The organism is Sphingomonas bacterium (assembly GCF_903643035.1).
GTDB lineage: Bacteria > Pseudomonadota > Alphaproteobacteria > Sphingomonadales > Sphingomonadaceae > Sphingomonas.
This window is the reverse complement of the sequence record NZ_CAHJWW010000002.1, coordinates 1-50852: the sequence shown is the minus strand read 5'-3', so window position 1 is coordinate 50852 and position 50852 is coordinate 1. Positions and strand designations below refer to the sequence as shown.

44 protein-coding genes, 1 tRNA gene and 2 pseudogenes are annotated in these 50852 nt (G+C 67.0%); 22 read left to right on the top strand and 25 right to left on the bottom strand.

The window, feature by feature from the left end:
- Positions 1-69: 69 nt before the first annotated feature.
- Positions 70-783 carry a UTRA domain-containing protein gene (locus HUV01_RS00455; RefSeq protein ID WP_174296355.1) on the top strand — a complete coding sequence of 238 codons (714 nt, stop codon included), beginning with the start codon at positions 70-72 and terminating at the stop codon, positions 781-783.
- 328 nt (positions 784-1111) lie between these two features.
- Here HUV01_RS00455 and HUV01_RS00450 read toward each other — a convergent pair whose 3' ends face one another.
- From HUV01_RS00450 to HUV01_RS00430, 5 genes are read right to left on the bottom strand one after another with little or no spacing between them, the layout of a single operon-like run.
- Entirely contained in the window at positions 1112-2641 is a 1530-nt protein-coding gene (locus tag HUV01_RS00450; RefSeq protein ID WP_254606277.1) for an acyl-CoA synthetase, read from the bottom strand.
- Between the two features lie 38 nt (positions 2642-2679).
- Positions 2680-3846, bottom strand: a complete 1167-nt coding sequence (locus HUV01_RS00445) for an acetyl-CoA acetyltransferase (protein WP_174296353.1) — start codon at positions 3844-3846, stop codon at positions 2680-2682.
- The gene (gene dld / locus HUV01_RS00440) at positions 3839-5560 is read right to left on the bottom strand and encodes a D-lactate dehydrogenase (RefSeq protein WP_174296352.1); all 1722 of its coding nucleotides are present in this window, start codon (positions 5558-5560) and stop codon (positions 3839-3841) included. Before dld ends, HUV01_RS00445 begins: the two co-directional genes overlap by 8 nt.
- Positions 5554-5895: a PCC domain-containing protein gene (locus HUV01_RS00435; protein ID WP_174296351.1), complete on the bottom strand. Its 342-nt coding sequence runs from the start codon at positions 5893-5895 to the stop codon at positions 5554-5556. Before HUV01_RS00435 ends, dld begins: the two co-directional genes overlap by 7 nt.
- Positions 5892-6401, bottom strand: coding sequence for a PCC domain-containing protein (locus HUV01_RS00430; RefSeq protein ID WP_217430855.1), 510 nt, complete (start codon positions 6399-6401; stop codon positions 5892-5894). The genes HUV01_RS00435 and HUV01_RS00430 overlap by 4 nt, the downstream gene beginning before the upstream one ends.
- Before the next feature lie 157 nt (positions 6402-6558).
- Here HUV01_RS00430 and HUV01_RS00425 point away from each other — a divergent pair, with 157 nt between their 5' ends.
- Positions 6559-7344, top strand: coding sequence for an IclR family transcriptional regulator (locus HUV01_RS00425; RefSeq protein ID WP_174296349.1), 786 nt, complete (start codon positions 6559-6561; stop codon positions 7342-7344).
- 3 nt (positions 7345-7347) lie between these two features.
- Here the strand turns inward: HUV01_RS00425 and HUV01_RS00420 are convergent, their stop codons facing one another.
- The 3 genes from HUV01_RS00420 to HUV01_RS00410 all read right to left on the bottom strand — a co-directional run bounded on the left by HUV01_RS00420 (position 7348) and on the right by HUV01_RS00410 (position 11536).
- Positions 7348-8043 carry an SDR family NAD(P)-dependent oxidoreductase gene (locus HUV01_RS00420; RefSeq protein WP_174296348.1) on the bottom strand — a complete coding sequence of 232 codons (696 nt, stop codon included), beginning with the start codon at positions 8041-8043 and terminating at the stop codon, positions 7348-7350.
- 168 nt (positions 8044-8211) lie between these two features.
- On the bottom strand, positions 8212-9087 hold the full coding sequence (locus tag HUV01_RS00415) for an alpha/beta fold hydrolase (protein ID WP_174296347.1): 876 nt from the start codon (positions 9085-9087) through the stop codon (positions 8212-8214).
- 28 nt (positions 9088-9115) lie between these two features.
- Positions 9116-11536: a TonB-dependent receptor gene (locus tag HUV01_RS00410; RefSeq protein ID WP_174296346.1), complete on the bottom strand. Its 2421-nt coding sequence runs from the start codon at positions 11534-11536 to the stop codon at positions 9116-9118.
- 819 nt (positions 11537-12355) lie between these two features.
- Here HUV01_RS00410 and HUV01_RS00405 point away from each other — a divergent pair.
- Together HUV01_RS00405 and HUV01_RS00400 are read left to right on the top strand one after the other, a co-directional pair.
- Positions 12356-13849, top strand: coding sequence for an FAD-dependent monooxygenase (locus HUV01_RS00405; RefSeq protein ID WP_174296345.1), 1494 nt, complete (start codon positions 12356-12358; stop codon positions 13847-13849).
- 284 nt (positions 13850-14133) lie between these two features.
- A complete protein-coding gene (locus tag HUV01_RS00400) occupies positions 14134-16077 on the top strand; it encodes an energy transducer TonB (RefSeq protein WP_174296344.1) in 1944 nt (647 codons plus the stop codon).
- Positions 16078-16194: 117 nt separating this feature from the next.
- On the opposite strand, the gene HUV01_RS00395 is transcribed toward HUV01_RS00400, so the two are convergent.
- Entirely contained in the window at positions 16195-17118 is a 924-nt protein-coding gene (locus HUV01_RS00395) for an MBL fold metallo-hydrolase (protein ID WP_174296343.1), read from the bottom strand.
- A gap of 836 nt (positions 17119-17954) precedes the next feature.
- On the opposite strand from HUV01_RS00395, the gene HUV01_RS00390 reads away from it, so the two are divergent.
- The 5 genes from HUV01_RS00390 to HUV01_RS00370 all read left to right on the top strand — a co-directional run bounded on the left by HUV01_RS00390 (position 17955) and on the right by HUV01_RS00370 (position 21368).
- Positions 17955-18380, top strand: a complete 426-nt coding sequence (locus tag HUV01_RS00390; RefSeq protein WP_174296342.1) for a hypothetical protein — start codon at positions 17955-17957, stop codon at positions 18378-18380.
- Between the two features lie 34 nt (positions 18381-18414).
- Positions 18415-19166, top strand: a protein-coding gene (locus HUV01_RS00385) for an IS5 family transposase (protein ID WP_174296361.1) whose coding sequence is annotated in 2 segments (ribosomal slippage) — positions 18415-18745 and positions 18745-19166 — 753 coding nt in all. Because the reading frame shifts where the segments join, the coding sequence is not laid out codon by codon here.
- Positions 19167-19192: 26 nt separating this feature from the next.
- A complete protein-coding gene (locus HUV01_RS00380; protein ID WP_217430854.1) occupies positions 19193-19492 on the top strand; it encodes a helix-turn-helix domain-containing protein in 300 nt (99 codons plus the stop codon).
- Between the two features lie 22 nt (positions 19493-19514).
- Positions 19515-20240, top strand: a complete 726-nt coding sequence (locus tag HUV01_RS00375) for an aldo/keto reductase (protein WP_438827130.1) — start codon at positions 19515-19517, stop codon at positions 20238-20240.
- 354 nt (positions 20241-20594) lie between these two features.
- Positions 20595-21368: a GntR family transcriptional regulator gene (locus tag HUV01_RS00370; RefSeq protein ID WP_174296341.1), complete on the top strand. Its 774-nt coding sequence runs from the start codon at positions 20595-20597 to the stop codon at positions 21366-21368.
- A gap of 32 nt (positions 21369-21400) precedes the next feature.
- Here HUV01_RS00370 and HUV01_RS00365 read toward each other — a convergent pair whose 3' ends face one another.
- The 4 genes and pseudogenes from HUV01_RS00365 to HUV01_RS00355 form a co-directional block, all read right to left on the bottom strand.
- Positions 21401-22225, bottom strand: a complete 825-nt coding sequence (locus HUV01_RS00365; RefSeq protein ID WP_174296340.1) for a pirin family protein — start codon at positions 22223-22225, stop codon at positions 21401-21403.
- 3 nt (positions 22226-22228) lie between these two features.
- Positions 22229-22630 (bottom strand): siderophore-interacting protein, encoded by a 402-nt coding sequence (locus HUV01_RS14995; RefSeq protein WP_254606276.1) that lies wholly within the window; start codon positions 22628-22630, stop codon positions 22229-22231.
- 66 nt (positions 22631-22696) lie between these two features.
- Positions 22697-22896 (bottom strand): annotated as a pseudogene (locus HUV01_RS14990) (siderophore-interacting protein); the annotation flags it as partial.
- A gap of 176 nt (positions 22897-23072) precedes the next feature.
- Positions 23073-23807, bottom strand: a complete 735-nt coding sequence (locus tag HUV01_RS00355) for a helix-turn-helix transcriptional regulator (protein ID WP_174296339.1) — start codon at positions 23805-23807, stop codon at positions 23073-23075.
- 280 nt (positions 23808-24087) lie between these two features.
- On the opposite strand from HUV01_RS00355, the gene HUV01_RS00350 reads away from it, so the two are divergent.
- Positions 24088-25539 carry an aldehyde dehydrogenase gene (locus HUV01_RS00350; protein WP_174296338.1) on the top strand — a complete coding sequence of 484 codons (1452 nt, stop codon included), beginning with the start codon at positions 24088-24090 and terminating at the stop codon, positions 25537-25539.
- Here HUV01_RS00350 and mdlC read toward each other — a convergent pair.
- Positions 25536-27110, bottom strand: a complete 1575-nt coding sequence (gene mdlC, locus HUV01_RS00345; protein WP_254606275.1) for a benzoylformate decarboxylase — start codon at positions 27108-27110, stop codon at positions 25536-25538. The two genes, HUV01_RS00350 and mdlC, sit on opposite strands and share 4 nt — an antisense overlap.
- A 115-nt stretch (positions 27111-27225) precedes the next feature.
- Between mdlC and HUV01_RS00340 the strand changes: the two genes are divergently transcribed.
- Genes HUV01_RS00340 through leuD form a run of 3 tightly spaced genes read left to right on the top strand, consistent with a single transcriptional unit; the run spans position 27226 to position 30228 of the window.
- The gene (locus HUV01_RS00340; RefSeq protein ID WP_254606274.1) at positions 27226-28107 is read left to right on the top strand and encodes an isocitrate lyase/PEP mutase family protein; all 882 of its coding nucleotides are present in this window, start codon (positions 27226-27228) and stop codon (positions 28105-28107) included.
- On the top strand, positions 28104-29522 hold the full coding sequence (locus HUV01_RS00335; RefSeq protein ID WP_254606273.1) for a 3-isopropylmalate dehydratase large subunit: 1419 nt from the start codon (positions 28104-28106) through the stop codon (positions 29520-29522). The genes HUV01_RS00340 and HUV01_RS00335 overlap by 4 nt, the downstream gene beginning before the upstream one ends.
- The gene (gene leuD, locus HUV01_RS00330; protein ID WP_174296336.1) at positions 29515-30228 is read left to right on the top strand and encodes a 3-isopropylmalate dehydratase small subunit; all 714 of its coding nucleotides are present in this window, start codon (positions 29515-29517) and stop codon (positions 30226-30228) included. The genes HUV01_RS00335 and leuD overlap by 8 nt, the downstream gene beginning before the upstream one ends.
- Before the next feature lie 3 nt (positions 30229-30231).
- On the opposite strand, the gene HUV01_RS00325 is transcribed toward leuD, so the two are convergent.
- The gene (locus tag HUV01_RS00325; RefSeq protein WP_174296335.1) at positions 30232-30999 is read right to left on the bottom strand and encodes an alpha/beta fold hydrolase; all 768 of its coding nucleotides are present in this window, start codon (positions 30997-30999) and stop codon (positions 30232-30234) included.
- 14 nt (positions 31000-31013) lie between these two features.
- Positions 31014-31775, bottom strand: a complete 762-nt coding sequence (locus HUV01_RS00320; RefSeq protein ID WP_174296334.1) for an SDR family NAD(P)-dependent oxidoreductase — start codon at positions 31773-31775, stop codon at positions 31014-31016.
- Between the two features lie 199 nt (positions 31776-31974).
- On the opposite strand from HUV01_RS00320, the gene HUV01_RS00315 reads away from it, so the two are divergent.
- From HUV01_RS00315 to HUV01_RS00305, 3 genes are read left to right on the top strand one after another with little or no spacing between them, the layout of a single operon-like run.
- On the top strand, positions 31975-32751 hold the full coding sequence (locus tag HUV01_RS00315) for an SDR family oxidoreductase (RefSeq protein WP_174296333.1): 777 nt from the start codon (positions 31975-31977) through the stop codon (positions 32749-32751).
- 52 nt (positions 32752-32803) lie between these two features.
- Complete coding sequence (locus tag HUV01_RS00310; RefSeq protein WP_174296332.1) at positions 32804-33619, top strand: fumarylacetoacetate hydrolase family protein; 816 nt, start codon at positions 32804-32806, stop codon at positions 33617-33619.
- A gap of 30 nt (positions 33620-33649) precedes the next feature.
- The gene (locus HUV01_RS00305) at positions 33650-34909 is read left to right on the top strand and encodes a DUF3500 domain-containing protein (RefSeq protein WP_174296331.1); all 1260 of its coding nucleotides are present in this window, start codon (positions 33650-33652) and stop codon (positions 34907-34909) included.
- A gap of 69 nt (positions 34910-34978) precedes the next feature.
- Here HUV01_RS00305 and HUV01_RS00300 read toward each other — a convergent pair whose 3' ends face one another.
- A complete protein-coding gene (locus tag HUV01_RS00300; RefSeq protein ID WP_174296330.1) occupies positions 34979-36259 on the bottom strand; it encodes an alpha/beta hydrolase in 1281 nt (426 codons plus the stop codon).
- Between the two features lie 71 nt (positions 36260-36330).
- A complete protein-coding gene (locus tag HUV01_RS00295) occupies positions 36331-37593 on the bottom strand; it encodes an MFS transporter (protein ID WP_174296329.1) in 1263 nt (420 codons plus the stop codon).
- A 255-nt stretch (positions 37594-37848) separates the two neighbouring features.
- Here HUV01_RS00295 and HUV01_RS00290 point away from each other — a divergent pair, with 255 nt between their 5' ends.
- The 4 genes from HUV01_RS00290 (at position 37849) to HUV01_RS00275 (ending at position 42735) form a co-directional block, all read left to right on the top strand.
- A complete protein-coding gene (locus tag HUV01_RS00290) occupies positions 37849-38334 on the top strand; it encodes a hypothetical protein (RefSeq protein WP_174296328.1) in 486 nt (161 codons plus the stop codon).
- Between the two features lie 163 nt (positions 38335-38497).
- Entirely contained in the window at positions 38498-39112 is a 615-nt protein-coding gene (locus HUV01_RS00285; RefSeq protein WP_174296327.1) for a GlcG/HbpS family heme-binding protein, read from the top strand.
- A 230-nt stretch (positions 39113-39342) separates the two neighbouring features.
- Entirely contained in the window at positions 39343-41790 is a 2448-nt protein-coding gene (locus HUV01_RS00280; RefSeq protein ID WP_174296326.1) for a TonB-dependent receptor, read from the top strand.
- Positions 41791-42066: 276 nt separating this feature from the next.
- Complete coding sequence (locus HUV01_RS00275; RefSeq protein WP_174296325.1) at positions 42067-42735, top strand: cytochrome b; 669 nt, start codon at positions 42067-42069, stop codon at positions 42733-42735.
- 46 nt (positions 42736-42781) lie between these two features.
- Here the strand turns inward: HUV01_RS00275 and HUV01_RS00270 are convergent, their stop codons facing one another.
- Both HUV01_RS00270 and HUV01_RS00265 read right to left on the bottom strand, forming a co-directional pair.
- Positions 42782-43396 (bottom strand): FMN-dependent NADH-azoreductase, encoded by a 615-nt coding sequence (locus HUV01_RS00270; RefSeq protein WP_174296324.1) that lies wholly within the window; start codon positions 43394-43396, stop codon positions 42782-42784.
- Positions 43397-43421: 25 nt separating this feature from the next.
- Positions 43422-44216 carry a DODA-type extradiol aromatic ring-opening family dioxygenase gene (locus HUV01_RS00265; RefSeq protein ID WP_174296323.1) on the bottom strand — a complete coding sequence of 265 codons (795 nt, stop codon included), beginning with the start codon at positions 44214-44216 and terminating at the stop codon, positions 43422-43424.
- 77 nt (positions 44217-44293) lie between these two features.
- On the opposite strand from HUV01_RS00265, the gene HUV01_RS00260 reads away from it, so the two are divergent.
- Complete coding sequence (locus tag HUV01_RS00260) at positions 44294-45193, top strand: LysR family transcriptional regulator (protein WP_174296322.1); 900 nt, start codon at positions 44294-44296, stop codon at positions 45191-45193.
- 81 nt (positions 45194-45274) lie between these two features.
- Here HUV01_RS00260 and HUV01_RS00255 read toward each other — a convergent pair.
- Together HUV01_RS00255 and HUV01_RS00250 are read right to left on the bottom strand one after the other, a co-directional pair.
- Positions 45275-45845, bottom strand: a pseudogene (locus HUV01_RS00255) (transposase).
- A 289-nt stretch (positions 45846-46134) separates the two neighbouring features.
- Positions 46135-46208: transfer RNA gene (locus tag HUV01_RS00250), tRNA-Gly, on the bottom strand.
- Between the two features lie 168 nt (positions 46209-46376).
- On the opposite strand from HUV01_RS00250, the gene HUV01_RS00245 reads away from it, so the two are divergent.
- Complete coding sequence (locus HUV01_RS00245; protein WP_174296321.1) at positions 46377-47468, top strand: ABC transporter ATP-binding protein; 1092 nt, start codon at positions 46377-46379, stop codon at positions 47466-47468.
- On the opposite strand, the gene HUV01_RS00240 is transcribed toward HUV01_RS00245, so the two are convergent.
- Genes HUV01_RS00240 through HUV01_RS00230 form a run of 3 tightly spaced genes read right to left on the bottom strand, consistent with a single transcriptional unit; the run spans position 47458 to position 50467 of the window.
- Positions 47458-48324, bottom strand: coding sequence for a carbohydrate ABC transporter permease (locus tag HUV01_RS00240; RefSeq protein WP_174296320.1), 867 nt, complete (start codon positions 48322-48324; stop codon positions 47458-47460). The genes HUV01_RS00245 and HUV01_RS00240 overlap by 11 nt on opposite strands.
- A complete protein-coding gene (locus HUV01_RS00235; RefSeq protein ID WP_174296319.1) occupies positions 48315-49196 on the bottom strand; it encodes a carbohydrate ABC transporter permease in 882 nt (293 codons plus the stop codon). Before HUV01_RS00235 ends, HUV01_RS00240 begins: the two co-directional genes overlap by 10 nt.
- Positions 49193-50467, bottom strand: a complete 1275-nt coding sequence (locus HUV01_RS00230; RefSeq protein WP_254606272.1) for an extracellular solute-binding protein — start codon at positions 50465-50467, stop codon at positions 49193-49195. The genes HUV01_RS00235 and HUV01_RS00230 overlap by 4 nt, the downstream gene beginning before the upstream one ends.
- Positions 50468-50852: the final 385 nt, after the last annotated feature.

Below are 50852 nucleotides of genomic sequence, written 5' to 3'. Positions count from 1 at the left end.
GGGCGGCCGCCACCTCGCGGCCGACGCGGTGGCGGCGCGGTATCGCGCGGTGCTGGCGCGGCTGACGGCGTGACGCTGAGCGAGCGCATCCGCTCGGAAATCGAGGAGCGCATCCGCTCGGGCGAGTGGCGGCCGGGGATGCGCATCCCGTTCGAGCACGAGTTGGTCGCCCGTTACGCCTGCTCGCGCGCCACCGTCAGCAAGGCGCTGGAGGCGCTGGCGCGCGCCGGGCTGATCGAGCGGCGGCGCAGGGCAGGATCGTTCGTCGCCAAGCCCGCCGCCCAGTCGGCGGTGCTGGCGGTGCCCGACTTGGCGCAGGTCATCGCCGACCGTGGCGGCGTCCATCGCTGGCGGCCGGATCGGGTGCGACCCGCCCGCGGCGGCGAGACGGCGTCGCTCGCCGCCCCCGCGCTGCTCGTGACGGGAGTGCACGATGAGGGCGACGCCCCGTTCGCGCTCGAATGGCGGCTGATCTCGCTCACCGCCGTGCCCGACGCCGCCGCCGAGCCGTTCGCCGAGGTCGCGCCAGGCAACTGGCTGCTCGCGCATGTCGGCTGGACCGGAGCGCGACATCGCATCCGCGCGGTCGCCGCCGACCGGGCGGTGGCGCGCGCGCTGAGCATCGCGGCGGGAACCGCCTGTCTCCAGGTGGAGCGATGGACGTGGCAGCTCGACGAGCCGATCACCTATGTGCGGCAGACCTTTCCAGGCGACCGCTACGACCTGGTCGCGTCGTTCACCCCGGGCGACCGACCGGCTGGGAGGATGCCATCTTCGTACTGACAGCGTCAGGAAACATCCCCGCGACTTGCACTGCGGCTACCATCCGGTCCAAAGTCGCACAGCGGCGCTGGAGATCGGCGATCGCCGCACCGGTAACTCAGGCTCGCTGCGCAAGCGCAAGCGCAACAGGCTTCTGTGGGCGATCTGATCTTAGCGTGAATTGAAGATATCAGAACGATCCCCTATAATGCGGGTATCATCTCCCCGGACAACGGTATCAATTCAGATGCTGGCCAAGGTACCGACTTCAACGTCGCAGATCACGTCCGCAGACGGTGCGATCCACGTTGAACTGTTGTCCGATACCATCGGACATATCGTACCAAGACTATGCAGCGGCATCCGCACCGCCCCTATCGGCAAGAGCCTGCTTTACGGCTGCCTTCGTGACCTTGCCGTATCCGGATTTTGGTAGGGAGTCCCAGAAGATCACCCGCCGGGGAAGTTTGTAGGAGGCGATCCGCCCTTTGAGCCACTCCACCAACGCGACATCGGTAAGTTCGATGTCAGGCCGAAGCACGCAGACCGCGACGCCGATCTCGCCCCAGACCGGATCAGGCATACCGACGACGGCGACCTCGTCGATCGCCTCGTGCGTCAGGATCTTCTCCTCGATCTCGCGCGGATAGACGTTCGATCCGCCGGAAATGAACATGTCGGAGGCCCGGCCGGTGATGAACAGGTCGCCTTCGGCATCTAGATGGCCAAGGTCGCCGGTTCGGAACCAGCCATCGCGGAAAGCCTTCGCGTTCGCCTCGTCATTGTCGTGATACCCGGCGAACACCGCCGGACCACAGACGCATATCTCACCTGTTTCGCCAGCCCCGACTTCCCGGCCTTCCACGTTCTGGATCGACACCTGCATGCCTGTGCGTTCGCGGCCGCAGGTGGCCGGCTTGATGGTTGGGCCGTCCTCGGCATGGTGGTCCTCGGGGCGCAGAACGGTGATCGCACCGGTCACCTCGCCCAGCCCGAAATACTGCACGAGCACGGGACCAAGCACGGCAAGCGCCCGCTTCTGGTCGGCACGGTACATCGGTGCACCAGCGTAGATCACGTGCCGCAGCGATCCGTGGTCGTGCTGATCGATGGAAGGATGCTCGACCAGCAGCTTCAGGATCGTGGGAACCGTGAACATGTTCGTGACGCCCCAGCGCTCAACCAGCGCCCATGCCTCGCCGGCGTCGAAACGGTCACCTCCCGGCAACACGGTCTTGGCACCGCGGGCGACCTGGGTCAGCAGATGGACGCCGGCTCCATGCGTCAACGGCGCCACGACCAGAGACGCGTCGCGATCGGTGGTGGCCGGCATCAGATCGCAAAGATGGTTGGTGATGACGAACGCCATCTGACCATGGGTCAGGACCGCCGCCTTGGGCCGACCCGTGGTCCCCGAGGTGTAGAAGAACCAGCAGGGATCATCGTGCTCGACATCGGCGTCGCGGAACGGTCGCCCCCGGCGGCTGTCGATCAGCCCGTCGTAATCGGCATCGTCACCGGACCCGATCGCGATGACGTCAGGGATCGCGCAGGCGGCGGAGTGGTCGGGGAAGTGTGCGTCACACACCATAAGCTGCGCACCGCTCGATTGCGCAAGCCATGCAACCTCGCCGGGCGTCTGGCGGAAGTTGGTCGGCACCCACACCGCGCCGATCCGGAAACAGGCGAACATCGTCTCGACGAGCTGATGCGAGTTGCGCGATTGGACGAGCACGCGATCACCCTTCGCGACGCCACGTTCCGCCAGCACGTTGACGAAGGCGTCCACCCGGTCGTCGAGCTCGGCCCAGCTCAGCACCCGATCGCGATGCACGAAGGCGATGCCACCGGGATGACGCCGCGCAGCTTGGCGCAGCATGTGAGCGAGATTCATCACCCGCTGCGACGAGCGCCTCATCACCGCCGTTCCAGGATGGAGACATAGTTCGCGACGGCCGCGCCGCCCATGTTGAAGACACCGGCGAGCGACGGATCGCCGAGCTGCATGTCGCCAGCCTGCCCCGTCAGCTGGAGGCACGCCATGACGTGCTGCGATACCCCCGTCGCGCCGATCGGGTGGCCTTTCGCCTTCAGGCCGCCGGACGGATTGATCGGCAGACGACCGTCCTTGCGAGCCCAGCCCTCGCGCACCACGCGATACCCTTCGCCGGGTGGGGTCAGCCCCATCGCCTCGTATTCGATCAGCTCGGCGATCGTGAAGCAGTCATGCGTCTCGACGAAATCCAGATCGTCCAGCGATACGCCGGCCGTTTCGAGTGCCGAACGCCACGCTCTCCTTCCGCCTTCGAACGCAGTGGGATCGCGACGCGACAAGGGAAGGTGGTCGTTCACCTGAACGCGCGCCCGGAAGCCGATGGCGCGGTCAAGACCCTCCGCGACCTCCCGCGTCGCGATCACCATCGCCGCGGCGCCGTCCGAGATCAGCGAGCAGTCGGTCCGACGCAGCGGTGCCGCCACGAACGGATTGCGCTCGGAAACCGCGTTGCAGAACTCGAAGCCGAGATCCTTGCGCATCTGGGCATAGGGGTTGGCGACGCCGTTCGCATGGTTCTTGGCGGCGATCATCGCCAATTCCTCGCTACGATCGCCATAGCGTTGAAAATAGTTGGCGGCGATGCGGCCGAAGAGCCCGGCGAAGCCGCCGTCGACGTCTGCCTCCTCCGGACGATAGCTGGCGCTCAGCAGGATGTCGCTCGCCACGGCCGTCGGCACTGCGGTCATCTTCTCCGCACCGACGACCAGCGCGACGCGTCCGCGCCCGGCATCAAGGAAGTCCAGCGCGGCGTGGATGGCCGCCGACCCGGTCGCGCAGGCGTTCTCGACCCGGACCGCCGGCACATGGGCCAGTTCCGGGATCGCCAGCGAAACCTGCGCACCTTCGAAACCCTGCTTCGAGAAACCCTGATTGAAGGTGCCGACGAATATACCGTCGACCATGTCGGCCGGAACGCCGGCATGATCGAGCGCTGGCCCGGTCACCGAAGCGATGAGATGCTCGACGTCGGGCGCCGCGAGCTTGCCGAACGGCGTATGCGCCCAGCCGACGATGGCGGCATCAGTCATGCGATTCCTCCTGTTTCATGGTCTGCTCGCCCCAGGATGGACCCGTCGGGGTCATGCCGATGCCGGGATTGAGCCGATTGGTCGGATCAAGCGCCTTGTAGAAAGCGGCGAGCGCCGGCTTGGCCCGATACTGGCGTCCGACATTATGCTCAGCGGGATACTCGGCGCCTTCCTCGTCCAGCCTGCGCACAAGTTCTGCCTTGATCGCCGAGGCTTCGGCGGACCGGCGGATGATATAGTCCCGATGGAACACATGACAGAGGAAGTGACCGTAGCGCAGCACGGCGACGACCTCGTCATCAAGCGTCTCGGGCAAGGCGGCGAACCAATCGGCAGCGTTACGCGGCAGCGCCACGTCGAGCGCCACGATGCCTGAGGTCGTCTTGCGGTGAACCGCGCGGTATCGGACGGCTGCGCCGGCGGTCACGAAGCGGTGAAGAGACGCTCTGGACGCTTCGTCCGCGGTACACTCGAACAGATCGCCGCTTGCCGAGGGCAGCATTTCCGCGAGCATGTCCCGCGTCGGTGCGAGGGAGTCCGCGCCGATGGTCAGGATGAGATGGTGCTCGAAGCGCGCGCGCCATTGACGCAGCCGTGCGGGCAGATGGTCCGGAAGCAGCCTGCCGATGCGCTGCAGGATACGCTCGGACAGGTCCGCGAGGCCGATGGCCGCCCCGAACCCGTCGACCCTTGCCTTCAGCGCGAACAGAAGCGGCAACCGGTCGGTGCCGAGCAGTCGGATGGCAATGAAGGTGTCTCGGCCATAGCGATCGGCGATGTCGAACGCGTCGCGGTGGAGGTATTCGGCCGACACGGGAAGATCCTGGCCAGCCGAAAGCAGCCGGCGCCGCAGATCGGTGAGTTCGCCCGGGTCGTTGGTGCCGAGATAGAAGGTCGCGCCCGCTTCCTCTCGGAAAAAGGTGTCAAGCCGCACGGCGAACACCACCAGCCGGCCCGCGCTTCCCGACGCGTCGTGCAACCGGCGCGGATCGGCGTTGAACCGGGCCGGGGTGGCTTCGTCGATCGCGCGTACGTGATCGTGGTAGTCCGGGTCGGAAGCCGGCAGGATTTCGGTGCCTTCGACGAGGTCTCCCTGTTCGAGACGGGCCAGCATCGTCTCGGGATCGTCGCCCAGATCGACGCCAAGACGGTTCACGAGCCGGAGTGTGCCATCCGCCTCGATCCGCGCGAACAGCGCCGCCTCGGTGTAGGCCGGCCCGCGACGGACCAGCGCCCCTCCTGAACTGTTGCACACGCCGCCGATCACCGACGCACCGAAGCATGACGAGCCGATTACGGAATGCGGCTCGCGCCCGACGGCCCGCACCACCTTTTCCAGCCGATGGAGGGTCGCGCCGGGAAGACAGATCACCTGGGTGCCGCCCGCCACGAGATGGATGCCCTGCAGCCGCATCGTGTTGATGATGACGACGGGACGATCGATGCGGTCGTCGGGCGTCGACCCTCCCGTCAGCCCGGTATTCGCCGCCTGGACGATGATCGCGACTTCCTGCGCCACCAGCACCCGGAGAACACGCCAGAGTTCGACAAGCGTGCCCGGCCTGACGACGGCCAACATGCCGGACCGCGTCGAACCGTGACCTGGCTCCGTGCGATAGCCCTGCCAATAGCGTCTGGTGCCACGGCTGGTCACGAGAACCTGCGAGCGACCGACCACGTCACGCAAGGACAGGATGAGGTTCGCCTTCAGCATCGCTCGCCGCTCGCTTCCAGCAACAGCTCGAACGTCACGCCGACCGCGTTGCACCCGCGCATCAGCTCGCCTTCCACGACCTCCGCGTTCTGGCGGATCATGAAGCCGTGGAGCCTCGACGTTCCATCAACATGCACTTCGCCACTGAGCGCCGCGATCTCGACCGCTGGTCCCTCGACGATCTCGACCCCGGCTCCGCGATGGATCACACCCTCGACGAGACTGCCGACAGCGGCCACGACGCGCGCATGACGCATGCCTACGGCGGCTATCGCCGCTTCAAGCCCTTCGGTCATATCCTGGTTGGGCTGCAGCTTCAGCAGGATCGCGCTCATGCCCGCTCCGGATGGAAGATGCTGAACAGCGTTTCGGGGTCGAACCGACGGCGGAACCGTCCACCGTTGAGTGCGGTCAATTCGACGACGATGCCGCTTGTTCCCGCGATCGTCTCGCCCGGAATCAGGTGTCCTCCGACGAGGCGTCTGCAGCTGTCGCGAAAGGCGGCGTGGCAGTGAGTGAAGCGTTCGCCCCTTTCATCGATACCGGAGCCGGCGGCTCCCGCGACGACGGTGAGGGGGCCGTCCATCGCACGGGGACCGTGGAAGCCCATCGGCAGTCCATCGCGCCCGGCACCGCCCGTCATCACGCTGAGGCGATCGACCGTGCCTTCCCCCAGCGTGAACGAGCCGCCGTCGGCGCGGACAGCCTGAAGCCTTTCATGAACCACGTCGAACAGGTCGCGTCCCGGCGGCACGACCAACCGCATGGACGATGAAACCTCCACCTCGACAGCCTGTGCCCGGGCCGGTAGCGGCGCACCGGGATGCACGACCGTGCGCATCCCCACGGCGCATCGATGTTCCACGCCATTCTCCTCCGTCATCGGCTTCCCGATTGGATGAATGGCGTGCAACGGCGAACAGCCATCTTGCCCTGCCGCCATCTTTCGACAAATATCTGCACGCCGAGTTCACTAATCGAAACGGCGGGAGAGGCGGATGGAAGGCGGATCCAAGACGATCGAGCGCGTCGGCGACATCCTGCGCGCGTTCGAGCGCGGGTCCGAACACGGAATGACATCGGGCGAGATCGCCACGGCCACGGGATTTGACAAGGCGACGGCTTACCGCGCACTGGTATCGTTGGGGCGTATCGGCCTTGTCGATCGCGACACGGAGAGCCGCCGCTTCCGACTCGGAGTATACCTGTTCAACCTGGGGGCGATCGCCGCTCGGCGCTTCTCGGTCCTCGCCCATGCCCGCGAGATCGTCGCCGAGATCGCCAAGGAAACGGGGGACACGGTCTTCCTCTCGGTGCGGAACCGCCACGAGTCGGTCTGTATCGACTGCGCGACGGGCAGCTATCCCATCAAGGCGCAGACGCTGACGGTGGGCGAGAGCGTGCCGCTCGGCGTCAGCGCGGGCGGCGTCGCCATGCTGGCAACCATGACCGATGCCGAGGTCAGGCATTCGATCCAGTACAACGCCGTGGAGATATCCAAATTCCATTCGGTGCGCCCGGATGACATCTTCGAGCACGTCGATGCGGCGCGGCATCAAGGATACGCGCACTATGCCGGGCAGGTGGTCGCGGGCATGGGCGCCGTCGCACGTCCGATCCGTGGTCCATCCGGGCAGGGGATCGCGGTCATCAGCGTCACGGCAGTGCTGGATCGTCTTAGCCAGGTTCGCGTGCGCATGATCAATGACCTGCTCAAGGCCGGCATCGAGAAGATCGAGCAACGCGCGCTGCTGATCGGCAACCGACTGGAGACGATCGCCTGAAGATCAGCAGCGTCGGGAAAGACCGCCATCGACCACCAGCAGGTGCCCGTTGATGTAGCGTGCCTCGTCGGATGCGAGGAAGACCGCCGCATGCGCGACATCCCAGACGTCGCCCTGCTCCCCCGTCGGACTGCGCCGGCTGCGCGCCGACAGATCGTCCGGGTCGGCGAGCGACCGGCCCATGTCGGTGTCGAGAAGCCCCGGCAGGATCGCGTTGGCGCGGACGCCGCGCGATGCATATTCCAGTGCCACCGCGACGGTCATCTGGTCGAGCGCCGCCTTGGAAGCGTTGTAGATCGCATAGTTCATACCCGTATGCCGTATCGCCGCGATACTGGAGACGTTCACGATCACGCCCCGTGCCTCGATCAGATGCGGAACGGCGTGGCGGGTCGTCAGTGCCGCACCGATGCAGTTGAGCGCCATGCCCCTGGTCCAGTGCTCGTGCGAGAGCGTATCGAAGTCGCCGGCTATCGGAACCCCGACGTTGTTGTGGAGGACGTCCAGTCGACCATGTCGGGCGAGCGTCGCACGGATGGCCTGCTCGACCGTCGCCTCGTCCGTGACGTCCGCCTCGACCACCATCGCGTTGGCGATCAGATCGGCCGTTCGGCGGCCGTTCTCTGCATGAACGTCGACGATCACGACCTCCGCGCCCGCCGCGGCGTAGGCAAGCGCCGCGGCCTGACCCACGCTCATGCCATCGTTCGGCGCCCCACCCCCAAAGACGACGCAGACTCGGCCGGCAAGACGCTCGCTGCTGACTGGTCCGCGAACGGTCACGATTGTTCTCCGGTATCGACGCAAGCGCCGGCAGAATGGCGTGTGGTCGGCGACGTGCGGCCAGCAGCGATGGTCATGACGGCGTCATTTCGCCGAGAGAAACGCGGCGACGACATCGTTGAAGGCGTCGGGTGCCTCCAGGAACGGGAAATGGGCTCCGCCGTGCTCAGCGTCGAACTCGTGGTAGGTCGAGCCGGCTATGCGCGAGTGGATAAACCGCTGCGATCGCGGCGGAACGTGGCTGACGCTGCCGCCGATCACCAGCGTCGGCCGGTCGATCCTGGCAAGCACGCCGCGCCAGTCGTTCGTGCAGTGACTGAGGAGCAGTTCCGCCACCAGCTTGGGCGAGGTCTTCGCGTTTTCGTCGAGGATCCAGTCGTACAGCACCGGCGAGATCGATTTGGTCACCATGCCCGCAACGAACCCGGCGCGCGTAGCATCGCCGTCCGGACCGCGCAGGGCAGCGTAGAGCTGATAGAGCTGATCGACCGGGAAGATCGCTCCGGCATCGGCGATCTCCTCCTCGTCCATGCCGGGAAGCGCGAGCAGCATGGAAGGCTGGTCGACCAGGATCAGACGGTCAATCGCATCGGTGCCGAACAGGTCGATGAATGCCCACAGGACCGAAGCTCCCATCGACCAGCCCAGCAGATTGGCCGAGCCGAGGCTCAGATGCGCCATGAGCTCATGAAGATCGCGCGCGAGCCGTGCCATACGAAGACCTCCGTCCGGTTCCGGCGCCTCGCCGTGGCCGCGGATATCGGGGACGATGACGGTCCAGCGGTCGGAAAGGTGGTCGAGCTGATGCTGGAACATCGCTCCTGACTGTGACCAGCCCGGCACCATGATGAGCGCGGGACCGTCACCTTTCATCCGGTAAGGCATGCGCGCGCCATCACTGGCGGTCATCCAGCCCGTCACCAGCGACGGTGACGGCGGAAGCGTGGCGTTGATCGACAAGGTTTCTCTCTGCACCATCAAGCGACCGTCAGAACCGGATGGAAATCTCGCCGCCGAACTCGCGGGGCCGGCCATAATAGGCCTCGTAGAGCGAGAACGTGCTCGCGACGTCGATACCGCTTACGAGGTAGCGTTTATCTGTAAGGTTGGTCACGTACGCGGCGAATGTCACGTTGTCGTTCGGCAACGTGTAGGAGACACGGCCGTTGAGCAGTGCGTATGGCCGCTGGGCCACGGCCTCGACGTTGTTCGCTTCCTTGTAGGTCTTCGACCTGTAAGATGCGTCGAGACGGGCGATGATCTTGTCGCCGCGCGTCAGCTCGAATGTCTGATCGATCGAGCCGCTGAGCGACAGCTTGGGCGTTTCGGGCAGTTTGGCACTCAGGGGAAAGGAGACTCCCGGGTCGAGCCTGCGGTATTCGCCGTCGAGGTAGCTGAGACCGCCCTGAAGGCGGGTGCCACTGTCGAGCCGGATGGCGAGGTCGGACTCGACTCCGCGGATACGGGCCGCGCCGGCATTCTGCACGGTCGGCTGGGGCGCGCCGGTGCTGTCCGCCTGGATGGTCGTCAGCTGGAGATTGGTGTAGTCGCTTTGGAATACGTCCACGTTGAAGGTGAGGCGGCGAGCGAACCAGCTTGTCTTCAGGCCGAGCTCATACGCTTTCAGACGCTCGGGAAGGTAGCGGCGCAACGACTGCTGACTGAACAGGCGGGGCGTCCATCCACCAACCTTGAAGCCGTCGGAGTAGGAGGCATACACCAGTTTGTCCGAGGTGAGGTCGTAGGATAGCGATGCCGCCGGGGTTACGACGTTGTCCGTCGACTCGCACTTGATAAAACTGCCGGTGACATCGATCCCGGGGCAGGTGTACGAGCGCGGCTGGACGAGAAAATACCAGTCATTGTGGAAATTGCGCTCTTCCCGATTGTAGCGCAGGCCGCCGGTGAGATGAAGCCGCGGTGTGATGTCGAACGTCCCTTGGCCGAATGCGGCGTAGGTGTTGCCACTGAGCTGGCTGAGCGAGCGAGCGTCGAAGTCGATCGGGATCGAGGTCGTGACCAAACCCGTCCACAAGTTTGCGACAATCCGGTTTTCCAGATCCTGATGCATGTAGTAGAGACCCGTCGTCCACTTGAAGCGGTCGCCGAACGACGAACCGCTGAGTTGGAGTTCCTGAGAGAATTGCTTGTTGTTGTCATAGCTGACCGTCTCGAGAAGCGGATAGGGCGAACTATCGCCATCGCGCCCGGCAAAGCCCTTGACCCTCCTGAACGCGGTAATCGACTTCAGCGATATGTCCGAAGTCAGGCGAAGGTTGGCGATCGCCGACACGCCCCAGATGTCGTAGTGATCGGAGTTGGGTCCGGTCGCGCCGACGGCGTCGGGAGCCGTCGCCCACCGGGAGTCGAACCGCGAGTCGGCCGCAAGCCCGAGCGAGGCGTTGATCTTCGGATAATATTCGTTGTTGAGCGCGTCGACGAGCGGGCTCCCTCCCGGAACGTAGCCGATGTTGCCTCCATAGGCCTGGTGCTGGCGTATACGGGTATAGTCGCCCGAGATCGTCAGATCGAAGTCGCTCGATGGCTTCCACAGCAGCACGGCGCGACCAGCATCCTGGTTGATGTCGCCTTGACCATCGCCGTCCTTGCCCAGGTAGCGTTTCTGCAGATCGTCGGTGTGCCGACTGATGCCGGAAACGCGCAGGGCGATGGTACTCGCGAGTGGAATATTTACCCCTGCCGAGATGTCGATCCGGTTGTACGACCCGCCCGCTATCGACGCGCTACCGCTGAACTTGTCGAGATCGGGCTTCACAGTGGTGATGCGGATCGCGCCGCCGATGGTGTTCTTGCCGTAGAGCGTTCCCTGCGGGCCGCGCAGGACCTCGATCGACTGGACGTCGCCCAGGCTGTTGAGGGCGCCGCTCGAGCTGGCGACATAAACGTCGTCCACGTACAGGCCGACGCCGGGTTCGTTGGGGATGAGGAAGTCGTTCTGGCCGACGCCGCGGATGAATATCTGCGCCGTCGTGCCTCCGCCGTCGGCGCGACCGTTGTTGATGCTGACGCCGGGCGCGAACGACGAGAATTGCTTCAGGTCCTGGACACCCTGGTTGCGGAGCGTGGCACCGGTGACCGCTATGATCGAGATCGGCACCTTCTGGATGCTCTCGGACCGTCTGCGCGCCGTGACCACGATGTCGCCGCTATCAGGTCGGGCAGTAGCGGCGGTCTCCACTGTCGTACGCTGCGTCTCTGTAGGGGGCGGTGCCGTGTTTTCGGCTGGCGGCTGTCCTTGGGCAGTGGGCGTTCCGGCGGTCGTGCTCTGCAGCTCGCTGGCGGGTGGTTGAGCCGCTGGAGTAGCAGTCTGGGCAGGCGGCGCCGGCGTGGCGGTCTGCGCCTGTGCATTCCCGGCGATCAATGCGATCGCGCAGCACGACAGCGCCAAGGATATCCTCGAGCCCATCATAATCCCCTTCCTAAAGCCCCGTCGCGATTACGATCAGGCCGACGCTTGCTTGCGCCACTGGATCATGATGGTTCGGCCCGCCGGATTTGCATCAACTATGTGCGTTCGCCTGCGTTGAAGATCGGAGAATGAAATCGCCCAAGCTGATATTGAAATTGATCGTTCGGGATTGGTCAAACGCCCGACTGTCATGACCCATCCCGACATCGCATCGCTGAAGGTGTTGCGACTAGGTATGGCCGCAGCCTTTCCCTAACCGCGCGCGGCTTCGACAAGGAACCTGTGACGGGAAGGTGAGCGATGGGCCATTCGGATCAGACCTCGATCGGTAGATGGCTCGATCGTGTGGCGAACGGGTCGGCTACCCGTCATCGCGCCCTTCCCTCTTGCCTGCTACATTGGTTTACCGGTGCGTGTTGTTCACGGCAATTGAGGCAGACGCTGGTTTCGAGTGCATCGTTGCTCGGTGGCTGGTCGAAACGCCGGCGGCGGTCGGAGCTTGGACGAGTTCTTTTCCACAAGCCAAGTTTACAAAACCAGCTGACGCGATCTGAACGAGCGGCCACTTATCCGCGTGTGCAGCCCGACTGCTTCCGGCAGCGAGGACTCCATGCAGTCCCTGGACCTCTCTCGATCGATTTCCCAAAAGCGGCCGTTGGTTCATGTGTGTATGAGCCCACTCCCCTTCGCTGTCAGATCTGATCGGCCGTGCGAAGAGACTCGTCGAACGCGACCGATGTGCCGCCGACATCGTAGCGCTAGGATGCCGACGAACTTCGGCGAAGGGACAGGCAGCGCATGCACCCAATCCTGATCATCGGCGCGGGCCCGGTGGGCCTCACCATGGCCGCCGAACTGATGCGATACGGCGTCCCCGTTCGGCTGGTTGACCAGAGCCCGGAGCCGAGCCGCACGTCCAAGGCCTTGGTGGTCTGGAGCCGCACGCTGGAGCTGATCGACCGGATGGGTTGCACAGGGGCCTTTCTCGACGCCGGCCTCCAAGCTCACCGCGCGGCGATCCGCAGCGGCGCTTCGGTCTTGGGCCGCACCGGCTTCGACGATATTTCGAGCCCCTACAACTTCGCGCTGATGATTCCCCAGTGCGATACCGAACGACTTCTCCACGACCACCTCATTGCGCTGGGCGGGGCGGTCGAGCGTGAAGTCGCGCTGACTGGGTTCGCGCAGACCCCGAGCGGCGTGCTAGCGACGCTCCGCCATGCTGATGGGCGGGAGGAGACGGTCGACACGCCCTGGCTGATCGGCTGCGACGGCGCGCACAGCGCAGTCCGGCATGGTCTCGGACTACCGTTCGATGGTTCGGCAGAGGGTGGCGATTGGATCCTCGCCGACGTCCGCCTGGAAGGCGAGGGCAAGCCGCCCGCGGACGAGATCGCGCCCTATCTTCACGACGACGGACCCTTCGCGGTGTTCCCCATGCCCAGCGGTCGCGCGCGCATCGTCGCGGCGGTCGGCAAGGTCGATTCTGCGCAGCAACGATCACAGCCGACCCTCGATGACGTGCAAAGACTGATCGAGGAACGCGCCGGCGGGGGCTTCCGAGCGACCGATCCCGTCTGGCTCGCCAACTTCCGCATCAACGAGCGGAAGGTCGCGGACTACCGCGTGGGCCGCGTGTTCCTCGCCGGTGACTCTGCCCACGTCCACAGCCCGGCGGGCGGGCAAGGCATGAACACCGGAATGCAGGACGCCTTCAACCTTGCGTGGAAGCTGGCGCTGGTCGTCCGCGGCGAGGCACGCGACATTCTACTCGACAGCTATAGCGAGGAACGCAGCAAGGTCGGCGACGGAGTGCTGCGCAATGCGAAGCTGATGACCGACATGGCGACGCTCTCTAGCCCCATCGCCCTTGCTGCGCGAAACTTGGCTCTCCGCATGATGCTCGGTCTTCACGCCGTCCAGCATCGGATGGCGACGACGATGAGCGAGATCGACATCCATTACGCAAGCAGCTCCCTGTCGGAGGGCAAACGTGCCGGGCGGCGGCTCGACCCGAAGTTCTATAGCGGTGCGCCGCCCGGGTCCGGACCGGCGCCGCGATGGGCGCTGTTTGCCGCCAACGTAGAGCAGGCGACCGCCTTTGCGAGCCGCTTTGGTGGTTTCCTAGAGCCAGCGCCCCGAGCACCTGGTGATCCCGACTGTCTCCTGATCGTGCGACCAGACGGGTACATCGGGTTTTCGGGTGATCGGGATGACTGGGCCGAAGCCGAACGCTATCTTGCCAACATTGCGGTGACCGATATCGTCGGCAACGCATCCGGCCAGCCTTGATCGCTTCGACCCGAAAGTGGACCTTCAGGCCCGCCTCGCCGCATACCAGAACCCGACATTGGTTCATGTCAGCCTTGGACCCGCTTCAAAGGTCGACCATCAACTACGTACGGTGCGGGTGTGGCGAACTAATTCAATTATTGCGCAAGTCGTGCGCGCGGGCGCGCGCCATAGTGGAGCGATCCAACCGCTTCTCTCCTCCAGCCCGCCATCGCCGCGGGGGAAAACTTGGGCGGCTTGACGCTCGACCCCACCTCGGGAATGTACTCCAGAGGGAGAGAGCTATGACGGTGAAGCTAAGGGCGACCTGCACGGGGATCCTGATTGCCGGGACGTGTTCAATCGCGCTTGCCGCTCCGCCCGTGCCGGCCGGCGATGGGTTCGCGGTCGAGCGAGCCCTGATGGCGCACGATTATCGACGCGCCGAGATCGAGCTGAATACATTGGTGCAGCAAAGACTGCCGCGGACCGACAAGGCAGGACCTGACCCTCTGCTTGACCGCCTCCTTGCGGAGGTCATATCGGTCAATGGATCGCCGGCAAGCGCGATTACGCTGCTGACAAGGCTCACCTCCGATACCAAGCTGCGGGGCCTAGCTCACTATCACCTCCTGCTCGCGACGGCGCGAGAAGAGGCGGGCCAGTTGAAGGAGGCGGAACAGGGCTACCAAATGGTACGCGACAACCGCGACGCTCCCGTTGGTGATCGCTTCAGCGCTGTCCTCGGCTACGCGCGTCTGCGCATGATGGACAGCCCCGACGAGGCAGCCGCCTCACTGCAGGGCGCGCAGCCGCTGCCGAGGCAAGCTTGGGAGGTCGATCTCCAGCGTGCGCGCGCCGAGGCGCTCGGAGGCCACGACGACGCATCGCGGGCGTCGCTGGGCCGCGCCTGGGCCGAGGCGCCGCTTGCCGGCGCGGAGCAGGCCGCCGCAGCACGAGTGGCTTCCGACATGTTGGTCGCGGCGGGCAGGACGGGCGAGCGCGAACGGCTCATCGCGCTGCTCACGGTGGACCGGCTTAACCGCGGCCTCAGCACGGGTCAGGATGTGCTGGCCGCCGACGTCCCGGTTTGCGGCTTCTCAGGGGTCAGGCCGGAGGACAGCGTTGCCGTTCAGTTTGTGCGGCAGGCAGCGCCCGGAAGGCCAAGATTTTCGCTCGTCTGGGCAAGTCGCCCCGGCATCGCCGCGCCATTCCTAAATGCCGTTGCCCGCGACCCGGATTATAAAGTCCAGGACGGGCAGGCCACGGCGACCGTCCTCAAGTGTCGCACCGCTCCGGCCGCCGACTACCAAGTCAAGGCGAACCTGGACGACCAAGTCCTGAGCTGGAGTACCGGTCGGGGTGCCTACCCCCTGCTCGAAACGGGCGATGAAACCGACGCAGCGTCATTGGCCAGCGCCCTTGCCGAGCGCGAGCGTCGGTACGGGTCGAAGTCGGTCATGCTGCTCCCGGTGCTGCTGCGCATTCTATCGGCCACGGTCGCGGGCGGCTTCGGCGATCAGGAAGCGCGGACACGAGCTGCGGCGCTGTCGCATCGGATTGCCGATACTATCGCTTCGAACGGCGGCCCACCCGACCTCGTCCTCCTGAGCACGATTTCAGCGACGTCGCTGGACGTCGCAGCGCAGAACAAGTCCGTCGCCGCCGCGCAGGCCGACTTCCAAATGCTGTTGGAACAGGCTGGCAAGGACAACGCCGTCTCGCTCGACACCCTCTACACGCTCGTGAGCGGGGCAACTGCCTTCTCCCAAGCCCCTAGCGCGCTTCGCACGCAACTGCTCGATCAAGCGCTCGCAGTGGTCCGGGCACACTCCGGCTCTCAAGACCCGCGCACCCTCGCCCTGGCGCTACGTCTGATCGGCGTTCGAAGCGAGCAGGGTGATGCTGCGGCTGTGAGCGACCTTGCCCGCGAGTACGGGTTGGCGCCCGACATGTGCAGCGTTGCCGCCCCGGCGGTGAAGTTCGCTTCCTCGAACATCACCGCCGACGACTACCCGCCGGACCTGATCCAAGCACTTCTGCAAGGACGAACGGTACTGGAGTTCAGCATCGATCCGACTGGCGTAGCACGAACCCCGCGCATTCTTGTATCGGACCCGCCTTTCGCTTTCGACGCCGTCGCCGTCGCAAAGAGCCCAACGCTCAACTATGAGCCGGCGAAGAGGGGTGGAGCGCCCTACACGTGTCGTGCTCAGACCCAAGCGGTGCGGTGGCAGCTGCCGTACTGATACGTTCCCCATTCCCGGTCATTCACGGTACCATCAAGGCTTCCAGAAAGCGGCTGCTCGTTAATCTTCCGCGTGCTGCCTTGTGCGGAATGACGGATACTGGATGCAGTAGAGCATTTACTCCTTCTCGAAATTCCATGCGTAGCCATCGCCCTCACGAACGATTCGGCCCGCGGAGCTGAGCGGGAAATGACTGCTGAAGACTGTCGCTCGCCGCTCGACAGCGCGCTTCAGGAGAGCACGACGCGAGCGACCGACGGCGCCGGGAAACTCGCAGAAGCAGGAAACGAGGTCGGTGTCGTGGATCTCGAGGGGATGATGGAGGACGTCGCCGCCGAACAAGGCGACCTCGCCGTCGGATTCGATCTCGATAGAAGCGTGATCGATGCTGTGGCCGGGCGTCGGGATAAAGCGGATGCCGGGTAGCACCTCGCTGCCGTCGACGTCGATCAGCCAGACCTTGCCGGCAGGCTCCAGCGGCCGCATGCTGTCGGCGAAGGTGCCGGATACAGGCGTGCGGACCGGCTCGCCCAGGCCCGCCTGTCGCCGGGCCGCCGCGATGCCATCCGCATCGTCATCGGCAAGCGCAGCGCCGTAGCGCCATTCCAGTCCCGAGCAGATGACCGTGGCGTTGGGGAAGGTCGGCACCGAGCGGTCACCCTCCAGCCGTGTGTCCCAGCCAACATGGTCCGAATGGATATGGGTGTGGAGGATGGCGTCGACCTGCCCGGGGCCGACCCCCGCCTGCCGCAGCCGCTCTAGGAACGGACTGCCAAGGTGGTCCAGGATAGGCTGGTCGGGCCTGGCCTTGTCGTTGCCGGCACCGGTGTCAACGAGGATGGTTCTGCCGTCGTGGTGGATCAGCCAGCTGTGGATGCTCAGCAGGGCATGGCCTTCGTCATCACCGGTTCCGGCCGGCACCCAGTCAGGATGCGCGCGCAGGTCGGCGGGATCGAGATCCGGCAGGAGCTGCTCGAACATCATCCCGTTCAGGTCCATCTCGAAGACCTTCTGGATGCGCGTCTTGCCGACCCGGAACATGAGACGTTCCTAGTGCCGATACCGCGGCCCCGCCAATCCCAATTGCGGCGAACAGGTGAGTATTTCCGAACGGGAACGTCGCGTGCCTCGGGCGCCTCATGGTCTTATCGCGTATCGTGGACCCATACCCGGCCACTTGATGCCGTCCAGTGCTTACCCGGAGCCGGCCGCTCGTTCATGTAAGTGAGCCGGTCCTTTCTCCGCCTTCAGCGGAGCCGGAGCACTGATGAGGGATCGGCTGCGAAGGCGGAGTACATGCCACTGCCCGCGACACCTTTCGCGCGAGCTCCTCAAGCGTCGCAAGCAGCCTATTCAGTTGTGAAGCGGTCGAGAGACAATCGGGTCCATATCTGGCGACAAGGTACTCGCGGTCGCGCGCGATCGCGCGGATGTGGGCCGAAGTTCGTTCCCGGAGCACCAACCCTTTTCCCGTCGCGCATTCGAGACGCGCTGTTAAATCGTGGCCCATCTTGCGGATCGCGGGCCAGGATGAACCTTGCAGCAGGAGATAGGCCGAAAGGTTTAGCTCGATCGAGTGTATGGCTAGCAACCGCATTGGTCCGGCGCTGATCGGATCGCCGATCAAGATCGATCCGGAGGATCGATGGGCAGCGTCGCGATAGAAGTCGGCCAGCCGGTTCATGTCATATGGCGAGGCATGGTCACCCGGATAGCGTCCGTTGTCATGCAGGAGGTCTACTCGTCGTTCGGTAAAGTCTTGGCAAACACCGTCGCACCCAGCGCTGGATCGTTGCTTCGACCCAGTCTCGGTCATTCACGGCCAGTTTTCGGTTCCCCAACAGCGGACGTTCATCAAGGTGGGTCGGAAAGGTGGCTTGCAGCCGTTCGCTGGGCCAAATGACGCCTGCGGCGACGCGATGTTCGACGGACCTGCGCAAGTGAGAGTGGATATGGGCGCTACCGGCAAGGAACTTAGGACAGTCATTGACCACCTGCTGCTGATCAAAGCGCACCTGCGTTCCCTAGTGCGGTGTACCGAGCGATTAGGGCAGGAGGGATATACTCCGGAGAGCATTATGAAGCTTAGCCGAGGATTTCTCGACGTGCAAATGGTTATCGAGGAACGGATGCTGCTCTCTGTCTCTGCACATGAGCGATCCGGAAGGGAGGTGGCCAAGCCGATCAGGACCGCATATCGGGCTGATAAGAAGATGAGTACGATGAGACAACTTAATCCTCGTTTCTTCCTAGGACGGATCGACATTCAGGATTCCCAAACGCGTTGGATGTCTGGTTCATGAGGTTCCGTGTTGAGGCACGGAGCGGACTACGGAGATCAAGCGGTACGAGTTGAGTGAGGCGCAGTGGGCAAGGACCGCGCCGCTACTGCCCGGCAAGGTGTCTGATCCGGGACGGAGCGGACAGGACAACCGCTTGTTCGTGGACGGATGTCTGTGGGTGTTGCGGTCGGGCGCGCACTGGCAGCATCTGCCGGAGCGGTACGGCAAGTGGAAGACGGTGCATCGCCGCTTCAGCCGCTGGTGCCATGCCGGCGTGTGGGAGAAGGTGTTCGACGCTCCCACTGCCGACCGCGACAACACCTGTCTGATGCTCGACAGCACCATCGTCCGCGCGCATCAGCAGGCGGCGAGCGGAAAAGGGGGACCAGGGATCAGTCGCTGGAGCGTTCCCGCGGCGGACTGACGACCAGGATCCACATGCTTGCCGACACGTTCGGTCGGCCGTTACGGTTCCGGATCACGGCGGGGCAGGCCAGCGACATCGCGGCCGCTCCCGGCCTGCTCGAAGGTCAGCAGGCCAAGGCAGTGCTTGTCGACAAGGCGTATGACGGCAATGACTTACGCGCTCGGATCGCGGCCATGAGTGCCAAAGCGGTGATCCCGTCCAAGCGTAACCGCGACGTTCCGATCCCGCACGACGAACGCGCCTACAAGCATCGCAACCAGATCGAGCGATGCTTTGGCCGCATGAAGCACTTCCGCCGCTTCGCCACCCGCTACGACCGGCGTACCATCCACTTCACCGGCTTTGTACACCTCGCCGCCGCCATGATCTGGCTACGATGAATGTCGATCCGGCCTAGGTATCCGGCGTGCCCGCTTCCCCTGCCCCGCCCGACCTGCACGCCCGCCTCGTGGCGGCTCTGGCGGATGCGCGCCGGGCGGCGAAGCTGCGACAAGTCGACCTGGCGGAGCGGCTCGGCTGGCAGCAGGCGTACGTGTCGAGGATGGAGACCGGCGAGCGCATGCCGGGCGTCGACGAGTACGTCGCGGTGGCGCTGGCGATCGGGGTCGACCCGGTCGCGCTGCTCGGCGACGTGCTGGCGGCGTCCGGGGAAGCGTGGCGCCGTCCGGCTAGACCTCGGCCGTGTCCAGCCGCGCCAGGCGCGTGACGATCGCCGCCTGCACGCTCGTGTGCAGCGCCTCCGGGAAGTCGGCGGGCAGTGCCGCCTCGACCCGCCCCTTCACCTGCTCGGCCGCGGCGCGCACCTCGGCCAGCGCTCCCCGGATCACGGCTGCACGCTGCTCGACACCGCGGCGCTGTATGGCGGTGGGGAGAACGAGCGGCTGCGGGGCCGGGCGGTGATGCATCGCCGGTCCGAATTCACGCTGGCCTCGAAATGCGTGCTCGACATGATCGACGGCACGCGCGGTCTCGATGGCAGCCCGGCGGCGATCGCGGGCACGCTCGACCGCGCGATGGCGCGGCTCGGCACCGATCATATCGACTTCTATCATCTCTACCGGCTCGACAGGCGCGTGCCGGTGAAGGAGTCAGCCGGCGCGCTCGTGCGCGCAAAGGACGCGGGCAAGATCGGTGCGATCGGCCTGAGCGAGATGGGTGCCGCCACCATCCGCCGCGCGCGTGCCACGCACCCGATCGCGGCGGTGCAGAGCGAGTATTCGCCCATGTCGCGCAAGGGGGAGGCGGGGGTGCTCACGGCCTGCCGCGAACTGGGAATTGCGCTGGTCGCCTTCTCGCCAGTCGCGCGCGGCTGCTCTCAGGGGTGGTGCACGACGATACTTACGCCCACGGTAACATCCACAGCGCCACGCTGCCGATGCCCGCGGACCTCATCGCCGTGGTTGACATGCTGTTCCCGGGCAACGCGCTGGCAGGCGCGCGTTATTCCGCCGTGATTCAGACGCAGATCGACACCGAATTGCTGCCGGGCTAGGGATTGGCGAACGGCCAGCGCGAGGACGGCTGCGGATCGCCAGGATCGGCGGATGCAAATACGCTTGGAAGGCCGAGGTGCGGTTGATAGACGGTGACGCATGCCATGGGTGATGCCTCGACTGATCAGGCGCTTGAACGATGTCGGATGCACGCGGATCGCCATGTCGACCAGGCGATGAACGAACCCGGTTCGGTCGCGAGCGCGTACGTTGGTCGCACGGCATGCCATCGGGCCTATCCCAATGCCGCTCGGCAACGGTGACCCGCATGCCCAAGACGTCCGGACAGCAGCGCCGGCCGGCGGCATCGCGTCCGTGAACTCGCCACAAGCAAAGGCGCCCGCGACGGCGATCGAGCGCGTCAAGGGCACCTCGCTCCACCACCAAGTCTATCTCGTCCTGCGCGACGGCATTCGCAACGGGCGGTACAAGGCCGGCGACAGCCTGCCGGCCGAGGATGAGCTGGCGCGATCGTTCGCGGTCTCGCGCGTGACGATCCGGTCCGCCCTGTCGTCGCTGGAGCGCGACGCGCTGATCGAGCGGCGCCAGGGCGTGGGCACGTTCGTGGCGGGCGGGATGCACTCGGCCGAGACGCATGCGCCCGTCGCCGATCTGATCGCGCACATCGCGGACATCCACCGCACGACGACGGTCCGGCTGGTCGAGGTCGGCCTCGTGACCGCTCCCCCCGAGATCCAGGCGGCGTTCGGTCATCCCGTCGACGACATCTTCCAGCGCGCGGTCCGCGTCCGGCTGCTGAACGGGCTGCCGACCTTCTTCGTCACGACGTTCATCCCCCAGGCTATCGCCCGTCACATCGACGAGGCGGCGCTGCGCAGCACCTCGTTGTACGAGCTGCTGGCGCGCGCCGGCCACCGGCTCCATTCCGGCACGCAGGTAATCAGCGCGCAGCTCGCCAGCCCCCTCGTCGCCGGGCATCTCGATGTCGCGGTAGGGGCACCGCTGATCCGCGTCCGGCGCGAGCACATGGACGAGGGCGGCCTGATGGTCGAGCATTTCGAGATGCTGGTCTCGCCGGCCTCGTTCGAGGTCCGCCTGCGGCTCGACGCCGAGACCATGCCTTCCTGAACGATCGGCCCTGACCGATTAGTGCCGCGCCGTCAGCGACCGATCCGGCCGGCCTTCAGATCGGCATAGGCGGCCTGGATCTCCGCCTCGCTGTTCATGACGAAGGGTCCGCCCAACGCGACGGGCTCGTCGATCGGCACGCTGGCGTAGTAGACCAGATGCGCGCCTCCCTGAGCCGTCAGCGTCGCGGTCGATGCCTCGTCGACGCGTCGGAACCACGCGACATGACCGCCGGCGACGGGCGCGCCGTCAACCGTCGCGGCGCCGTCGACGACATAGGCGAAGGCGCGTGTCCCGGCACCGATCTCGAACGTCACCGACCGGCCGGCGTCGAGCCTCGTCTCGATCAGCGTCAGCGGCCAGAGGCTCAGATGCGGCTGGACGACGCCGCCGTGTCGTCCGGCATAGACGGTCGTGGTGACGCCATCCTTGCGGATCGTCGGCGTGTCGGCGAACGACTGGTTCCTCATCCCCGGCGGCGCCGTCTTCAGCGCGGCGGGCAGGTTGAGCCAGAGCTGGAGCGAATGGAGCCTCTCGTCGCCGACCGGCCGACCGCCATGCAGGATGCCGCGCCCCGCGCAGGTCCACTCGACATCGCCGGGGCCGGTGACGCCGGTGTCGCCCAGGCTGTCCTCAAAGGCGTTGCTGCCCTTCAGCTGGAGCATCACCGTCTCGAAACCGCGATGCGGATGCATGCCGAAAGACTCCATGCCCGGCTCGATCAGATCTTCGGCAAGGACGATGAAGGGCGAGGTCCGCGCGGGATCGCGGGGCGGGAAGACCTCGCGGTTGAGCAGGCCGGGCTTCAGCTGGCGATAGGCGCCGGCGGGCGTGATCGCTTCCAGGCTGCTGGGCATCGCTCAGTCCTCGATCCGGGTATGCGCAGCGGCGACGCCGCGCCGCCAATAGCCCGCCGCCTTGGTCCATTCGCGCGGATGGCCCAGCTCGTCGACGATCAGGCCGCGCACGGCGCGCGCCACGCCGGCTTCGGCGGCGATCCAGACGAAGCCGTCGCCGGCGGGCAGTGGCTGTCCGGCCAGCGCCTGGCGCAGCGCGACCGCTTCATCCTGGCCCTCCACGCGGACGATCCAGTGCGGCGTCCACTCGGCACCCGTCTCGATCGCCTGCGCATCGGCGGCGTCGGCGACGAGCACGACGGTTTTCACCGGCACGCCTGCGCGTAGCTCCTCCAGCCTGCGGCCGATCGCGGGCAGGGCGGTGCTGTCGCCGATCAGGAGGTACCAGTCGAAATCGTCGGGCATCACCGTCGAGCCGCGCGGGCCGCCGATCTCCAGCGCGTCGCCGGTCGCCGCCGCCAGCGCCCAGTCGACCGCCGGGCCTGCCTCGTGCACCGCATAGTCGATCGCGATCGTGCCCGCGGCGGCATCGAACCGGCGCGGCGTGAAATCGCGCATCGGCGGCCGTCGGGCTGGCCGTCGCCCGAGCCGATGAACAGCTTGATGTGATCGTCGAACGAGCCGCTGGCGAAGTCGCCGAGGTCGTCCGAATGGAAGTGGAGCCTGAGCATGTTGGGGGTGAGCCGCTCGATCCGCTCCAGCGTCAGCCGGCGGCGACGGGCCTCGTGGCGCATGCGGACGACACGATGGCGGGTCTCGCTCCCCTCAGGCTCAGGCTCCGGCGACGGCACGGCGGTCGGCGCGAGCATCGGCAGGTCCTTTAGCGCGCCCGGGGCTGATGCCGCGATCATGTGGGTTGCGGCGACCAGATGAGGCGGAACAGTTCGTTCTGCGAACTGATCCGGAGGCGCTTGTAGGCGCGCTTGCGATAGGTCAGCACCGTGTTCAGCCGCATCGCCAGACGGATGGCTATGCCTTCCGAGGTGACACCGAGCGCGATGAGCGCGCACACCTGGTTCTCGCGTTGCGTAAGGTCGGGCGCCACCTTCCTAAGCCGGACCTCGAGTTCGTCGCCGGGCTCGGCGGACTTGATGCAGTCCTTCGCGTGCCGCCAGACCAGCGGCATGAAGAGTGCGGCATGGTCCCTAAGATAATCCAGCTCATGCGGCGCGAACGAGGTAGGCGAATAGACGTTCAGCCGGAGCGTCCGTGATCCACGGGTCTCGCAGACCGACAGTCGCGCGCCCACGCGCATCGTTGCGTAACAGTCGGCGCAATGATCGCCACGCCCAAGATCGCTCGGCATGATCTCGAACAGGAACAGGTCGGCCGGCCGCTCGTCGCCGAGCCCCCTGCTCCGATAAAGGCTCCGATCGGGTTTCCAATAGGTGTCGAGGTGGCGCCGGTCGCGATCACCTGCGGTCCTGGCCGGACTTTGGTTCTCGGCGAGGATCAGCGCGCGGGTACCCTGCTCGCTCGCGAACGCACTGAGGTGGACGCACTCCACATCGTCCTGGATCGAGTCGAACAGCAGCTTGGGAAACTGACTGGTACCGACCGCCTCGATCAGCGGTCCCAGCATGTTGCGGGTCCTGACCGGATGAAGGGCCGTTTCGAATGATTGATGAACCTGCATCAGGAGACCTTTCGCCAGACATCCTCCACCGCAGGATTGGCCACGCCGGCGCGGGGCTCCGATTCCTGCGGCTCCAGCATGGACCGGGCGTCGTCGCGCCTGTTCTAACCCACGCTCGATTGACCTGAGGAAATAACGCACTAAGGTTGTATGGTCAATAATACCTCTGATCGACGGTGTGGTCTCCCCGCCTCGCTCCAAACCATTGAACCGGCAAGGAATAGAGATGCATGACATCGGCCTGTTGATCGGTTCCGAGCAGCGTCAGGCGCTGGATGGCGAGACGTTCGAGCGGCTCAACCCCGTGACCGAAATGGCGGTGACGCGTGCCGCCGCCGCCCGGGCGAAGGATGCGAATGCCGCCGCCGAGGCCGCTGCGGCGGCGTTTCCGGCATGGACGGCGATCGGACCGAATGCGCGTCGCACGATGCTGCTCGCCGCCGCCGCCGCGCTGGCGGCCCGCGCCGGGGACTTCACCGCCGCGATGCAGGACGAGATCGGCGCGACGGCGGCGTGGGCGGGGTTCAACGTCACGCTCGCCGCCTCGATGCTGCGCGAGGCCGCCGCGCTGACCACGCAGGTCACCGGCGAGACGATCCCTTCGGACAAACCGGGATGCCTGGCGATGTCGGTGCGGCAGCCGGCGGGCGTCTGCCTGGGCATCGCGCCGTGGAACGCGCCCGTCATCCTCGGCGTCCGCGCGATCGCCGCGGCGCTGGCCTGCGGCAACACCGTGATCCTGAAGGCGTCCGAGGTCTGCCCGCGCACGCATGGCCTGATCGGCGATGCGATGCGCGCGGCAGGGCTTCCCGCCGGCGTCGTCAACGTCATCACCAATGCGCCCGCGGACGCCGCCGAGATCGTCAACGCGCTGATCGATCATCCCGCGGTGAAGCGGATCAACTTCACCGGATCGACCAAGGTCGGCCGGCTGATCGCCGAGCGCGCCGCGCGGCATCTGAAGCCGGTGCTGCTGGAGCTTGGCGGCAAGGCGCCATTCGTCGTGCTGAAGGACGCGAACCTCGACGAGGCGGTCAAGGCCGCCGCGTTCGGCGCGTTCTTCAACCAGGGCCAGATCTGCATGTCGACCGAGCGGATCATCCTGGAGGAGCCGATCGCGGATGCGTTCATCGCCGCCTTCGCCGCCAAGGCCGCAACGCTCCAGGCCGGCGACCCGACCGACGGCACCGCGCCGCTCGGCGCGATCGTCAGCCGCGAGAGCGCGCGCCATGTCGAGGCGCTGGTCGACGACGCGGTGGCGCAGGGCGCGCACGTGCTGGCGGGCAACGCCGCGGGCGAGATACTGACCGGCGCGGTCGTGATCGACGGCGTGACCCCGGGGATGCGCGCCTATGCGGAGGAGAGCTTCGGCCCGATGGTGACGATCGTCCGCGCCGCCGACGCGGACGACGCGGTGCGGATCGCCAACGACACCGAATACGGCCTGTCGGCGGCGGTGTTCGGCAGCGACATCGCGCGGACGCTGGCGGTGGCACAGCGCATCCAGTCGGGCATATGTCACATCAACGGCCCGACCGTGCATGACGAGGCGCAGATGCCGTTCGGCGGGGTGAAGGCGTCGGGCTATGGCCGCTTCGGCGGACAGGCGGGGATCGCCGAGTTCACCGATCTGCGCTGGATCACGATCGAGACCCGGCCGGGGCATTTCCCGATCTAGTCGATCACCACCTCGATCAGCGTCGGTCCGGTTGCCGTGAAGGACGCCGTCAGCGCCGCGTCGAGGTCGCCCGCCGCCGCGACCTTCGTCGCCGGAATGCCCTGGCCTTGCGCCAACGCGCAGAAGTCGATCGCCGGGAGGTTGGTCCCGACCATATCCTGCAACCCGAAATGCCGGCCGAAATGGTGCAGCGCCTCGTAGCGATGGTTGTTGGCAATGACGAAGCTGACCGGCAGGCGGAGCTGCGCCGCGGTCCACAGCCCCTGGATCGCGTACATGCTGGAGCCGTCGCCGAGGAAGGCGATCACCTTCTCGCCCGGCCGCCCGAGCGCGACGCCGATCGCGGCAGGCAGGCCATGTCCGAGACCGCCGCTGGCGCAGGTGTAGAAGCCGTTCTCCCGCGTGATCGGCAGATAATCGTGCATCGGCCCGCGACTCGACGGCGCTTCCTCGACGATGATCGCGTCGGCCGGGCGCAGGCGGGCGATCTGCTGGAGCAGATAGCGGTCGTCGAACACCCGGCCATCCAGATCGGGCTTGCGAGCGGGCATGGCCGGTGTCGGCCGAACCGGTGGCGCGGTCGCGTCCAGCAACGTGGCAACCGCCAGTTTCGTGTCGGCGACGATGCCCGTGCTCGCCGGGTTCCAGGCGAGCATGCCGTGGTTGTCGGCGATCTGGACGATGCGCGCGCCCTCGGGCACGTGCGGGCCGAAGCCCTCGACATGGTAGAGCGACATCGGCCCGCCCAGCACCAGGATGACGTCGTGCCCGTCCAGGCTGGCGACGATCGGCTCGCGCGCGGCGGTGAGGAAGCCGGCGAACAGTGGGTGATCCTCGGGGAAGCCGCACCGCGCCGACATCGGCGAGACCCAGACCTGCGCCGCATGGCGCTCGGCCAGCGCAACCACCTCGTGCCAGGCATCGTCGCGCGCCACGCCGGCGCCGACCACGATCGCGGGCCGCCGTGCCGCCGCCAACGTCTCGGCGGCCTCGCGCAGCGCCGCCGGGTCACCTGGATTGCGCGAGGCGATGGCACGCGGCGCGATGCTTGCGCACATCCGGTCCCAGTCGTCGACCGGCACCGAGACGAAGGTCGGCCCGCACGGCGCCTCCATCGCGACATGATAGGCACGCGCGATCGCCGCCGGCACGTCCTCCGCGCGCGCGGGCTCGCACGCCCATTTGACGAAGGGGCGGGGAAACTCGGTCGCGCGCTCGGCGAACAGGAACGGGTCATACGGCAGGATGGAGCGCGCCTGCTGCCCGGCGGTGACCACCAGCGGCGTCTGGTTCTTGTGCGCGGTGAACAGGCTGCCCAGCGCATGCCCGACGCCCGCCGACGAGTGGAGATTGACAAAGGCCGCGTTACGCGTCGCTTGCGCATATCCGTCGGCCATCGCCAGCACGACCGATTCCTGCAAGCCCAGCACATAGCTGAAATCGTCCGGGAAGTCGCGGAACATGGGCAATTCGGTCGAACCCGGATTGCCGAAGATTGTGGTCATCCGATGGGCACGCAACAGCGCCAGCGTGGCTTCGCGTACCGTGACCATCGTCCCGTCGGACCTCATCATGCCCTCCCCACTGCACCCAGCCACCTGCCGATGCTTGACAGCTTTAGGTAAAGTCGTATGGTCATTATTACAAGCAGCTCTTTGTGAGGCCGGCGGTGCGAGAGGGTCATGCGTGTCACCTAGGATGACCAGTTTCAGGCAGACGCTGAAGAACGAGGGCTTCATGGTCCTGTTCGGTGCTTATGACGCGCTGAGCGCCAAGGTGATCGAGGCGTCGGGCGGCAAGGCTATGTTCGTCAGCGGGTTCTCCGTCGTCGGCGCGCGCTTCGGCGTCCCCGATATCGGGCTGCGCGCGTTCGGCGACATCTCGGCCGCGGTGCGCGACATCGTCGGCGCCAGCACCATCCCCGCGCTGGTCGACGCCGACGACGGCTATGGCGACGTCAAGAACGTGATCCACACCGTCCAGAACTACGAGCGGATGGGAGTCAGCGCGCTGATGTTCGAGGACCAGCGCTGGCCCAAGCGGTGTGGACACATGGCCGGTAAGAACGTGGTGCCGATCGCGGAAATGGCCGGCAAGATCCGTGCGGCGACGAGCGAACGGCTCGATCCCGAGACGTTCATCTTCGCGCGCACCGATGCGCGCGCGGTCAACGGCCTGGACGATGCGATGCGTCGCGCGGAGGCGTGCCTGGAGGCGGGCGCCGATGGCCTCTTCATCGAGGCGCCGGAAAGCCGCGAGGAGTTCGAGCGGATCGGCCGCGCATTCGACGTGCCGCTGATCGCCAACCCGCTGCCCGGCGGCAACTCGCCGATCTTCACGCCGGCCGAGTATCGGGAGCTCGGCTTCGACATCGCCTGCTACGGCGTCACGCCCATCCTCTATGCCGCGGGCGCAATCCGCGACCGGATCGCCGACATCATGTCAGGCCGCTTCGCGCTGGAACGGTCGGAGATGACCTTCGGCGAGTTCAAGAACCTGATCGGCCTGCCGCAATGGGACGAGTACGACGAGACCTATGGTCTCGCGAGCGAAGGGGCATCGACGTGAGCGAGACGCTGTTCGACAAGATCTGGGGTCGGCATGTCGTGTCCGATCTGGGCGACGGGTTCGCGCTGCTGTTCGTCGATCGGCACATGGTCAACGACATGGCCGGCCAGGGCTTCCTGACGCTCAACAAGCGCGATCTGCCGATCCCCCATCCCGAACTGACGTTCGCCACCGCGGACCATACCGTCGCCACGCTGGCGGGGCGGCTATCTGATGTGGACGACAGCGCCAATCCCTATGCGCAGAACCTGCGCGACAATGCCGCGCAGCACGGTTTCCGGCTGTACGACCTCGACGATCCCGCGTTCGGCATCATTCATGTCGTGGCGGCCGAGGAGGGACTCGCGCTGCCCGGATGCACGCTGGCGTGCGGCGACAGCCATACCAGCACGCTGGGCGCGGTCGGCGCGATCGCCTGGGGGCTGGGCCAGTCCGATCTCGTCCATATCCTCGCGACCCAGACGAGTATCCTGCGCAAGCCGCCGAACATGCGGATCACCATCGACGGAACGTTGCCGGGGACGGTGACGGCCAAGGACATCATCCTGACGCTGGCCGCTCGCCTGGGGGTCGCGGGCTGCTCCGGCCACGCCGTCGAGTTCGCCGGCGAGGCGATCCGGGCGGCGTCGATGGAAGCACGCTTCACCATCTGCAACATGGCGGTCGAGATCGGCGGACGCTTCGGCATCATCGCGCCCGACGAGAAGACCACCGAGTATCTGCGCGGCCGTCCCCATGCGCCGCGCGGCGCCGACTGGACCGCCGCCGTCGCCGACTGGCTGACGCTGGCCAGCGACGAGGATGCCGTGTTCGCGCGCGAATACCGGCTCGACGCGTCGGAGATCGTGCCGCAGGTCAGCTGGGGCACGAATCCCGGACAGACCATCGGCATCGGGGACATCGTCCCGGCCGCCGACGCGAGCCAGGATGCCAGCGCGCTAGCGACGCACCGTGCCGCGATCGCCTATTCCGGCCTGGAGGAAGGCACCTCGATCGCCGGCGTGGCCGTGGACATGGTGTTCATCGGTTCCTGCACCAATGCACGGCTGTCGGACCTGCGCGCCGCGGCGTCGGTGGCGCGCGGGCGGCGGGTAGCCGCAGGCGTCACGGCCTGGGTCTCGCCGGGATCGGAAGTGGTCAGGCGCGACGCCGAGGCCGAGGGGCTCGACCTCGTCTTCAAGCAGGCTGGGTTCGGCTGGGGTCATGCGGGCTGCTCGATGTGCGCGGGCGCGGGCGACCAGAAGCGCGAGATCGGGCAACCGGGCATGCGCATCGTCTCGACCACCAACCGCAATTTCGTCGGTCGCCAGGGTCCCGGCACGCGGACCCATCTCGTCAGCCCGCCGATGGCCGCCGCCGCCGCGGTGTCGGGCAGGATCGTCGACGTCCGCGTGCTGGAGCCGCTCGATGCCTGAGCCGTTCACCCTCCTGACGGGCAGCGCGGTGCCGCTGCTGCGCGACAACATCGACACCGACACGATCTCGCCCGGCTCGCCTCCCAAGCGCAATGGGGGAGGCACCGCGTTCGGCGAGCATGGCTCGACGACACTGGCGGACGACCTGTTCGCCAACTGGCGCTACACGCCCGAAGGCGATCCGGTGCCCGGGTTCGTGCTCAACCAGCCGCGCTACCAAGGCTCGCGCATCCTGCTCGCCGGGGCCAACTTCGGGTGCGGCAGCTCGCGCGAATCGGCGGTGTGGATGCTCGCTGCCTGGGGCATCCGCTGCGTGGTCGCGCCGAGCTTCGCCGAGATCTTCTCCGCCAACTGCTTCGCCAACGGGCTTCTACCGCTGGCGCTTTCCGCCGACGTGATCGTGGAGCTCGCGGCCGAGGCGGACACGCATGGCGCGTTCACGGTCGATCTCGAATGCTCCGTCGTGTCGACGCCGGCCGGTCGCGCCATTCCGTTCCAGCTCTCCGCCTACCGCCGCCGCGGCCTTTTGACGGGGCTGGACGACATCGCGCTGACGCTGAGCAATCCCGAGCAGATCGAGGACTATCTCGTCGAGGGCCGGTCGCGCTCGCCCTGGCTATATCCGGCACCGGGCGCCCTTGCCGTAAGAAACGTGCCGCCGGGCCAGGCCGGGGCGGCGGTCACGCGGACGCTCGGCGGCGCATAGACCTCAGCACGACATCTCCGACAGGAACGCGGCGATGGTGGCGGCGAGCGCCTCCGGCGCTTCCAGCATGGGGTAATGCCCCACCCCGGCGATCGTCGCGAAGCGAGCGTGCGGGTACAGCCCTTCGTAGACCGGACGCATGACGCTTTCCGCGACGCCGTGGTCATGCTCGCCGAAGACGACGAGCAGCGGCGCCGTCAGCCTGGGCGCCTCGGGCGAGAAGTCGTCATCGGCGAACGATCGCAGATAGGCGCGGCGGGTGTCGTCGTCGGCGGTCTCCCGCGTCCTGGCGACGATGTCGTCGAGCCACGCCTGGGAAAGCCGGCCGCCGACCGACTCGCCGACCAGCGCCCCGGCCACGTCATCGTCGCCGCACGAGCGTTCGAAGAAGGCGCGCACCTCCGGCGGGAAGGGCAGCGGGGCGACCGACACCGGCGTCACCGCGATCACCGCGCGGACGGCGTCGGCGTGATCGATCGCGAGCTTCTGCGCGGCCTTGCCTCCCATCGAATGGCCGAGCACCGCGAAGTCGTTCCAGCCGAGCGCCTGCGCCACCCGCCAGCCGTCCTCCGCCATGGCTGCCATATCATAGGGTCCCTCCTCCGCCCGCGCGGTGCCATAACCGGCGATGTCAAACGTCGCGCAGGTGAACTCGTCTGGCGGCAGGAGCGCGATCAGCGCCGCGAACACGCGCTGGTCCCAGAACCAGCCGTGGATGAGCAGCAGGCGACGCGGGCCGTGGCCGGAGGTCTGATACCGATGCTCGTCCATCATGCCTGTCCCGCTCAGAGATGCCGACCGCCGTCGACGACGATCACGGTACCGGTCGCCATGGTGAGGTGGGTCGCGGTGGCGAGGATCGCCCGCGCGACCTCGTCGGCTTCCATCACCCGCTTCATCGGCGTCCTGTCGGCCGCCGCCTGCAGCGCCGCCGCGTCGCGGCCCGGCACGAACCCGGTATTGACCGCGGCAGGCGATACCGAGACGACGCGGATCTGGGGGCCGAGCGCGCGCCCGAGCGACATGCCCATGGTGTCGAGCGCCGCCTTGGACGCGCAATAGGCCACGTTGCTGCCCGCGCCGGTGAAGGCCGAGATCGACGACACGTTGACGACCAGCGCCTCGCCCGTACGTCGCATCAACGGCGCGAACGCGCGGATGCAGGCGAACGGCCCGCGTACATTGGCGATCAGGATGCGGTCGAACGTCGCGTCGTCCAGCGCGTCGAGGTCGCCGTGCGGGATCGCACGGGTAAACCCGGCGGAATTTACCAGCATGTCGCACCGGCCCCAGCGCGCCTCGACGTCGGCCGCCGCAGTGCCGAGCGTGGCGCTGTCGCCCAGCGCCAGGCGCGCGGTGCAGTGCCGACCGGTTCCGCCCGGCAACTCGGCGACGATCGCGTCGGCGCGGTCGGCGCCCTCGTTATAGCCGACCAAGACGTGCGCCCCTGCCTCGGCGAGCAGCCGCGCCGTCGCGGCACCGATCCCGCTGCTTCCGCCGGCGACGACGGCAACGCGGTCCTGCAAGGGCGTAAGCGTCAGAAACATCGTCGTAAGCGGATCCCTGCGAACGCGGCGCCGGCCGGCATGCGTCGTGCGTGACGGCAGTGCGACGCTACGAGCAGCAGTCCTCTGCAACAACGCCAATCCGGCGGCCGGCTGTCACCCGATCATGTGATGGATCGCCAAGGCGCGAAGGAGGAATGGTGTCCGCGCGCATGCGATGATCGCGTGGAAAGGCTCGACCATGGATCTGGGCATCAAGGGCCGCCGGGCGCTCGTCTGCGGTGCCTCGCAGGGGCTCGGGTTCGCCTGTGCGCGGATGCTGGCGCAGGAAGGATGTGTCGTCATCCTGAACGGCCGCGATGGCGAGAAGCTCGCCGGCGCCGCCGCGTCGATCCGTGCCGATGGCGGCGAGGTCGGGACGATCGCCGCGGACCAGACGACCGAGGCCGGCCGGGATGCCCTGATCGCGGGCGCGGGCGACCTTGACATCCTCGTCAACAACAACGCCGGTCCGTCGCCCGGGGGCCTCGACGACTGGGATCAGGCGGCGCTGCTCGGCGCGCTGGGTGCCAACATGATCCCGGCGATCCTCCTCATGCGCGCATTCATCCCGGGCATGCGCGCGCGCCGGTTCGGCCGCATCGTCAACATCACCTCGGCAATGGTGAAATCGCCGCGCTATCACCAGGGCCTGTCGACCGCGGCGCGCGCGGGCCTCACCGCCATCGCCAAGGCGATCTCGCGCGAGGTCGCGGTCGACAACGTCACGATCAACAACCTGCTGCCGGAGCGTATCGACACGCCCCGACAAGAGGCGATGGCGCAACGGATCATGGCCATGCAGGGGATCGACCGCGACGAGGCACGATGCCAGATCGCCGACAGCATCGCCGCGAAACGCTTCGGCCGACCCGAGGAGTTCGCCTCGGCCTGCGCCTTTCTCTGCGGCGCGGATGCGGGCTTCGTCTCGGGGCAGAACCTGCAGGTCGATGGCGGGTCCTATGAGGGCCTGATCTAGTGCGAGGCCGCGAGAACCTCATGGGCCGGCCGCCGGGCAAGGGAGAAACGGCGTGAAGATCGCAGGATATCTGGAAGGCGATCGGATCATGGTCGGCGCCGTCGCGGCGGACGGCGCGGTAACGCCGCTTGGTGAACGCGACGCCTTCTGGGTTCGGCCGTCCGCTGCTGTGCCGCAGGGCGCCGCGATCGGCATGCTCGCCGATCTGCGGGAACGCCCCGCGATCCCGACCGGCGCGCGCGTGATCTGCGTCGGTCTCAACTATCGCCTGCACGCACAGGAAACCGGATCGCCCATCCCGACCGTGCCGGTCATCTTCTCGCGCTGGACGCGGTCGCTGACGACCGACGGCCAGCCTGTGCCGAAGATCGAGGATAAGTTCGACTGGGAGGTGGAGATCGGCGCCGTCATCGGTCGCCGCGTGTTCCGCGTCACCGCCGACCAGGCGGTCGCCGGCATCTTCGGTTATGTCGCGTTCAACGACCTGAGCGGGCGGAGCTTCCAGCGCCAGACGCCGCAATGGACGATGGGCAAGAACTCGGACGCGAGCGGGCCGATGAGCCCGGTAGTGACCGCCGACGAGGTCGGCGATCCCGCCGCCGGGCTGCGCCTGACGACGCACGTCAACGGCGAGCTGCGGCAGGACAGCACGACCGCGGACATGATCTTCAGCGTGCCCGAGATCATCGCGCATGTCAGCCAGGTCATGACGCTGGAGCCCGGCGACCTGATCATCACCGGCACGCCGGCGGGCGTCGGCCTGGCCACGGGCACTTTCCTGGACGCAGGTGACGAGGTCGTGATCGAGGTCGAACGGATCGGTCGCGTTCGCACGCCGATCGTCCCGCCACCGGCCCCGATCTTCTAATCCCCGATCTTCCAATCAAGGACGATGACGATGGCGACCAACCCCGAGTTTCGATCGTATGTGCGGCCACTGGACGCGCCGCGGCTGGCGAACTTCCGCGGCATGGATGCACGCGCCTATGGCGAGGCGGCCCGGAACGTGCCGATCCCTGCGACGCTGCTCGGCGATTGGGCGGACCTTCGCGACGAACCGTTCCGGGGTATAACCTGTAACGGACACGTCGAGCACGGACTGTTCCGGCTGGCGGAGGAAGGCGCTCCCAGCGGGCAGATGGTCGAGTGCGCGCAGGCGCTGCTCGCCGGTCTCGACGCGGGTCAGCGCCGGCGGCTGAGCCATCCGGTCGACGCGGACGAATGGCGCCGCTGGAGCAATCCCGAGTTCCTGGCCAACCCGAACGGTCTTCGGCTAGAGGATGTCGGCCCCGACACCCGCGCCGCGATCCTCCGCGTCGTCCAGGCATCGCTGAGCTCGGCGGGCTACGCCAAGGCGCGAGGCTGCATGAAGACCAATGCGTTTCTGGGCCAGCTCTGCGACCTGCCGCTCATCATGAACGAGTGGAGCTATAATTTCCTGCTGTTCGGCGAGCCCTCGCTCGACAAGCCTTGGGGCTGGAACCTCTATGGCCATCATCTCGTGCTGAACTGCTTCGTGCTGGGCGGGCAGATGGTGATCTCGCCGACGTTTATGGGGGCCGAGCCCAACGTCATCGACACCGGACCCGATGCGGGCCTGCGCCTGTTCGAGGCGGAGGAGCACGACGGCCTTGCGCTGATGCGCTCGCTATCGCCGGACTTGCGCGAGCGCGCGACGATCTATCGGCGGATGCGCGACGAGGCGATGCCCGACGGCCGCTGGCACCCCGCCGACCAGCGGCACCTAGGCGGCGCGTTCCGCGACAATCGCATCATCCCGTACGAAGGCATCGCGGTCCGCAATTTCAGCCCCACGCAGAAGCGACAGCTGATGGACATCGTCGCGGCGTTCGTCGGCTATCTTCCGCCCGGGCCGCTCGCCGCGAAACTGGCGCAGGTCGAGGCCGAACTGGACCGGACCTATTGGAGCTGGATCGGCGGCCATGGCGACGATGATCCATTCTACTACCGCGTGCAAGGACCCGTCCTGATGACGGAGTTCGATCACCACAGCGGCGTCTGGCTGGGTAATCAGGAGCCGGCCAAATGCCATACCCATACCGTCGTCAGGACGCCGAACGGCAACGATTACGGCCGGGACTTGCTTCGCCAGCATTACGAGCAGGTGCATCCTGGATATTCGCCGGGCGAGGCCTAGCCGGTCCCACAGCGGACGGCCGCAACTCGCGTCGCGGCCGCCCTTCCAACCCTGCTACCTGCCCGGCGATCAGACGGCCGGAAACCGTGGCTTGAGCCAGTCGACCATCGCCTTGATCGCGACGTCGCGACCGCCCTCGTCGGGCTTGTGCGGCACGCGGTAGCCGAAGTGATCGCCGACGACGATCGTCATCTCCTTGTCTTGGGCAGGCGACTGCGCGAAGATCTTTTCGGCGACGTCGGGCGACAGCGCATTGTCGCCCGAGTAGCTGAGGACCAGCGATGGCATCGTTACCGCATCAATCTGGCGCAGCAGATTGGCTCGCGAATATCGGGCCGACCACGAGCTCAGCCAGACGCGCGGCTCGACCACCTTGGTGCCCATCTCCATGTCGTAGTTGGAAAGATCGGGCCGGATCGACATCAGCGTGCCATAGCTGCGATCGGACGGCGTGATCGAGAAGTCGACCGCCTTGGGATCAGACTGGAGGCGGTGGACGTGCATCAGGTGCGTCACCGACGCGCGCCGGTATAGCGTGGCGCGCTCGCCATAGGGGAGGTGGTCGACGCCGTCGGCCGCCAGCGCCTGCTCGGCGTCGCGCTGATCCTCGACCATCTTCCAGGCGATCGCGTCGATCCGTCCCTCGCGCACCACCTGCGCGGCGCGGAACCGGGCGAGGAAATCCTCCGCATAGGTCGTCTCCGCCGGCGGCTCGCGAAAGCCGTTGCGCTCGTCGAACATGTCGAGGAACGGATCGCACGACGCCGGATCGTTCTCGTCGACGACCGACGGGTCCATCTCGGTCTGCAGCGTCACGCCCGGTCCCAGATGCGCGCCGAGGAAGACGAAGCCGTCCGCGACGGGCATGTCGACCTTGTTCAGGTCATACGGGTCGCCCGCCGCGGTGTCGGTCAGCCGACCGGGCGGCGGGGTGGTCGCCTGCTTGTGGTACAGCGAGAACAGGGTAGCGGCGCCGCTGTTGCCCAGCAGCACCAGCTTCTCGAAGCCGCGCGACCGCAGGAACGCCATGCCGGCGGCGATGTCGGTCAGCAGCCACTCGTGGATGGTCTGCGCGACCGCGTCGGGTCCCGGCGAGCGGCCCAGCTGCGAGAAGAAGGCGTAGCCCGCGCGCGTGAAGCCCGGCACCGAATAGTGACGCGTCATGTCTGCGCGCGGGTGCATGAGGCAGATCACCGTCTTTTCGTTGCCGTTCGAATAGAGCGCCGCCTTCGACTTGGCGCCGTCGAACGCGGTCAGCACGACATCCTCACGCTTGGCCGCCGGTGTGTCGTCGCCGAAGCTGATGAAGTCCGATCCCTTCGCATATCGGCGGAAGTACGGAACGCTCATGCTGGATTGTCCTTCCCGATTTCGGATGTGCATGCGGCTATCCAGGCAGGGGGGTGAAAGCCATCACACACCTATGGGACAAGCTGCCCGACCGGCATCGACGCTTCACTACCGGACGCACCCACGGTGACCGCACGATCGGGAAAGGCGCGCAGCCAGGGGATCATCAGCCCGCCAACGACGAGCAGCACGATCGCCGCGGCAAGGATCCGCGAGAACGGAACGTTGTTCGCGTGAGCGATGCCCACCATCAACGGACCTAGCGCCGACGAGATCGATACGACCGCCGCGCACGTGCCGAATATCTGTCCCAACCTGACGACGCCGAAATAGCGCGTCATGATGAACGGCAGCAGCGACTGCGCCCCGTAATGCCCGGCGCCGAGCAGCGCGCCGCCGACCAGGAACATCTTGGACGACGTGGCTCCGCGCAACAGCAGCGCGCCGGCGATCGTCACCGCGAAGCACCCCAGCAGCGCGCGCGGACTTCCCGCCCGGTCGATGAACGCGGAGAACACCAGCGCACCCGCCAGGGCACCCAGCGAGAACAGCGACACCGTCCAGACCGCGATCGTCTGGCCGACGCCATCGTCCTGCGCGATCGGGAGCAGGAAGGACGAGACGCCGGTCGCGACGATCGCCGATACCGCGATCGCGCCGGTGACGAGCAGGAACTGCGGATCGAGCAGCGCGCGGCGCAGCGGAACGGCAGGCGGCGGGGATCGCCCATGCGCAGGCGCGGCGCCGCGCGGCGCCTCCCACAGGAATCGCCAGACCACCGGCACCCCGACCGCGACGACGATGCCGCCGAGCGCCAGATAGGCGTCCCGCCAGCCGAACGCGTTGATCAGCGACTGCGCGACCGGCGCGAGGATCGCCGCGGACAGCATCGGCGCGGCGGTTATGGCGATGCCGAAGGCGACGCCGCGTTGGATCTGGACCAGGCCCGACAGCGCCTTGGCGAACACCACCGGCCCGGTGAACGCCGCCGCGACGCCCAGCAGGCCGTACAGCGGGAACAGCGCGCTCCCGGCGCGATCGGTCAGCGACAGCGCGGCGACCGCCAGGCCGAAGAACAGCACGCCGGGAACGGCTATCCGCTTGGGTCCGTGACGATCGACCAGCCAGCCGGTGAAGACGTTGGTGACCGCGCTGGTGCAGGTGGACAGCAGGAGCAGGGCCGGAAAGACATAGGCGACATGTTTCTGCTGCAGCGAGAAGATGTTCAGGAACATCGGAAACGTGCCGAGGAAGACCGGGATGATGCACAACGCCATGCCGACCGACGCGGCGGCAACCGTCGAGCGCTCATGCGATCGGGTGGTGTCGGTCATCGGCCGGACCTTGTATCGCCGCATCGGAGTGACGCAGGCGAGCGCCCGGGCGCGCCGTATATCGTGCCCTCAAACGGGGTGATCGCGATACGCGCCGGGACCCTCACCTGTGCAATCCGCCGTCGCGCCACACTGACGACTCCAGTTAACGACGCGCTCGATAACTGACTTGCCTGCCGTCCGCTGTCACATGAGCTTGTGAGTTCTGAATCGACGCCGGAGTATTACGGTCGGCTAGGCATCAGGAGAGATTTCGTGATTCACCACCTTTCGATAGCGGTCAAGAATCCCGAGCATGTCGCGGGCGTGTTGACGAAGCTGATGGGGGGATGGTCGCGACCGTTCCGCATGTATCCGGGTTCGTATCAGGCGTTCCAGCTCGACGACAACGGAACGCAGATCGAGATATACCCTGCCGGGCTCGAGATCCAGCCGGTTTCGGATCGGCCGGGCGGCCTGACGCCGGGCACGCCGCGCGATCCCGCTTATGGTCCGACCCACTTCGCGCTCAGCGTGCGGCATTCCGAGGAAGAGGTATACGCGATCATGGCGGCGGAGGACTGGCTGTGCCGCCGCAACGACCGCGCCGAGTTCCCGGTGATCGAGGTATGGATCGAGAACGCGATGATGTTCGAGGTGCTGCCGCCCGATTTCGCCGCCAAGTACCTCGAAGTGACCCAGCAGACGAAGCGGGAGGTACTGGCCGAGCGTACCGCCGCGGCGATCTCGGAAGCCGCCTAGGATCGCCGTCGCTCCCGCACCCGACCAATCCGGATCAGTTGCCGCGGGGGCGGTCTGACGAGACCGGCGAACCTGCTGGTCGATGACAGGTCGGTACCGGGTCGATCCGTCTGCCGACCAGGCCGGACGCAGGCGACACCGACCTTTGCGAGAGGCAATGCGCATGAAGGCTCTTCCCCTGCTCGCGGCGGCGTTGATCGCCTCCCCCGGTTCGGCGCCGGCACAGACCGCCGCGGCGGCCACCACCGCCTTTCCGGGTGACCTCGGCCGTCCCTTCGACGGCCTGCCGCTGCCCCCCAATCCTGCCGAGCACCATCTGCCCTGGCCATCGATGCCGGGGCCGGCGCGCGGTCCGAGCATGGCGGTCGCGATGCTGATGGCGCAGGGGGCCGTTGCCGCGTGCACGGGACAGCATATCGGCGTCAGCGTCATCGACGCATCCGGTCTGCCGAAGCTCTATTACATCACCGATGGCGCGCCGGGTTACCACGCCTATACCGGCTTTCGGAAAGCCTACACCGCGCTCACCTTCAGGATGCCGACGTCGTCGGTCGGCGCGATGACCAGGAACGACGCGGCCGCGGCCGCCCGGATCACTGCGGATACGAACCTGCTCGCTTTTTCGGGCGGCGTGCCGATCGTGGTCGGCAACGAGGTGATCGGCGCGATCGGCGTGAGCGGCGTCGAGCCGCGTCCGGGCGACAGGAGCGATCCGGGCCTCGGCGACGAGCGATGCGCGCGAGCTGGTCTCGACAAGGTCAAGGGCCTCCTAGGATAGCAGGCCCGGCGTCGTCTGCGGGCAGCGTCGATCCGCGCGCCGATGATGGCAGCGTTCGACATCCGGCGTCGAGGGCCAGGCTGACTGCCGTATGAGCGCCGACGCCGACACGCCTTTCGAACAGAGGCCCACCCCATTGGTCACACCCCTATGTGACATGCGTGAACTCAAAGGTATCAATATGAGGACAACAGCGCCCGAGAGCGCGTGACGAATAGGAGAGAGGGCGCATGAAGGCGCATTTGTTCGGTTCGGCCGCGACCGTCGGTATTGTCGCGCTGTTGCTCGAGCCGCGACTCGCGCTGGCGCAGACCGCGGCGGGCGGCACGTCCTCACCGGCTCCAGCCCCGATCGACGCGGCTGCCCCCGGCACCGCGAGCGAGTCCCGACCACAGCCGCCTTCAACCGCCGAGCCCATCCAGAACGATCGCGCCGTTCCCTCACCGACATCGTCGGGCCTTGAAGACATCGTGGTCACCGCGCAGCGTCGCGCGGAGAACTTGCAGCGCGCGGCGATCGCGGTGACCGCGGTGAGCGGCGACTCGTTGATCCGCGCCGGCGTCACCGACAGTTCGCAGCTGACCCGGCTTGTCCCCGCGCTCCAGATCAGCAACGTATCCGGTCCGATCAACGCGTTCTATTTGCGCGGCGTCGGCAATTTCGTGGTCAATTCGCTCAGCGATCCCGCGATCGCGTTCAACGTCGACGGTGTGAACTTCGCGCGACCGACCTCGTCCCAGGGAGTCTTCTACGATCTCGAGCGGGTCGAGGTCCTGAAGGGACCGCAGGGTACGCTATACGGTCGCAATGCGACCGGCGGCGCGATCAACGTCATCACCGTCAAGCCGAAGCTGAGCGAGTTCAGCGGTTACGGGAACTTCGAATACGGCAACTACGACTCGAAGAAGGTGACGGCGGCGATCAACATACCGTTCGGCGACAACAACGCGCTGCGCGTCGCCGGTCAATACGTCGACCGCGACGGCACCTACAGCGACGGCACCGGCGACGACAAGCGCAAGGCTATCCGCGCCACCTTCGCGAGTCAGGTGACCAGCGGCTTCAAGCTGACGGTCAGCGCGGACTACGAGCATCAGGGCGGAGTCGGCCCCGGCGCGACCGTCGTCGGGCTGAACAAGGACGACCGCATCGGCCTGTTCGATCCCCGGGCGGAGGCGATCATCACCCGGTCCTTCTCCTTCGGGCTGGGCGGCAATACGCTCAACGCCCTGGTGCCGGACTATTATAACCGCAACAATTTCTGGGGCGTCTATGCGCAGGCGGACGTGACCACGCCGGTCGGCACGCTGACCGTCCTGCCCGCCTTCCGCCGATCGACGCTGGACTACAGAAGCTACGCCGGCGGCTTCGCGTTCACCAATCAGGAGGTCAACAAACAGGCCTCGGTCGAGGTGCGGCTGGCGTCGGACGGCACCGGCCCGCTGAGTTACATCCTCGGCGGTTTCTACATGCACGAGACGACCAGCACGCACGTCAATTACGACCAGCAATATTACTCGGCCTATGCCGTGTTTCACCCGGTTACGGACAGCTATGCCGGTTTCGCCCGGCTAACCTACCGGCTTTTCGACAAGCTGCGCCTGACGGGCGGCATCCGGTACACGATCGACGCCAAGCAGGCCGACCTGCGCTCGCTGAATGCCGTCGCCATCTGTCCCACCGGCTCCTGTCCCGGCACGCCGGCCTTTCCCGATACGGTCGCCGTGCCGGCGTTCCTGGCGGGTGCCGACGGCACCGGCGTTCCGTTTCAGCCCTATGGCCCGGGCGGAGCGTTCGCGAACTCGAGCCTCAGCACGCTGAACGCCTCGAAGACGTTCAAGAAGCCGACCTATCGCGCCGGGCTCGAATATGACGTCGCGCCCGCCTCGATGGTCTATGCGACGTTCGAGACCGGCTTCAAGTCGGGCGGCTTCTACTCGTCGATCGATACGCCCACGTTCAACCCCGAGACGATCAACGCGTTCACGCTGGGCTCGAAGAACCGCTTCCTCGACAATCGCCTGCAACTGAACATCGAGGCCTATCGCTGGACCTACAAGGGTCAGCAGATCGCGCACTTCCGCAACAACAGTCAGGGCGGCTCCGAGTTCGTCACCGAGAACATCGGCACGACGCGGCTTCAGGGCGTCGAGGTCGAGGCGCAGGCGCGCGTGTTCAAGGCCACCACCCTGAACGCGACCGCGCAGTATCTCGACGCCAAGTACGTCTCGTTCAGATACGGCAACTCGGCCTCGGTCGGCCCGCCCGTCACGGGTTGCATCGTGTCGGGGCCGGTCGACGCGCAGTTCACCGTCGATTGCAGCGGCCGCCGTCCCAGCCAGGCGCCCGAATGGACGCTGAGCGGCGGTATCGAGCAGCGCATCCCGCTCGGGAACGCCGGCAACCTGACGTTCACCGCGCAGACCCGCTATCAGAGCGGCACCTATACCGGTTTCGAGCTGCTGGCCGCCGAGTATCAGCGGGCCTATTCCATGACCGACCTGGAACTGATCTACGCGCCGTCCGGCGCGCGGTTCACCATCGCGGCGTTCGCCAACAATGTCGGGAACGCGAATGTCACGGCCTTCTCGCAGCCGCATCCCCAGGCGCCGTCCCTGGTGGTCGAGAACCTTCGCGATCCTCGCCTCTACGGCGTCCGCCTGGGCGCGAAGTTCTGAGCCCGCTCCCGTCGAGGTGCGACGGCGGTGCGTCATCCAGCGGCTCCGGGGGGATGGCGCGATACGATCATGTGACGGGGATTGCCGGACGGCCTCCCGCTCGCGCGGACGGCGGGATGACCATCGGCGCCGATGCGGTACACGACCCGGATCTCGCCGGTTGATCGGGTGGCCAACCGGCACCGGGATTTCCTGCGGCGTCGGCGGACGGACAAGGACCCGTGCCCAGGCGCGCCTCGATCGGATTGCTGACCCCCATCATGAGGAAGTTCGACGATGCAGACCTATCAACAAGGTGGCACCAGCGACGCGCGCTACACGAGGGTCGCGATCACGCTGCATTGGGCGATCGCGTTCTTCATCATCCTCAACCTGTCGACCGGTTTCTTCCTCGATCGGCTGCCGCCACCCGTCACCCTACTGCACATCTCGTCCGGGATCACGGTGCTGGCGCTTACCGCCCTGCGGGTCGTGTGGCGCCTGACCCACCCCCGCCCATCCTATCCCGCCGAGTACAGCCCGTGGGAACGCCGCCTGGCGGACATCGTCCATTTCTGCCTCTATGCCTTCATGATCGGCATGCCGCTGACGGGATGGGCGCTCATTTCCGCAAATCCCCCGCTTGATTCACCCGGCGCGGCGGTCGATGCGCAGCAACTCGCCAGGATCGGCCAGCACTCGCATGCGGGCGGTAACCCGCCGATCTGGCTGCTGATCCCGCTCCCTTATATCGCGCCTATCCATGAGATGGGTCGCGATCCCGCCGGATTGCCGGCGCAGCGCGTGGCGCATGACCGGTTCGATACCGTGCACAAGCTTGGCGCCTTCTCGCTGCTGACCCTGTTGCTGCTGCATCTCTCCGGCGCGTTGAAGCATCAATTCGTGGACAAGCAGCGTGAACTGGCGCGGATGGGTATCGGGAGGCGTCGGCCGCAGTTCCGATGATGGTCTCCTGATGATGGTTGACGGGGAACAGCGATCCCCGCCCGCGTCAGGCGGCGGCGCGTTCAATCGCGTGCTCGAGGGTGGCGACGAACTGGTCCATCGTCCGCTCGCCCATGTCGACCGCCTTGGCGTTGCCGCCGGCGACGACCGTCACGTCGGTGATGCCGATCACCTTGAGGATCAGGCGCAGGTATTGCGTGGCGATGTCGCGGTCGCGGATCGGCGAGCCTTCGGTGTAGACGCCGCCCGACGCGATCAGCACCGTCGCGGTCTTGCCGTGGACGAGGCCGCTGCCGTCGAACCCGAGCGTCATGCCCTTGCGGACGATATGGTCGACCCATGCCTTCAGCGCGGCGGGCACGTTGTAGTTGTAGACCGGCGTGGCGATGACGAGGTGGTCGGCGGCGAGGATCTCGGCGACCAGTTCGTCGGACAGGCGCAGCGCCTCCTTCATCTCGGGCGAATGCTGCTCGGCCGGCGTGAAATACGCTTGTAGCCAGGGCGCGGTGACGAACGGCAGGTCGGTCTCCATCAGGTCGCGGGTCGTCACCGCGCCATCGGGGTGGGCGGCCCGCCAGTCGGCGACGAAGCGGCGGGTCATGGTGCGCGAGACCGAGTGGTCGCCGCGCGGGCTGGTCTCGACGACGAGAAGCTTGGTCATGTCAGTTACTCCTGTGTGTGAAGGGTCAGCCGAAGCGGAAGCCGGAGATCGGCTTGCCGAGCGCGTAGCCGTGAAAGGCGATGTGCCCCGGCTCGCCCGAAGCGGCGCCGGCGACCACCATCAGCGGCAGCAGGTGATCCTCGTGCGGCTGCGCCTGGCGCGCGCCGGGGGCCTGCTCCCAATCGACCAGCGAGCGGTCGCGGGTCGCGCCGTCGACCATTGCCGTGCGCAGCCAGGCGTCGAACGCCTCGGCGGCGGGGTCGCCGCTGCCGCCGCCGGCCATGAAGCCGCGCATGTTGTGATAGGTCTGGCCGCTGCCGACGATCAGCACGCCCTCGTCGCGCAGCGGCGTCAGCGCGCGGCCCATGGCGAGATGCGTCGCGGGGTCGAGCCCGCGCTGGAGCGACAGCTGCACGGTGGGCATGTCGGCGTGCGGGAACATCACCTTCATCGGCACGAACACGCCATGGTCCCAGCCGCGCGCCGTGTCCGCGCCGCTGTCGATCCCCGCCCCGCCGAGCAGGTCGCGTACCCGCGCCGCCAGCTCCGGCTCGCCGGGAGCGGGCCAGGTCAGCTGATAGGTATGCGCCGGAAAGCCGCCATAATCGAACAGCAGCGGCGGCGCGGCGGCGGCGTTGACCATCGGGCGTGCCTGTTCCCAATGCCCCGAGACGATGAGGATTGCGCGCGGCCGCTCGTCGAGCGTGTCGGAAAAGCCGCGCAGGTAGTCTTCCAGCTCGCGCCACGTATTGCGCATCGGGCCGGGGTCGAGGAAGAAGCATGGGCCGCCGCCATGATTGATGAAATAGGTCGGTTGCATGCAGTCAATCTAAGTGTCCCACCGCCTTGCGGAAGCGATCAAATTGTGATCGTCTCTATCGGCACAGGTGATGGAGCATGATCGGCAATTTGAGCCTCGACCAGCTGCGCGTGCTGGTCACGATCGCCGAGACCGGGGGCTTCTCCGCCGCCGGGCGGCGGCTCGGGCGCTCGCAATCGGCGATCAGCCAGACGGTGGCGACGCTGGAGACGATCCAGGGCGTCGCGCTGTTCGACCGCCCCGGCCATCGGCCGCGAGTGACGGAGGTCGGGCGGGTTCTGGTCGAGCAGGCGCGGCTGGTACTGGCCAGCGCCGCGCGGTTCGAGGCGGTGGCGGCGGGGACGCGGGCCGGGCTGGAGCCCGAACTGGCGCTGGCGATCGACCCGCTGGTGCCGACCGCGCCGCTGACCGCCAGCCTGCGCGCGCTCAGCGAGACCTATCCCGACCTGCCCGTCAGCTTCTCGACCGAGGGGCTGGGCGGCGCGCTCCGGCGGCTGCGCAGCGGCTCGGCGGCGCTTGGCCTCTGCCTGCTGCTGCCGGGCGTCCCGGACGATATCGCCGCCTATCCGCTGCTGCGGGTCGCCATGCAGCCGGTGGTTGCGCCCGGCCACCCGCTGGCGGCGCTGGGCCGCCCGGCGACGCGCGGCGACCTTGAGCCGCACGTCCAGCTCGTCCTGTCCGACCCGGTCGACCCCGGCGGCGCGGCCTACGGCCTGACGAGCGCGCGGCTGTGGCGGTTCGTCGACCTTGGCCGGCGGCTCGACTTCCTGCTGGCCGGCTTGGGCTGGTGCCGAATGCCCGAGCATCTCGTGGCGCCGCCGATAGCAGCGGGCAAGCTGGTCCCATTGCGGCTCGAAGACGATCCGACGCCTGCCGAAGGTCTGATCATCTACGCCGCTCATCGCCGAGACCGCGCGCTCGGGCCTGCCGGTCGTTGGCTGCTCGACGAATTGCGACAGCGTCTAACGGTAATGTGAGAGACCCACCTGCGGTCACTCACATGGTCAGGTCGCGATCCCAGCTTCCGCCATTCGTTCACGTCGATGCGCGCTCGCTGATCAACATTGCAGGAGCCCTGGGGTCAGGACTTGTTGATCAGAGCCGAGGATGACGCCGGCGGCGAGAGCGATAGCGGAGAAGAATACGGTCGGGCATCGATCGTAGCGAGTGGCGACGCGACGCCAGTCCTTCAGACGGCCGAACATAATCTCGATACGGCTCCGGCTTCGGTAGCGGCGCTTGGCGTATTTGACGGGCATAATCCGGGATTTTCGGCCCGGAATGCAGGGCGTGATGCCCTTTGCCTGAAGGGCGTCCCTGTACCAGTCTGCGTCGTAGCCGCGGTCGCCCAGCGTCCAATGCGCCTTGGGCGTGGCGCTCGCGGCGGCCAATCCCTCCATCATGCGGAGGAATACGCCCCCTTGCGCCCCACCGCTTCCACCGATTGTAGAGCGTCTTGTGGAAGCCATATTCCCTGGGTGCATCGCACCGGCGCAGTCCGTTACGGTTTACGAAGACGATACCGCTCAACACCCGCCGATCATCAACCCGGGGCTTACCGCGGCTCTTGAGGAAATCCGGCTCGAGCCGCGCCATCTGCTCGTCGGTCAGCCGGTACAGGTCGTTCATCCTCGGTCTCATCACGGAGCCTGAACCAGGTCTGGCCTCTCAGATCAATGGATCCTGACCCTGGGAACACGAAGGGAGACCCGGCCGCATCGAACGGACGCTCCGCGAGTGCCGACACGGACTCCTCGATCTCAACGGCGTTCATGCGCACTGCCCCCGCCCCGCGAACGCCCGCGATCTAGCAACCGGTCGAGTCCCGCGATAGAGAGATGGCCGGGGCCGGGACGCCTCCGCCCACGTCAATCGCGGTGGCGACGACAGGGCATGGCGCAGCCGCGCGGGATGAAGGTGGAGCGGGTAGCGGGAATCGAACCCGCGTATTCAGCTTGGAAGGCTGCTGCACTACCATTGTGCTATACCCGCCGGTCGTGGACCGGCCTTGCGATCCGTCGATCGATCCGCCCGTCCACTGCCACGACGACGCGCCCGTGGTCAACACGGGAGCTTGCCGGTAGAGGCGCCGTGACTGCGCCACCCGGTCACGATCACCTCCGCATTGACGGCCCCGCCCCCGCCCCTACAGCATCGGGCATGAGCAGCGTCGCGGTGCAGGGACTTACCAGGAGCTTCGGCACGGCGCCGGCACTGGAGCCGACGGACCTGTCGATCGCGGACGGCGAGTTCGTCGTGATCGTCGGCCCGTCGGGATGCGGCAAGTCGACGCTGTTGCGGCTGATCGCCGGGCTGGAGACGCCGACCGCCGGGCGCGTGACGATCGGCGGGCACGACGTCACCGCGCTCGAACCCGCAAAGCGCGGGATCGCGATGGTGTTCCAGTCCTATGCGCTGTACCCGCACCTGACCGTCGCGGAGAACATCGCCTTCCCATTGCGCATGGCGAAGCGCCCGCCCGGCGAGATCGTCGCTAAAGTTGCCCAGGTCGCGAGTCTGCTGGAGTTGGACTCGCTGCTCGACCGGCGCCCCCGCGCGCTGTCGGGCGGCCAGCGGCAGCGGGTGTCTATCGGCCGCGCGATCGTGCGCGATCCCGCCGTGCTGCTGCTCGACGAGCCCCTGTCGAACCTCGACACCGGCCTGCGCGTCCGGATGCGGCACGAGTTCGCGCGCCTGCACCAGCGGCTGGGCACGACGATGATCTATGTCACGCACGACCAGATCGAGGCGATGACGCTCGCCAACCGCATCGTCGTGATGTCGCACGGCCGCGTCGAGCAGGTCGGCGCGCCGCTCGATCTCTACCGGGCGCCCGCGACGATCCGGGTGGCGGAGGCGATCGGCTCGCCGGCGATGAACATGCTGCCGGTCCAGGTCTCGCGCACCGGAGCGACGGAGGCGGTCGTGACGCTGTCCGACGGCGCCGAGTGCGCGGTCGCAGCGCAGGTGCCCGGAACGGCGGTCGGCACGTCCGCAACGCTGGGCGTCCGGCCGGAGCACCTGAGGCCCGATCCGGACGGGCCGCTCGGCGGGGCGGTGGAACTGTTCGAGCGGCTCGGCCCGCTGTCGTTCGCGCATCTGGGCGAGGCGGGGGCGAGGGGAAGCGTCGTCGCGCAGTTGCCGAGCGACCGGCACGTGACGCTTGGCGAGACGATCCGCTTCCGCGTCGACCCGGCCCACGCCTTTCTGTTCGCCGACGACGGGACGGCCTGGCCGCGCGTCAGCCCTTGATCCCGCCGCCCAGAACGCCGGTGAGGTAATATCGCTGGAGCGCGAGGAACAGCAGCAGCACGGGCGCGGTGGTGACGACCGCGCCGGCCATCATCAATTCGGTATCGCGCGCATGCTCGCGGCTGATCGCGGCGAGCGCGACGGGCAGCGTGTAGAGGTTCTGGTCGGTGATCGCGATCAGCGGCCACAGGAAATCGCTCCAGCTCGCCAGGAAGCTGAACAGCGCCAGCGTCACCACGACGGGCCGCAGGAGCGGCAGTACGATGCGGGTCAGGATGCGCCACTCGCTCGCCCCGTCAATCCGGCCCGCGTCGAGCATCTCGTCCGGGATCGCGAGCGTCGCCTGCCGCACGAACAGCACGCCGTACACGCCGGCCAGCCACGGCGCGAGCACGCCGGCATAGCTGTTCACCAGCCCCGCCCATTTCAGCATGAGGAACAGCGGCAGCATCGCCACCTGCGTCGGCACCACCGCCAGCGCGAGCATCGCCTGGAGCAGTCGCGCACGACCGGCGAAGCGCAGCTTGGCGAAGGCATAGCCCGCGGGCACCGTCAGCGCGAGCGCGGCCAGCGTCGTCAGCGTCGCGAGCACGATGCTGTTCACGATCGCGGGCAATATCCGGTAATCGGTCGATGCCCCGCCGATGCCGGGATGCGCGAACAGCAGCTCGCGGTAGTTGTCGAGCGTGGGGTGCGCGGGCCAGAACGGCGGCGGGAAATTCGCGGCGCTGCCGGCCGGCATCAGCGAGACGTTGACCATCCACACCAGCGGCGTCGCAGCGACGAGCGCGAGGGCGGCGACCAGCGCCGTTCTGAGCGGCGCGGATCCGGTCGGGCCGCGCAGGGTCACAGCCATTCGCGTCGCCTTCCTATCCGCGTCTGCACCGCCGTCAGCGCCACCGCGGCCCCGAACAGCAGTATGGCGATGGCGGAGCCCATCCCCATGTTCCACCACGTGAAACCCTGATCGTACATGAAATACATCACCGTCAGCGTGCTCTGGGCGGGACCCCCTTGCGTCATCACGTACGGCTCGTCGAAGGTCTGGAGGAAACCGCCGACGCTCAGCACCGCGGCAAGAAGCAGCGCGGGGCCGATCGCGGGCAGCGTGACGTGCCGGAACCGTGCCCACATGCCCGCGCCGTCGAGCCGCGCGGCCTCGTGCAGCTCGTGGGGCACGGTGGCGAGCGCGGCGGTGAAGACGAGCATGTTGTAGCCGAACACCTTCCACACGATGAAGATCAGCGTGGCGGGGATGCTGGTGGCCGGGTCGCCAAGCCAGTCGACCGGCCCGATGCCGGCCAGCGACAGGGCATAGTTGAGCAGGCCGCTGCGGGTGTCGAGCACGTAGCGCCACACGAGCGCGGTCGCGACCAGCGTGGTAACATCGGGCGCGAACAGCATCAGCCGCCAGACGGGCTTCCACCGCACCGTCGCCGAGTTCAGCAGCAACGCGGTCGCCAGCGACGTGCCGATCGCGGCGGGCACGCCGATCGCGGCGAACAGCGCCGTGTTGCCGACCGCGTGCCAGAACAAGGGCGTGCGCAGCAGCTCCGCATAGTTGCCCAGGCCGACGAACCGCAGGTTCCGCAGATCGGCGAGCGCGTAGATGTCGAAATCGGTGACGCTCAGCAGCAGCGCGCCCAGCGTCGGCACGACCAGGACGACCGTTGTCGCGATCAGGACCGGCAGGGTGAACGCGAGGCCCGCGCGCGCCTGCCGCGTCATGCGGCCAGCCCCCCGTCGATCCGGCCCCGGTCGAGCAACCAGCGCCGCTTTCGCAGGATGCGATCGACGCGGCGGTCCATTTCGACGGTCGCCGCGTCGACGCCATAGTCGCCGCGGACCATGTGTTCGGCGACGAGCTGCACCTCCGTGACGATCCGCTGCCACTCGGGAATCGCGGGCGGGGCGACGCCGTGCGCAATCTGGCGTGCGAAGGTCTGCGCGACCGCATCGTGCGCGAGATCGGCATCCGCCCAGGCGCTCGACCGCGTCGGCAGGTCTCCGGTGATGGCGTGCAGGCGGCGCTGCATCGTCGCGCCGGTGAGATAGCCGACGAGCCGCCAGGCGCGGTCGGGATCGCGGGCCTCGCGGCTCACCGCCAGGCAGGCGCCGCTCGCCATCGCACCGCCGAAACCCCTCGCCCCGGCCGTCGCCACCGCGCCCCATATCTTCGGCGGCAGCATGGCCGCGCGTCGCCGCAGATCGCCGATCGCCACCGCATCGGACGGCAGGATCGCGAACCAGCCGCGACGGAACGCGATATAGGTGTCCCCCGCCTCCGCCCCCGTGATCGCGGGTGACAGCCGCTCGGCATAGATCGCGCGGTAGAAGGCGAGCGCGGCGCGAAAGCCGGCTGACGAGAAGTTGCCGCGCGAGTCGCGGTCGCGCAGGAACGGCTCGGGCTGCTGCGCGGCGAAGGCGAACAACGGCTCGGGCCAGTCGAGCAGATGGAGGGTCGCGTAGCGGTCGGGATGGAGCCGCCGGATCGCCCGCGCCATCCGCATCCACTCCTCCCACTGGAGCGGCGGCGCGGGATAGCCCACCTCGGCGATCAGGTCGCGGCGGTAGAATTGCACCCAGCTGTCCGCGGTCCAGGGCACCGCCATCGCTTGGCCGCCCACCCGCACCGATGCGAGCGCACCCGGATACTGGTCCGCAAGCAGCGGCCATGCCGGCGGCGGCGGCGCGAGCGCACCGACAAGCGCCAGCTCGGGCAGCCACCGGTTGTCGAGCATCATCACGTCGGGCAGCGATCCCCCCGCGAAACCGGTCAGCAGCTTTTCATGCGCGCCCGTCCACGGTACCGCCTGGACATCGACGTCGATGCCGGTCGCGCGCACGAAGGCCGGCAGGAGCAGCGGCGCGTTCTCGCCCGTCGTGCCGATCGCCCACCACGTCAGCGAGCGGGCGCGCCGCGTCCGATCGCAGGCGTTCAGGGAAGCGGTCAGGCCCAGGGCCAGCCCCGACCCCATCATCGTGCGCCGCGAGATCACCGCCTCGCCTCGTCATGTCGCAACCGCGTCGCCCTTTGAACTCTTCCGACTTCCCTATGCGCGGCGTTCCGGCGTCCCAAGCGCGATCGGTTCGATGCATTGATGCAGATTGCCAAGCCATGTCAAAACCGTTGCGTTCCCGCATCAGCCAATCGCGAAACGTCGGATCATATACTCGATTGATTGACGAAACGATCGGGTTGAAGGTGTGACGGTCTTCCTAAAGGGGAGAAAATGATGTTTCTGGCCGCCGATCGCCGCCGCCTGTTGACCGGTGCGGCGCTGATGTTCGCGCCCGCCGTGGCCCAGGCCCAAACCGCGCCCGCGCCTGCCGCCAGCGTGGATCAGGCCCGCGATGCGCAGGGCAGCGCCGCGGCCCCACAGC

Excerpts from the sequence above, each read along its gene's own strand:
- HUV01_RS00450 (WP_254606277.1), bottom strand. The coding sequence starts at position 2,641 with ATGCTGCGCCAAGCTGCGCGGCGTCATCCCGGTGGCATCGCCTTCGTG.
- HUV01_RS00445 (WP_174296353.1), bottom strand. The coding sequence starts at position 3,846 with ATGACTGATGCCGCCATCGTCGGCTGGGCGCATACGCCGTTCGGCAAG.
- dld (WP_174296352.1), bottom strand. The coding sequence starts at position 5,560 with ATGCTGAAGGCGAACCTCATCCTGTCCTTGCGTGACGTGGTCGGTCGC.
- HUV01_RS00435 (WP_174296351.1), bottom strand. The coding sequence starts at position 5,895 with ATGAGCGCGATCCTGCTGAAGCTGCAGCCCAACCAGGATATGACCGAA.
- HUV01_RS00430 (WP_217430855.1), bottom strand. The coding sequence starts at position 6,401 with ATGCGCACGGTCGTGCATCCCGGTGCGCCGCTACCGGCCCGGGCACAG.
- HUV01_RS00425 (WP_174296349.1), top strand. The coding sequence starts at position 6,559 with ATGGAAGGCGGATCCAAGACGATCGAGCGCGTCGGCGACATCCTGCGC.
- HUV01_RS00420 (WP_174296348.1), bottom strand. The coding sequence starts at position 8,043 with ATGAGCGTGGGTCAGGCCGCGGCGCTTGCCTACGCCGCGGCGGGCGCG.
- HUV01_RS00405 (WP_174296345.1), top strand. The coding sequence starts at position 12,356 with ATGCACCCAATCCTGATCATCGGCGCGGGCCCGGTGGGCCTCACCATG.
- HUV01_RS00400 (WP_174296344.1), top strand. The coding sequence starts at position 14,134 with ATGACGGTGAAGCTAAGGGCGACCTGCACGGGGATCCTGATTGCCGGG.
- HUV01_RS00395 (WP_174296343.1), bottom strand. The coding sequence starts at position 17,118 with ATGTTCCGGGTCGGCAAGACGCGCATCCAGAAGGTCTTCGAGATGGAC.
- HUV01_RS00365 (WP_174296340.1), bottom strand. The coding sequence starts at position 22,225 with ATGCCCAGCAGCCTGGAAGCGATCACGCCCGCCGGCGCCTATCGCCAG.
- HUV01_RS14995 (WP_254606276.1), bottom strand. The coding sequence starts at position 22,630 with ATGCCCGACGATTTCGACTGGTACCTCCTGATCGGCGACAGCACCGCC.
- HUV01_RS00355 (WP_174296339.1), bottom strand. The coding sequence starts at position 23,807 with ATGCTGGGACCGCTGATCGAGGCGGTCGGTACCAGTCAGTTTCCCAAG.
- HUV01_RS00350 (WP_174296338.1), top strand. The coding sequence starts at position 24,088 with ATGCATGACATCGGCCTGTTGATCGGTTCCGAGCAGCGTCAGGCGCTG.
- mdlC (WP_254606275.1), bottom strand. The coding sequence starts at position 27,110 with ATGAGGTCCGACGGGACGATGGTCACGGTACGCGAAGCCACGCTGGCG.
- leuD (WP_174296336.1), top strand. The coding sequence starts at position 29,515 with ATGCCTGAGCCGTTCACCCTCCTGACGGGCAGCGCGGTGCCGCTGCTG.
- HUV01_RS00325 (WP_174296335.1), bottom strand. The coding sequence starts at position 30,999 with ATGGACGAGCATCGGTATCAGACCTCCGGCCACGGCCCGCGTCGCCTG.
- HUV01_RS00320 (WP_174296334.1), bottom strand. The coding sequence starts at position 31,775 with ATGTTTCTGACGCTTACGCCCTTGCAGGACCGCGTTGCCGTCGTCGCC.
- HUV01_RS00315 (WP_174296333.1), top strand. The coding sequence starts at position 31,975 with ATGGATCTGGGCATCAAGGGCCGCCGGGCGCTCGTCTGCGGTGCCTCG.
- HUV01_RS00305 (WP_174296331.1), top strand. The coding sequence starts at position 33,650 with ATGGCGACCAACCCCGAGTTTCGATCGTATGTGCGGCCACTGGACGCG.
- HUV01_RS00300 (WP_174296330.1), bottom strand. The coding sequence starts at position 36,259 with ATGAGCGTTCCGTACTTCCGCCGATATGCGAAGGGATCGGACTTCATC.
- HUV01_RS00295 (WP_174296329.1), bottom strand. The coding sequence starts at position 37,593 with ATGACCGACACCACCCGATCGCATGAGCGCTCGACGGTTGCCGCCGCG.
- HUV01_RS00285 (WP_174296327.1), top strand. The coding sequence starts at position 38,498 with ATGAAGGCTCTTCCCCTGCTCGCGGCGGCGTTGATCGCCTCCCCCGGT.
- HUV01_RS00280 (WP_174296326.1), top strand. The coding sequence starts at position 39,343 with ATGAAGGCGCATTTGTTCGGTTCGGCCGCGACCGTCGGTATTGTCGCG.
- HUV01_RS00275 (WP_174296325.1), top strand. The coding sequence starts at position 42,067 with ATGCAGACCTATCAACAAGGTGGCACCAGCGACGCGCGCTACACGAGG.
- HUV01_RS00270 (WP_174296324.1), bottom strand. The coding sequence starts at position 43,396 with ATGACCAAGCTTCTCGTCGTCGAGACCAGCCCGCGCGGCGACCACTCG.
- HUV01_RS00265 (WP_174296323.1), bottom strand. The coding sequence starts at position 44,216 with ATGCAACCGACCTATTTCATCAATCATGGCGGCGGCCCATGCTTCTTC.
- HUV01_RS00260 (WP_174296322.1), top strand. The coding sequence starts at position 44,294 with ATGATCGGCAATTTGAGCCTCGACCAGCTGCGCGTGCTGGTCACGATC.
- HUV01_RS00245 (WP_174296321.1), top strand. The coding sequence starts at position 46,377 with ATGAGCAGCGTCGCGGTGCAGGGACTTACCAGGAGCTTCGGCACGGCG.
- HUV01_RS00240 (WP_174296320.1), bottom strand. The coding sequence starts at position 48,324 with ATGGCTGTGACCCTGCGCGGCCCGACCGGATCCGCGCCGCTCAGAACG.
- HUV01_RS00235 (WP_174296319.1), bottom strand. The coding sequence starts at position 49,196 with ATGACGCGGCAGGCGCGCGCGGGCCTCGCGTTCACCCTGCCGGTCCTG.